Here is a 46,882-nt window from a genome sequence, read left to right on the forward strand (position 1 = left end):
GAAAACAGCTGGCGAAAAAGAAAGTGAATCCTTGTCGATGCTGTTGCTGACAAGGTCCGTAATGAGCGTATTGACAATCTCCTTATTTGTACCGCCAAGAACTTCCGTAATTTCCTTAGGGAGGTCATCGCGCTTCACCAGTTTCAATATAATGGCATCCTCGATGTCGCGGCCAACGTAGGCGATTACGTCCGAAATCCTCATGACGCAACCTTCTAACGTCATCGGGACCATGTCCTTTGATTTAAAGGTTCCGCCTAGGCTTTCGCGGTATTCCGTCAGCAATTTTTCGGGAGTCTTGTTCCGATCGCAGCCATATTCATTTTTCAGAATTTCGCCGTTGTGACAGATGATTCCGTCGAGCACCTGTGCGGTAAGGTTCAGCCCCTTGCCGTACGCTTCGAGGTCGTGGAACAGCCTAAAGCTTTGAACGTTGTGTTCAAAAACGCCTTCGCCCTGCTCCTGCAAAAATCCCGAAATAATCCGTTCACCGTCATGTCCAAAAGGAGTGTGGCCAACATCGTGCCCCAACGAAATCGCCTCGATCAAGTCCTCGTTCAAGTTCAAGAAACGCCCGATGGTTCGCGCAATTTTGGAAACCAGCTGCACATGCAACACGCGGTGCGTGATGTGGTCATTTTCGACAAGGTAAAACACCTGCGTCTTGTCGATGTAACGGCTGTAGCAATAGGAATGGATAATCCTATCCGAATCATGAAAAAAGCTCGGGCGGATATCGTCTTCTGCATTTCGAAGCCAAATCGCATCCGAAGACTTGCAGGCATAAGGGGCAAGCATCCGCTCCCTATCCTTCTGGCGAGATTCAATCTGATTCTTGACGGCAGCATTCCATTCCATAAGGCGACTCCACTAAACAACTTTATATTGGCAAAATATAATTTAACTTACGAATAAAGACCGCAGCGGCTAGGCTACGGTCTTTAGATGTTTATGGATCCCCTCCCGCGCTTCGCTTGGTCGAGGATGACTCGTAATGTAAAGGCCCTTCGCTTCAACTTCGCCCTGCACAGGCCCTTCGGCAGGCTCAGGGACCTACAAGGTTAGCGAGCTTGCGAAGCGTGAGCTTGTCGAACCACAGTGCAGGCAGGGACCTTACCAGATTTTCACGCGGTCTTCCGGCTTCACGTAAAGTTCGTCTCCCGGTTCTACACCGAATAGCGTGTACCAGTCATCTATAAGGCGCGAAATACCATTCACGCGGACATGGTCGGCTGCATGTTCATCTATTTTATGATATTCTAAAAGAGTCTCTTCGTCGGCATCGGATTGCCAAAGGTTGGCGAGCCCCAAGAAAAACTCACGCTGCCGATGACGTAGTTCCTCGTCCGTAAGGCCATCGGCTTCCAACTTATCGTTCCACACCTGCCAGGCGAGATTGAATCCTCCCAAATCGGCAATATTTTCATCCAATGTTTTCTCTCCGTCCGTTTTTACACCGGGCAAAACTTCCAGGTCACTATAGAGATCAACCATCTGTTTCTTGCGTTCTTCAAATTTTTTTTCGTCTTCAGCAGTCCACCAATTTGATTTTGTTCCGGTTTTATCATAAGTTGCCCCAAATCCATCAAAGCCATGCGTCATTTCATGACCGAACACGCAAAGCGTTACATAGCGCATCACATCGTCATTATCTTTAGGGAAGAGCTCGCTACGAATAAAGGCGGGGAAAATGAAAATTTGATTGAGTTCAGCTAGATACATGGCATTTACATTATCAATGCCTATCCCTGCAAAACTATTCATCACAGACTCCCAGCCATAGTCTTTTGTTTTTTTACCCGCCAGGACCGTTCGCACATATTCATCAACCTGTCGACTATACTGTACAAAATCTTCAACAGGTGTTTTTCCGGTCAACTTAAAGTTGGCATTAAACATCTTTTCAGGAGCACAGACATTGAACTTCATGGCCTGTAATTTTTCTATTGCCTTCTGTTTCGTTGCCGTGCCGAGCCAATCAAGATTATTGATGCGATCCGTCATTTTTTCCCGCAACAGTTCTAGCATCTGATATGCACCATCAATATCGGCATCCTTGCAAAGAGCCGATGCTTGATAATCAAGGAATGTCGAAGGTAGGAGTTCATTCATATTCTCATAAATTTCTTCTGCAATTTTTTCCGTTTTAAACACAACCTGTCCAAGTCGATAAAGGGTATAGAACACCATGTAGTTATGCCAAGTCATAGCATCATACTTACCCAACATATCAAATACCTTTTCCACTTCAGGTAGGTAATAGGTCTGATTGTCAACATGGAAAGCCTTTTTAAATGCAGTTTCTAGATTTTTGCCACCAGCCGTCAATCCGCTACGAATGGTTAAGTTAGATGCAAGAAGAAGGGATGAATTTTTGACAATACGACTTTTACCTTTAAAAGATGGAACGGGATCCGACCAATCTTTCTGAAGCTCATGCAACTCAGTTTCAATATTCGCTATCGCCTTGATGGAAGACTTCATCTCCGAAGACGACACGTCATAGCCCCATTGCAAGAATGTCTCCATCACTTCCATCTTTATTCCTTCCATCGTCATAATTTCGAACGCATCTGAAGAAACAGCACTAACGCCAGGAATAAGCACATACTTCAGCGTTCCATTGATGTTGGTGATTTCATGACCGAAAATCGAGTTGAATTTCAAATCGGCGAGTTTTCCCGCATCATAAATCACATCTTCCATAGTGATGTCAGGATCATCATTTAGTAAAGACAACACATCGTTCACTGCGGCAGTTTCATCATCTGGAGACGGAGTCGGCCCTGCAATCAACTTCAAAATGTGTCCTGTTCCAGAAGATTTAGCACTGGACATGCCGTCATGCAAATCTTCTTTGATACTCATTTGGACATAGTCCATAAGTCCATCATCACTTTGAGAATGCTTTTTCAGCCACCTGCCGAGGGCGTATTTCCAAAAGGAATCGCCGGGCTTGACAGAACGGTCCATCCATTCGTCATGTAGAAATTTTTCGCCACTTAATTCTTCAGCGGCATCAAAAGATTCAGCCGAGGAACCATCAACATTGCTACAAGAAGTGAATACCGCTGTTCCCCAAACAAGAGAAACGGTCAACAGCCATCGGGTTATTTTTTTCATGATTGATTTTCCTTCTTAGATCTTAAACGTGACAAATATAAAAAAGACCGCAGCGGTTAGGCTACGGTCTTTAGATGTTTATGGATCCCCTCCCGCGCTTCGCTTGGTCGAGGATGACGTATCGATGCAAAGGCCCTTCGGCAGGCTCAGGGACCTTTATTTGACAACGATGTTCACGAGCTTGCCGGGCACGACAATGGACTTCACGACGGTCTTGCCTGCCATAAACTCCTTCATGCGGTCATTTTCCATGGCGAGCTTTTCGAGGGCGGCCTTGTCCATGTCCTTCGCGACAGATGCCTTCGCGCGGACCTTGCCGTTCACCTGGAACACGACTTCCACGGTGTTTTCCACGGCCTTGGAGTGGTCGGCTTCGGGCCAGGCGACGTTCGTGAGCGATTCGTTGTGACCGAGGATGCTCCACATTTCTTCGGCGATGTGCGGGGCAAACGGGTGCAGCAACTTCACGAAGGTTTCGCACGGTTCGCGGTAGCGCTTGTCCATCTTCATCATTTCGTTGTTGAAAATCATCAACTGGCTGATGGCGGTGTTGAAGCTCATGTTTTCGATGTCGCTTGTGACCTTGATGACGGTCTGGTGCATCACCTTCTCGATAGCTTCCGGAGCGGTTTCGTCAACGAACACCGGGGCTTCGTCAGAATCGCCCACCACGGAGCGCCAGGCGCGGCCGAGGAAGCGGTTCATACCTTCAATGCCCTTGGTCTGCCACGGCTTCACGGCATCCAGCGGACCCATGAACATTTCATACAAACGAAGACTGTCGGCACCGTAATCGCGCACCACATCATCCGGGTTCACGACGTTCTTCAGGGATTTACTCATCTTCGCCACAATCTGCTTGAGCTCGATGTCGGTTCCCTTCTTGAAGAACTTTCCGTTCTTTTCTTCGACTTCGTCGGTCGGGACCTTGGAGCCAGCGGCATCTTCGTAAGCGAAGGCGAGAATCATGCCCTGGTTGAAGAGCTTCTGGAACGGTTCGTCGGTAGAGACGAGGCCGAGATCGAACAGGACCTTATGCCAGAAACGGCTGTAGAGCAAGTGGAGCACGGCGTGTTCGGCACCGCCCACGTAGAGGTCCACGGGCATCCAGTACTTTTCAAGTTCCTTTGCGACAAATGCGTCGCCGTTGCAGGCATCGATGTAGCGGAGGTAATACCAGCAGGAGCCAGCCCACTGCGGCATGGTGTTCGTTTCGCGGATACCCTTGCGGCCGTTCTTGTCCGTGACCTGGAGCCATTCGGTGGCGTTTGCGAGCGGGGACTGTCCGCCGTCACCCGGCTTGTAGTCCTTGAGTTCCGGCAACAGCACCGGCAGTTCGGAATCATCGACGGTAGAGATTTCGCCATCTTCCCAGTGGATAATCGGGAACGGTTCGCCCCAGTAGCGCTGACGGCTGAAGAGCCAGTCGCGGAGCTTGTAGTTCACGGTGGCCTTGCCGATCTTGTTGGCTTCGAGCCATTCGATGACCTTCGCGATGCCCTGCTTCTTGTTGAGGCCGTTCAGGCAAAGCGTGTCGTTCTGGCTGTTGATGTAGGTGCCGTCAGCAGCCCAGCAAGCTTCACCGGCGAGGACCTTCGGGCGAACGTCTTCGGGGCAGCTTGCATCGGGTTCCATGATGCAAATGACAGGCAAATTAAAATTCTTTGCAAAGTCGAAGTCACGAGTATCGTGAGCAGGCACGGCCATGATAGCGCCGGTGCCATAGCCCGTCAAAACATAGTCGGCAACCCACACCGGAATCTTCGTGCCGGTAAGCGGGTTCACGGCATAAGAACCAGTGAACACACCGGTCTTTTCCTTGGCGAGTTCCGTACGGTCGAGGTCGCTCTTCAAGGCGGCGGCGTGCACGTATTCTTCCACGGCGGCCTTCTGTTCGGCAGTCGTGAGTTCCGGGACCATCGCGTGTTCCGGAGCGACGACCATGTAGGTTGCACCGAACAGCGTATCGCAACGGGTCGTGTAAACGCGGAGCTTCTTTTCGGTCGGCTTGCCTTCAGCGTCGGCAATCGGGAAATCCACTTCGGCACCGTAGCTCTTGCCGATCCAGTTCTTCTGCATGTCCTTCACGCCCTGCGGCCAGTCGAGCTTGTCGAGGCCCTTCAGCAGGCGGTCGCCATACAGCGGGATGCGCATGAGCCACTGCTTGAGGTTACGGCGTTCGACTTCCTTGGTGCCGCACTTTTCGTGAGAGCCGTCGTTCAAGACTTCTTCGTTGGCGCACACAATCTTGCAGTGTTTGCACCACCACACCTGAGCATCGGCGTAATAAGCGAGGCGCTTGCCGTCCTTGTACTTGCGGACTTCGGCAGCACCCTTAGCTTCAACATCAGCTGGGATCGGGAGTTCTTCAATCGGGCGGCCCTTCTGCTGGTCTTCATCGAACCAGGTGCCGTAAAGGCGCTTGAAAATCCACTGCGTCCACTTGTAATACTTCGGATCGGTGGTGTTGACTTCCTTGTTCCAGTCGTAAGAGAGACCAAGGCGCTTGATCTGGCGGCGGAAATTGTCGCAGTTTTTCTTAGTGGTAATGGCCGGATGCGTACCGGTCTGAATGGCGTACTGTTCCGCAGGGAGGCCGAATGCGTCCCAACCCATGGGGTGGAGCACATTGAAGCCACGGCTGCGCTTGTAGCGGCAAATGATATCGGTGGCAGTGTAACCTTCGGGGTGACCCACATGGAGTCCAGCGCCACTCGGGTACGGGAACATGTCCAGGCAGTAATACTTGGGCTTGGACTTATCGGTGCCCGTCTTGAAAGTTTCGTGAGCATCCCAGTAGGCTTGCCACTTGGTTTCGATTTCTTGCGGATTGTACTTAGCCATTATTTCCTCAGCAGTGAGCGGTGAGCAATGAGCGCGGAAACCTGCGGTTTCCTTTGAGCAATTTCTCATACCTCAAAGCACACGAAGTGTGCGACCTCATGGCTCATAGCTCTTTGTTTTTCGGGCTAAAATTTAGAAAAAAGAAAAAAGCCCCGGCAGGCCCAAGCCAAACCGAGGCTGATTATACAAGTCAATAAAGTCAGTTTTCGCCGTTATGCATCTCCGTCTGCTCGCGATCCATGGTGTACGTCAGGTACTCCCTGAAATCGCGGTCAATCGTCACGCCATCGAAATCAGCCGCGTCATCTTCGAGAACGAAAATACCGGTAGGATTGTCGATCCAGGCCTGCACATTGAATTCCGACATATTATAAACCTTGTCGCCAGGACCCGCAGCCACATATTCGACCTTGGACTTGGCAACCCATCCCTGCCCACAGCGCCCCTTGACAAGCACCTCGGTTCCGGAATCCCTGACAATGGTCAGCTCGTCATTAAAGCTAGCCGTGCAAACCACCTTGCCGCCCCCCTTTTCAGAGGTGACATCGATGTCGCCCAGCTTCGACTTGACAAGCCTCGCGCCAAAGGATTCTGTAACCAAAAAAGCGAGGGCTATAAACATGATCAACTTTGCGCACTTCATGATGGACCTCCTTGAATAAGGGACGAACATCCGTCCACCCCGCAAAATACAAACTAGACTTTACAAAAACCAACATTTGATTATTCCAAGTTGGAATAGGGGGGATGAGCTCTATTCTATCATAGTAGTTGTCCAATACATTTGAACGCGGCAGAAATTAACGCTCCTAACAGCATTTTTCCGCGCGGTCTCGATGATTTGTCTGGCATCTTGAACCAACTTCGCCGAGATAACTTCTTTAGACTTCATCATAGCCTCCATATAGCCGCAATTTGCGACCAGTCGATGTTAGAGGAGTCCTTTTTTCTTAATTCAACGGCCATATAAGCGATAAAAAATGTATTGAACTGTTTGGTCGTATAAAAAAAAGGACCGCGGCTATTGCCACAGTCCCCTTTTCGAGCATCATGAGAGGCTATTAGAAGCTGAACACCGTTTCAAGGCCGAAACGCAGAGCGTCATCGTCTTCGTTATCCTGCACGGCGACATCCACCATGCCGAAAGCCGTGAGTTCCAGGTTTTCGATCGGAATGATGTAGATGCGGCCACCGACATCGAATGTTGCAGCGGCCTTGTTGTCGTCATCCAAGGTGTGCGTGTGATATTCTACAGGGATACCAAGCTTGATGAATTCAGCAATCTTGAAAGCCGGTTCGGCATACACGAAGAAGTATTCCGGAATTTCGCCGTTGTCAAGGTCGCTTGCTTCTTCGGCGGCATCACCCCTGTCGATGAGGGCGTAGAAGGCCGTCGTCTTGATATCGAACATACCCACTTCGAAAGTCGGTTCAGCCAAGAACGTGTGAGCGATAGAAGTCCAATCCTGGCCTTCCACGACATCGCCGTCGTCACCCAGGTAGTCGGCATGGAAACCATACACAGCCCTAAAGCCAAAGCCACCGAGAGAGAGGCCCGCTTCGACACCGGCATGGAGTTCGTTATGCTGAACGCTCTGATAGCTCTTGTAGTCCACATACGGACGCAAGTGCTGACCGGCGTAGTCGAATTCGTAGGCGGCATGGACATCGTAAACCTTGGCACCTTCATCATCGGCCCAGTCGTTATCGCCGCTGCCAAAGCCGAAGCCAAGGATAAAGCCAGCGAGGTCGATTTCAAGACCGCGGATGTCGTGTTCCTTCATACCGGCAGCGTTATCGGCAGGATCATCGTAGTCATAGTAGGCGACGAATGCACCTTCCGAGAAGGTCAGGTCACCCAGCTTGACCGCGAAGAAATCAGCCGGCTGATACTGAATGTAGGCGCCATTGTAAATGGATGCCGGGTCAGTCGTTTCGCCATCGGCTTCGAGGCCCACGAATGCAGACCACTTTTCGTTGAACTTGACTTCAAAATTCAGGTCGAAGGTAGAAGCGTAGGAATGGTTCAGATCATCGTCTTTCCAGACATTGCCCGTGTAGGCGTCAAATTCAACTTCACCATTATACTTGACTTCCATCTGTGCTTCAGATGTACCTTCGTTCATGCTGGCCTTGAGCATGTCAAGTGCGTTTCCAGCGGCATCAGCGACTTCGCCCGGATTGGTATTTTCGGCAGGAGCAGATTCAGTCACTTCGGCAGGCTCAGCGACCTTGTCGGTTGGTGAGCTTGTCGAACCATCGGCAGGAGCGGCAGCGGTCTGAGCAGGAGTTTCCTGCACCGGAGCGGCCTGTTCAACGGGGGATGCAGCAGGGGCTTCCTGGGCAGGAGCCGGAGCGGCCTGAGTTTCAGCAGGGGCGGCGGCAGGAGCTGCAGCAGCGGGTGCTTCGGCGGCAGGGGCAGCTTCCTGCGCAAATGCAGACACGGCAAAGAAGGAAGCGGCTGCAAGGCCGAACAAAAGATTAGACGTCAAACGGTTTTTCATTTTTCTCTCCCTTGACGGATTTATTTTCTGTTTTTGTAACACTCCGTCAGGTTTTTTACAAATAGTGCTACAAAAACGCTTGGCTATCGCCTTCTGTGTGCTATTGTTGCAAAATGCGTGCCAAGATGTTTCAGTTTAGTTCCAGAAATTAGACTAATCTAATTCAAGACTTTTAATGAAGGGCCGGCAGGTTTTGGGCCTACCAGCCCTTAATAGTTCTTGATTCTAAAAGATTAGTCTTCGAATCTCTTTTCCTTATTGGCCTTCATGCCGAAGAGCTTGAGGAAGATTCCCGTACCCACAAGAGCCACGATAGCAGCGACGATCCACTTGGTATCGCCTCCAACGGGCACCTGGTAGAGGAGAACTGCCACAGCCCAGGCAAGAATCGTCTGAACCGTTGCCATCAGGATGGCAAGACCGAGGCCGATTTCGCGGGCAACCACACCCATAGCGGCAAGGCACGGCACGTAAAGCAAAATAAAGATGAGGAATGCAAACACCTGCCAGTTAAAGCCATCCACCGGGTTACCGTTCTTGTCCGGATTGTGGAAGTAGGAGCGGAGGTTGGCGTAGATGTCGGCGGTTTCAGAAAGGTCGCCTTCTTCGAGAGCGCCCATTTCGTCTTCGGAGAGTTCGAGACCTGCGGCAGCGAGCTTTGCGAACACGGCCTCGCGGGTCTTTTCGTCCTCTTCTTCTTCGCCGAAGGTTTCGATGGCTGCATATTCTTCGCAGGTCAGCACCTTGGCGTCGGTAATCTTGTCCAGAGTTTCCTTCTTGAGTTCGGCGGCTTCCTGGCCTTCCAATTCGCCGGTGGTTCCGAGCGGGTCGGTGAGCGAACCGATAACTTCGGCGAGGTTAGCAGGAATCGAGCCGAGAGCTTCGAGCACAGCGCCCTTGATATCGGGAGCGCCGCCCTCTTCCTCTTCTTCGGCGGGGCATTCATCGATGCCTACGATAAGCGGTTTTTCTTCTGCAGCAGGTTCCGCGACGGGTTCTGCGGAGGCGGCAATGGAGGAATCAGCAGCGGCAACAGCAGAATCTGTGGTAGCGGCAACTTCACTGGATCCTTCGCTAGCTTCGGGGCGTTGCGGGGTGTCCCCGCTAGAAGGGGTAGCGGATGCCGCGTCAGTGGCAGGAGCGAGGGGAAGGCCTTCCCCTTCCGGTTTCGCAACATCTCTCTCGTCTCTCGTCTGTAGCGAGCTTGCGAGCGTTCTCTCGTCTTCATCCCCCGCCATCGAATACAGCGAGTTCATGGTACCGATAACGGCTTCCTTGGCCAACAGGCCCGTGAACAGCGACACAGATGCGGGCCAGTTTTCCTTTTCGACGCCAAAGGGTTCGAACACCGGCGTAATCGCCTTGCCGATGGTAGAAAGCAGGCTGTTTTCGGAGTCACCGTTACCGGCTGTAAATTCAAAACCTGCCGGTTCATCGGCCGGAGCATTTTCGTCCGCAGCCTTCTCCACAATGCCGAAGCTGTTGAGGAAGCCAAGTATTGCAACGGCAAGCGTAATCACCTTACCGGCGCGCCAGATGTAGTCACGCAGGCGCTGCCAGCAGTGAATCATCAAGGACTTGAACTTGGGCAAGTGATACGGCGGAAGTTCCATCACAAAGTTGCTGGCCTGGCCCTGGAAAAGCGATTTTTTCAGGAACAAACCGTAAACGATAGCGAACAGCACACCGGCGAGGTAAAGCAGGAACACCACCGTGCCCGCCATCTTGCCGAAGAATGCAGCAGCAAACAGCGCATACACCGGGAGACGTGCGCCGCAGCTCATGAACGGCACCAGGAAAATGGTGAGGAAACGTTCACGCTTGGATTCCAGCACGCGGGAGCCCATAATGCCCGGCACGCCGCAACCGAAGCCCACCATCATCGGCACGAAGGCACGACCCGGGAGCCCGAGGAAACGCATGAAGCGGTCAGCAACGAAAGCCGCGCGGGCCATGTAACCCGAGTCTTCGAGGAACGAAAGGCACAGGAACATGAAGAAGATGACCGGGATGAAGGTCGAAACCGTCTGGATACCGGCACCGATACCGTCGGCGAGAATTGCCGCCACAAAGCCCGGCGCATGGAGGACATCCGTAAGCACGTAGCCCAGGCCATCCACGAAAATCGCACCGAACAGCACATCAAAGAAATCAATAAACGCAGAACCGATGGTAACCGCAATCCAGAACACCAGATACATCACCACAAGGAAGATCGGGAGAGTGGCCCAACGGTTCAAAAGCACAGCATCAAGCTTATCCGAGAAAGTCTTCTTGGCACGTGCCGCGACAATCGCCTTGCCCGCCACACTATGCGAAATGGAATAGCGATTTTCGGCCATTGCAAATTCCGGCTCTTCGCCCAGAATCTTTACGACTTCGGCCTTGTCGAGCTTTACGCCCGCTTCGGCGAATTTGTCTGCATAGCTCTTCTGGTTGCCCAAGTACATGAGCGAAACCCAACGGGAGTCCGCATCCAAAAGCTTTGCGACCGGTGCGACCTTCGGTTCCAAAACCTTCACGGCCTCTTCAACCTTGTCGCCGTAAACCATCTGCTTCGGGAGCGGCATCGGGCTCGCAAGCACGTGGCCCATCTGGCTAATAAAGTTAGTGACGCTCTTTTCGCTCACGGCAGAAAGCGGAATGCACGGCACGCCGTAGAAATCAGAAAGTTCGTCGAGATCCAGCTGGATTCCGCGATTTTCGGCAATGTCCATCATGTTGACGGCAATCACCATCGGAATCTTCATGTCGGCAAGCTGGCTCGTAAGGAACAGGTTGCGTTCCAGGTTCGTCGCATCGACAATGTTGATAATCAGGCTCGCTTCGCGGCTGAGCAAGTAATCGACAGCAGCGCGTTCGTCCTCGGCATTTGCGAACAAAGCGTAAGTACCCGGAAGGTCCACCAGGCGAATCTGGCGGTCGCCCAGTTCAAAGTAACCTTCCTTCTTTTCGACCGTCACGCCGGGCCAGTTACCCACACGCTGGCGTGCACCCGTAAGGGCGTTAAAGAGAGCCGTCTTACCGCAGTTCGGGTTACCGGCAATTGCAATCGTCAAAAGTTTTCTGGCAGCCATTATACCCTCCTCAACTTGAGAACGTTGGCTTCTTCTTTGCGGAGCGAGAGTCTATAAGAAAGCACCGCCACCTCGATCGGATCGCCGAGGGGGGCCACCTGCAAGACTTCCATTTGAACGCCACGCACAAGGCCCATCGAAAGCAACTTGGACTTATAAGCAGAATCGCCCTCGTTATAACCGACGATTTCTACCTTGTCGCCCTTCTTGAGTTCCGAGAACTTGGGCTCGGTACTCCACTTTTTCGTTTGCGACTTTCCGCCGCAACCACAATTACAGCTCATATCATCCTCATATAAAAACGGGAAAACTCTTGAGCGGAGCCTTCCTGTTTACTTTGTGTTTTTGACAACCCTTAGTTTTTTCACCGAAGAAACTTTTGCCGAGGCAATCGCATTCGACGGTTTCACAAAATCTTCAATCTTACCGAGCGTTTCTGCCGAAAGAATATGTTCCATACTGCAAGCATCCTTGTCGGCAATCGCCTCGGACACGCCCAGCTTAATCAGGAAACCCTTCAGAAGAATATGACGGTTCAAAATCATGGCGGCAACGCGTTCGCCCTCTTCGGTGAGTTCCACGCCGCTGTAAGGTTCCTGCCTTACAAGGCCCATCTTCTTGAGTTCAACCATGGCCTTTGCGACCGACGGCATTTTCACGGCAAGAGCCGCCGCAATATCCTTGACGCGGGCAAGCCCGTTCGCCAGGCGCAACATATGCACCATTTCCAGGTAATCTTCTAAGCTTTGAGTCAGTTTTGTATGGTCCATTTCAACCAGCCTTATTTAGACGCGGCTAATATAGTTTAATAAATCTAATTAGGCAAGGCTAAAAATATTACCGATTTCGTATTTATTTAGATTAGACTAATTTTATAAGAAAAAATTTACATTATTTTTTGCCATTTTACCCTTGTTTTTACAGTTAGTTTTATCTAACTTTTGATTAGACAAGTCTAACTCTGGTTGTTGCCATAGCATTCAGACTCAAGCTTGTTTGGTTGAATCAAAAAAATCAATTCCCTCTTTTGTGTCTCTTTGGGAATAAAGGTGCCCCCGCTCAAGTAGCTCTGAGCAGGGGCATTTTTACAATAATTTAAGCGATTTCAGGCAATTTTAGCCGTTTTTTTACGACGCGGGCCTACACCCGCTTCAGCGGCGTCATGCTCTTGGCGCAAATCGCCATGGTCGAGAGGTTGTGCAGCAGGGCCGAAGTCGAGGGGGCTAGTATTCCGAAGAAACCTGCGGCCAGGAGCGACGTGTTGAAGGCGACGATAAAACGGTAATTTGCCTGGATGCGCTCCATGAGCTGAGTACTCAGCGTACGGAGTTCGGCGAGGTCGCGCAGGTCTTCGCTGCGGAGGGTCACGTCGGCGGTTTCGCGGGCAATGTCGCTGGCATCGCTCATGGCAACCGACACGTTCGCGGCGGCCAATGCAGGCGCATCGTTGATTCCATCGCCCACCATAATCACGCGGCGGCCTTCGGCCTTCATCTTTTCCACATAGCGGTGCTTGTCTTCGGGCAGCACCTGCGCAAAGAAGGTGTCGATGCCCAAAAGTTGCGCCGTGCGTTCAGCGGCCTTTTGGCTGTCGCCGGTAATCATCGCCACATGCTTGATTCCGCGTTCGCGCAGCATGCGAATGGCTTCGGCAGCTTCGTCACGCGGAGGATCGCTAATGCAAAGCACGCCCGCAAGGTTCCCGCCAATGGCAAGGTAAATCACGGATGCGGCTCCGGCGAGTTCGTCGATCTTTTTCTGTTCCGCCTCGCCCACTGCAATTTTTTCGTCTTCAACGACGAAATGCTTGCTGCCGATAACGGCGCGTTCACCGTCGAGAGTCGTCGCGATTCCATGCGCCACAATGTACTTGACATCGGCGTGTTCTTCTTCGTGGTCGATTCCCCGTTCGGCGGCCCCGCGCACAATGGCGCGCGCCATGCTATGCGGGAAATGTTCCTCGATGCAGGCGGCAGTGCGAAGCACCTCTTCTTCGCTGCGGCCACCGAACGGAATAACGCGTTCAAGTTTCGGTTCCGCCTTGGTGAGCGTCCCCGTCTTATCGAAAACAATAGTATCTGCGAGAGCAAATTCTTCGAGATACTTGCCGCCCTTTACGGTCATGTTGCGGTCAGCCGCTTCGCGCAGCGCCGAAATCACCGAGATCGGAGTGGAAAGCTTGATGGCGCAAGAATAGTCCACCATCAGAATCGAAACCGCCTTGGTAATATTGCGCGTAAACAAGAGTGTAAGACCGAAACCGAGGAAACTGAACGGCACAATACCATCAGCCAAGCGCTCGGCACGACTCTGGATAGAAGCCTTTAGATCTTCGGAGCGGTCAATGAGTTCAATGATTTTCTGAATCTTGGTGTTACCGCTCACGGCCCGCACCGACACGACAATCGAGCCTTCGTCCACGATGGTGCCTGCAAAAACGGACTTTCCGACCGTCTTATGAACCGCCTGCGATTCGCCCGTCATGGTCGCTTCGTTCACAAAGGCATCGCCTTCGGCAACGGTTCCATCCACCGGAATCATGCTACCAGAACGTACACGCACGAGGTCGCCCACCTGAACATCCTGCATACGCACCTGGACATCGACACCGTCCTTGACAACCCACACGCGGTCTACCTTCACGGCTAGGCTTGCCGTAAGGGCCGTGCGGGTACGCGCCTTGGTGTAATCTTCCAAGAGGCTACTCACGTTCAGCAGGAACATGATGGTTCCCGCAGATTCGTAATTGCGCTGCAAGATGCTAGCCCCGATGGCAGCACCGTCCAACACCTCGACAGAAAGCTTTCCTTCGCCAAGGCAGTTCAAGCCTTTCGCCACGAACTTGAGGCCCCTGTAAATCAGGTGCACCGTGCGGATAGGAGCTGGAATAAACAACTTGGCAAGGTAACGCCGCGCAATCATAAACGCGAGCTTATTCTTGAAATCAGAATCAAGAGCCTGTAGCTGGTACTCGGTATCGGGTTCGCTTTCAGGGAGACTCGCGACGTTTAGATTTCGAACGAAATCAATCACCTGTTCACGACAGCCGTTTTCGTATTCCAGCAGAATGCCGCCGTTTTCCGAATGGACTACCGCTTTCTGGACATAAGGTTCACTCACGCATGCCTTGTGGATGCGCGGTTCATGCACTTTCTCAAATGCGTAGGCCCCCGCCCGAAAGCGGATACGCCCCGGCTGATCGTAAACGATTCTAGACTTCATAACTCAAGTGGTTGGTGGTTGGTGATTAGTGGTTAGGATTACTATTAGAATGTTCTTTCTTCATTCCTGTTTACTAACCACTAGCCACTATTTACTTACCTGCTTCTTTCTTCGCGTCGTTGCAGATGTCGGCAGCTTCGTCCTTCATATCCTGGAAGGCAGCCTTGGCGTCGGCAGTGAACTTCATGCCCTGAGCGAGTCCCTTGACGGCACATTCGCGAGTCTTCGGAGCCTTGAGGATCTTCTTTGCAATAGCGGAGCCAACAGCACCCGCCACGACCAACCAGAACTTTTCATTTTTCCATACGGACATAGTTTACTCCTTTTGTTTCGCCCTAATGTCATCCACACTACAATCGGCCCTTCGGCAAGTTCAGGGACCTTAGTAAAGAATCCATTAGAACATTGTTGTTATTTGCTTAAATAATCTACCTAAAAATACATCAAAAAGCAACTTACAAACAAATTAACAAACAGACTTCAAGCCTAGGTCCCATAAGCTTTCCGAGCGACTAACATTGTTGCAAAAAATCAATTTAGTTCAGGCTATGCAACTTAGTTTCCGGTCAGACAACTTAGTTAGCGTAAACTATCCAAAGTTAGATTCTATCTAAAACTGTACCTAATCTTTGTCGCGAAAGTGCGTCCCGGTTTAGATTCACCATATTTATCGTAAACGGTTTCGTCCATAAAGTTATCGACTTCAAAGTTCCAGGCGAGTTTATTATCCCACACGGAATATTCGACGCCTAAATCCTGCGTGAACGAAGCTTCAATTTTTCTGCTCTGGCGGGAGCTGACTTTCCAACCGTAATAGTATTCATCCGTGTAATTTGCGGCCCACCAGAACTTGACAAAATCGTTCTTGTTGAGTATATCGCCCATGTGGAATTCCGCCATATAATTCATAAAGAATCGGGGAATATTCGGGATAATCGCATCTTCGGAAATTCCCTGCTTGGCATTATAATCTATATTGCGCAAATCCTGGAAAGTCCAGTTCGTTCCGAGCAACACCCATTCATTCACATCAAGTTTCACGTCACCTTCGTAGCCCCAGCCGCGAATCGGATCCATATTAAAGTACGGCACCGACATCTGCGAAGTACCCATATAATGAATGCGATTCTTGTAATAGGAATAAAAAACGTCTCCGTCAAATCGGAATCTTGCCACCAGCGGAATTTCTTGCAAATCAAGAGACAGGCCCACGTTAAAATTGTCCGCTTCTTCGGGCTTGAGGCTTGTCGCGGCACTCACGCGCACGCCATCGCCAAAAAGTTCATCCGGGGTGGGCAAGCGCACCGCATGCTGGTAGGAACCCTTGATCGCAAGCGGCTTTACAATCCTAAACATCAAGCTTTCATCGTAGCTGAAATCCTTATAATCATTCGATTCTACAGAGGCCTGTTGTAACAGACTCGTGGACGTATTAGAAATTTCAGCATTCAAATAGTGGAACTTGACGCCTATCAAGTTCTGCAGCCTAGAATCAAAGAAATTATCTTCAAGCGAAAGGCCTGTCGTCACAGAAGCCGTCTTTCCCGGGAAACCCGCTGTATTGAAGCCCACCATTTCGGAACCCACATCATCTTCGGGATCTTCCTTATGGTACCGGAAAAGCGTATTCCAGTAAATAAACTGATTCTTGAAGAACTGATAATCCAGATTCAGCAAATTGTTAAAGTCATACGCCAGCACCGTCCTCAGTTTCGGAAGTCCCATCGAAGATAGCTCCCCCACGTTCTTCTTGGCAGTATCGCAGCTAAACCAGTTGCGGCAATGGACGCGGCTAGTATCAATCACCTTATTTTCGCTATACCCAAACGAAAAATGGTTCCCAAAATTCAGATCCTTCACAAAAATATTTTTCTTGTCTAATCCAAATGTCGCACCGATATTGTGTCCCTCGGATTTCGCATCGGCAATGCGGCTTGCGTCGCCCTGTATTTCCTTGTCAAATGCACCATAACTTGCGCCCAGTGAAACCTGATCAAACCATACATTCATCAAGTTCGCAAAAGCCTGCACATTGTAAGAGGTGTAATGGTCATGATCGCGAACGACGCTCGTGTCCTTACCCGAAGCCCCCTTCATGTAAGGCGAAGTAAATTTATAATCGTTGTCGGAATGGTTAAAATACCCCGATACGCCCACCTCGAGATCTGCACCGCCAACAATGCTATCAATCAAGTGACTTGCAGAAACAGAAGCCTTGTGCGTATTGAAACTCGAAAGGCTGTAGGACGCATCTACCGAATTGACCGAACGTTTCTTGGTAATGATATTGATGGCACCACCCGCACCATCCGTCGCGAAACGCGCCGGAACATAGCCCTTGTAGACTTCGATATCGGCAATCTGGTCGATGGGAATGTCGTCTAGACCCAAGTTACCCTGAGTCTCGACAGGAACACCGTTCACCAGCACCTTGATATTCTTGCCTTCCATGCCGCGAATATTGATTTTGCCTTCGCTGCCCATACCGCCCGACTTACGCACTTTCACGCCCGAGGCCGAATTTATTGCCTTCGAAACAGTCTTGCTGGTATTCTGCATTTCAGCGGCATCAATCGTCGCAACCGATTCCGCCTTTTTGGCCTGTTTCGCCTGTTCCGCCTCTATTTCAGATTCCACCGAGAGTTCATCCAACTGCGTAACCCCCGACGCACTTGGAGCAGAAGCATCCGATTGAACGGCCATACCATTCGCGTCATCATTTGTCGCAGTATTTTCTGGAGACGTTTCTTCCAGAAAATCATCTATCGAGGTAATTTCATCTTCTTGGGCGTGGGCAGAAACAGCACCAACCGTAGCAAAAATAAAGGCAAGAGTCGCTGCCTTGTAAAAAAGCATCTTTTTCATCGCAGCGCAATTGAGCAAATTTTAGCACAAAATTCTACTCCAAATAGTCTACTAAAAACCCAAATAGTTAAAAATCCGCTCCCGCATTGAGCAGGAACGGAGATTGTGTTTATGAGGATAATGAGGTTTTATGGAGAAATGTTTGCTTACTTGAGCGGAACAATCCACATCGGGATCTGCTTGACATCGGCAATCTTTTCAGCCTTTTCAGACTTTGGATCATAGCGGAAGTAAGCGTTACCGTCTTCTTCGGTAGAGACTGCGAAAATCACGGTGCCATCTTCATCGAGGTACTTGCCGTAGCTAGCCCAGCTGGAAGAATAATTGATGGGAAGAGCCTTCATTTTCTTCTTGGCGAGGTCGATTTCCACCGGCTTGCAGGTGTTGTTGTGGTAGCTGTCCATATCGGTCCAAACCTGCTGCAGGTCCACCATCACGTTCAAGAACGCGTACACCTTGGTGCCGTTTGCGTAGGTGGCAGGGCTCAGATACTTGAAGTTACCCTTCTTGGTGACACCTTCGATAGCGACTTGCTTGGTCACGAGCCATGCATAGTCCTTATCGAACTTGGTTTCGCCCACCTTGATGCGGAGGAAACCGTCAACCTGGCCGGGAGCGTAGCCCCAAGAGGCGTTACTATAGCAGTAAATGTAACCGTCAGCAACGATGAACGCCTGGTTCTGCGAGTCGTCAAGCGAGCCCACGGCGGCAACGCGGTCATCTTCGGCGACGGCAATCACCTTATCCTTCTTGATATCGATAATAGCGACCTGAGCGGTGTTGCCGGTAGCGTAATCGCTTATGTTCTGCAACAGGCCCACATAGAGGCGACCATTTTCAATCACGCCCGTGCCAGGGCTTACAGCAAGAGCATCCTTATTCTTATACTTGGAAAGGTCGATTGCACCTGTACGCTTCATGGTTTTCGGGTTGATAATGAGGAGCGAATCAAGCATGCCGCCCAAGTAGGCCTTTTCTTCGTTCACAAAGTAAATGTGGTTCACCCAGACACCCGGAATCGAGAGTTCCGCAGTTTTCTTGCCAATTTTATTGTTTGCATCGAGGCTATAGCGCGTAATGGAGCCAGCGTCAAGGTCGGCGATAAACAGGGAACCGTCGTAATAGACGACGCCCGCACGGGTGCCGACTTCGATAAAATCCGTACCGATTTCATCCGTATGGTCCAGCGACATCGTGCCGATGAACATCGTTTCGCCGGTAGAGATGGATGTCGCAAAGTCGCGCTTGTATTCGCCATCGTCTCCGCTAGCCGAAGAGGAAGAATCGTTACCGCAAGCAGCGAGCATGCCAAGCGAAACAGCAAGAGCCGCCAAGAATCTTTTTTTCATAAATACTCCTTGAAAAAGTCGCGGAAAAACCGCAGTTGTTAATTTTGCGGTGCATTTTAGAAATGTCTTCGCGGGAATTCTACTCCAAATGGTATCGGAAAAATCCGATTAGATTTCCTTATATAATCCCATTCAGTCATTTTCAAGCCCATTTAGACAGAATTGTATCCAAAAAAAGAGAGTATCGAAACAAAATTAGCCTTGACGAAGTTTTGTTTACTAATTAGATTTGGCTTACTTTTTAAGACTAGACTAACAAAGCCGGTTTAAAGAGATTTATGAGGAAAACATGCTGAACATTAACGGAATTGAATGGCTGCACAAAATCGGGTGCTACCATACAACGCTCGAAAGGGAACCCATCTTGGTTCTTGAATTTTGCCGAAAGGGGCAAATCAGCTGGGCAGGCGGGGCACTCCCTTGCAACCAGTTGAAGACAGGAGAAATGCTGGTTTACGACGCATGGACATCGGGGGCACTAACGCGCTCCGCCGATTACTGCGGCGACCGAATCCTCTTCTACGAAGAATCGACAAGGTATATCCGCGAACATTTTGCAGGGTTCCTGATAGACATCAATATGCTTGCCCAGAAAATGTGCCGCCCGGGGCGTCCGTTTATCGTCCATACCAAAGAAGAGGTGGCAAACGCCTTCGAAAAGATCGACAACAAGTCAAAAAACACGCAGGCGGAATACGGCAGGCTTGCCATTTTGGAGCTTCTGCTCACCCTGAAAAATCTCGACACCCAACGCGAATTCGCCTGTCGCGAATGCAATTTATCTTCGCTCCAGATAGAAAAAATTTACGGCATCCGTTCGTTTATCTGCGAAAACATGGATAGCCATTACACCATCGAAGAACTCGCCGATAAATTCGACATGCCGCCTACTGCAATGAAGCTTTGCTTCAAGAACGTGTTCGGATTGCCCGTATTCACCTATGCACGCCGCGAGCGCATGAAGGTCGCCGCCAAGGAACTGCGAGACAGCAACCATGGGATTCTGGAAATCGCAGGCTCCGTGGGTTACAATAACGGGAGCAAGTTCGCGCACGCCTTCCAGGATGTGATGGGCATGACCCCGAAGGAATACAGGAAAAAGTACAGACTCACGAATGTAGCATAATAGGTATGAGCAATGAGGTCGTGCTTCGCACTCTGAGGTTGCCTTGCAAAGCAAGGCTTTGAGTAAAGTAAAACACCTTCGGTGCATTTATAAAACCTCATACCTCAAAGGGAGCATTAGCGACCGAGCTCACACCTCACAACCTCTAGAACAATTATGAAAAAAACATTCTCTAAACTCTACGCATACATGGGATCGCGAAAACCGCTGTTCCCGCTAGCTTTAATTCTTTCGGCATTGAGCGCCATCGCGGGGCTCGTGCCTTTTTTACTGATGTGGCTAATTGTCCGCGAGATCCTTATGGGTGGCGACATGACGAACATCAAGATTTTCGACTACTCCATCGGAGCGGTTTTGGCATCCGTCGCAAGCGTTCTGCTCTACTTCGCGGCACTCGCCTGTTCGCATCTGGTGGCCTTCAGGCTCGAAGGCGACTTACGACGATTCGCCATGAAAAAATTGATGAGCGCTCCGCTTGGATTCTTCGATAAGAACCCGACCGGCAAGCTCCGCAAGATTATCGACGACAACGCAGCCATCACCCACACCTTTATCGCGCACCAGATGCCCGATATTTCAAGCACCATCTTGATTCCGATCGTGGCGCTCGTGATGATGTTCGTTTTTGATTGGCGTCTCGGCCTTGCCTCACTCATTCCGATTGTCTATGCCATGTTCATTCTCGGAACATTGGGCCGCAAGGGGACCAAGTTCATGGAACGCTACATGCAGTCGCTCGAAGAAATGAACTCCGAAGCGGTTGAATACGTGCGCGGCATCCCCGTGGTCAAGGTTTTCCAGCAGACCATTTATTCGTTCAAGAATTTCTACAAGACCATCGAAACTTATCACCAAATGGTGACCGCCTATTCCAACAACTGGAAAGTTCCCTACTGCATCTACACCACGCTCGTAAACGGCTTCGTCCTGTTCCTTGTCCCGACGGCAATTCTAATTATCGGACGTGGCGACGACGTGAAACTCACCATCGTGAACATGATGATTTACGTGTTGGTGACTCCGCTCTTTTCGCAGTGCGTGATGCGCAGTATGTACTTGAGCAACGCCACGAACCAGGCCGGAATCGCGGTGGACCGCATCAACGACATTGCCCGCACCAAGGATCTGGAAGTCTGCGAAAATCCCGTCCCTATGGAGCATTTCAATGTTGAATTCTGGAATGTAAACTTCACCTACCCCGATACCGACAAACAGGTATTGAGCGACATTTCGCTCTCGGTGCCGGCGGGCCACACGGTAGCACTTGTCGGGCCTTCGGGCGGCGGCAAGAGTACGATTGCAAAGCTTTTGCCGAGATTCTTCGATGTCGACAGCGGCGAAATCACGATCGGCGGAGTTTCTGTAAAGAAGATCGATCCGAAGGAACTGATGAAGAATGTTTCTTTCGTATTCCAGAACACGCGACTTTTCAAGATGAGCATTTTGGACAACGTTCGCTACGGCACCCCCGACGCCACCCTGGAACAAGTAAATAAGGCTCTCGATCTTGCCCAGTGCCGCGAAATCATCAACAAGCTGCCGGACGGAATCAATACCGTTATCGGAAGCAAGGGCACCTACCTTTCGGGCGGCGAACAGCAGCGCGTCGTGCTTGCACGCGCCATCTTGAAGAACGCACCGATTGTAGTTCTCGACGAAGCGACCGCCTTTGCCGACCCTGAAAACGAACGTTTGATTCAGGAAGCATTGCACAAACTGGCCGAAGGCAAGACCGTGCTCATGATTGCCCACAGGCTTACGAGCGTCGTAGACGCCGACCAAATCATTGTCGTCGAAGAAGGCGAAATCGCCGAACGAGGTACACACGCGGAATTGCTTGAAAAGAACGGTATTTACGCCAAGATGTGGGCAGAATACCAGCAGTCCGTCACATGGACCCTTGACAACGCCAAAAATGAAGGAGTCGAAAATGTATAAATGGGTTCAGAAACAATTCGCACTCACCGAAGAAGGTTCGCGAACGTTTGTTCGCGGCGTCGTGTGGACTTTTTTGCACTTTGTATCGCTTATGTTCCCGATGATGCTGATGTTCTATTTCTTGATGGAACACCTGGGCATCGGCGAATTCGCTGGCAAGACTCCGCACGGAATCTTGTTCTACGCCGGATTTTCGCTGTTGATTCTTGTGGTGATGCTCGTGATTTACGGTTTCTCGTACAGCGCCACCTACGATAGTGTGTACGACGAAAGTATGCGCCGCCGCGTTTCGATTGCAGAAAGACTCCGTAAGTTGCCGCTCTCTTTCTTTGGCAAGAAGAACCTTTCAGACTTGACGTCGACCATCATGGACGACTGTAACGCGCTCGAAATGATTTTCTCGCACGCCGTACCGGAACTTTTCGCCGCTATCGGAAGCGTCACCGTTATCGGAATTATGCTGTTCTGCTACAACTGGAAAATGTCTATCGCACTTTTCTGGGTGGTGCCTGCAGCCGCACTTTTGATTGCTCTTTCCAAGAAAATTCAGGATCACTGGTTCGAGGGATCTTACAATGCGCGCCGAATCATTATGGAAGATATCCAGGAAGGGCTCGAAAACGTGCAGGAAATCCGTTCCTACTCGGGCGAAGCCGCCTACCTCGACCATTTTGACAAGGACTGCATCATGTACGAAAAAACGCAGATAGATTCCGATGTCAAGGTCGGCATGTTCCTAAATTCGGCGCAGGGCATTCTCAAGATGGGACTTGCCACGGTGCTGATTACGGGCGCAAGGCTCTGGACCAAGGGTGAAATCGACGTGTTCACCTATCTGGTGTTCATCGTGTGCGCGGCGACCATCTATAATCCGGTTTTCCTCGTATTCAACAACCTCGCCGAACTGATCTTCGTGAACGTACGTCTGCGCCGTTTCCGCGAAATGGATCAGATGCCCATACAGCACGGCAACACGGAATTCACGCCAGCCAATTATGACATCGAATTCAAGGATGTTGACTTTAATTACAACGAAAACAAGCAAGTCCTGAAAAAGGTTTCATTTACGGCAAAACAGGGCGAAATCACCGCACTTGTGGGCCCAAGCGGCAGCGGAAAGACGACTGCAGCAAAGCTCGCCGCACGCTTCTGGGACATTCAAGGCGGTACGGTAAAGCTCGGTGGCCAGGATATCAGCAAGATTGACCCCGAAACGCTCCTCAAGAACTTCTCTATCGTCTTCCAGGACGTGGTACTGTTCAATACAAGCATCAAGGACAACATTCGTATCGGCAAGCGCGGGGCAACCGACGAAGAAATTCTGAAAGTCGCAAAACTCGCCGGCTGCGACGATTTTGTGCAGAAAATGCCGCAGGGATACGATACCGTTATCGGCGAAAATGGCGACACGCTCTCGGGTGGTGAACGCCAGCGCATCTCCATTGCACGCGCCCTGTTGAAAGACGCACCGATTATCCTGCTTGACGAAGCAACCGCAAGCCTCGACGTGGAAAACGAATCTAAGATCCAGCGCGGCATTTCGCAGCTGGTGAAGGGCAAGACTGTCATCATCATCGCACACCGCATGCGAACCATCGCCAACGCTGACAAGGTCGTGGTGCTGCAGGATGGCCACATTGCAGAAACAGGCTCACCCGCCGAGCTCAAGGCGAAAGGCGGCTTGTTCTGCAAAATGCTTGAATTACAAATGAAGAAAAATTAATACAAAATTAGCCTTGACAAACTTCAAGGCTTTTTTGTATATTTGTTAGAGAAATCTAACTTTACAATTTCTTTGTAATTCGCAAGAAAAATGAACCGTCTTTTAGATCACCGTCTCGTTCGCCAATGCGCACCAACACTCGCCGGGCTTAAGGTTGGAAGCTTGTTCTGCCTAGAATTTTCAGCCAGCGAAATGCTCTGCAAACAGCTCGCCTACTGGAACAAGGAACTCAACCCTCGCGGCGTGTGTGTGCGCGTTATTGCAGAACGCTGCGGACGCAGTTTTATCTACGTCTATCGCGAAGAAGCCTTGCAAAAGCTCATTGCCAAGCCGGAGATTCGTCACTTTCTGGCAGCCTACGGTTACGCAGATTTTAGCACAGATAGCGCACTCGCCTATATGACCGGACGAATCCGTAAATGTCACTGCTTTCCGCACGAAGTCGGTCTTTTCTTGGGTTACCCCCTTGAAGACGTGAAAGGGTTCATTATCAACAGCGGCAGAAACAGCAAATATACGGGCTACTGGAAGGTTTACGGCGATGTCAGCGAATGCGAAAAACGATTCGCCTGCTTTCGCAAATGCTTCAACGTGTTCAACAAACTATTTGAAAAAGGCTACTCGCTGCCGATGCTCGCCGTAGCAAGCGCAAAGGACCGCGGCATCTGTCATCCTGAGCGAAGCGCAGCGTAGTCGAAGGATCTCAACATTTTATTTCACCTAGGAGAAACACAATGGAAAAAGTTGCAGTAATCTACTGGAGCGGAACAGGTAACACCGAAATGATGGCGAAGTATGTCGCCGAAGGTGCAAAGGCCGCCGGTGCAGAAGCCGACGTGTTCAGCGTTTCGGATTTTTCGCAGAGCCAATTGGCCGAATACGGCCGCTACGCTTTGGGTTGTCCCGCAATGGGCGCCGAGGAACTCGAAGATTCTGAATTCCAGCCCTTCTACGAAGCCGTCAAGCCCGCACTCAACGGCAAGAAAGTCGCCCTGTTCGGCTCTTACGGCTGGGGTGGCGGCGAATGGATGAACCCGTGGAAGGACGACGCCGAAGCCGCCGGGCTCGTACTTGTGGCAGACCCGCTCGCCATCGAGAACGCCCCCGATGACGCAGGCAAGACCGCTTGTCAGGAACTCGGCAAGACTCTCGCCACCGCCTAAAAAGACCTTTTCTTTCTTATAGTGTTTTGGATTGAAGCTGCCCTGACGGAATCACACTCCGTTGGGGCTTTTAAATCAAGACTGACAGTTAATCGTTAAGCAATCTGTCTAAATCATCGAAAGCATTCTGCAATGCTTCCGTATGGTAGCGCTCATACATACTATAAACAAAATCTGTCAGGTTCTTTTCTTCAAGACGCGCAAGAATCTTGTTAGCAGTAGTCCCCTTGTAGGCGGCATACTGTTCCATCAGAAAACTGAAAAATTCCATTTCTTTTGCCATCAGCACCTCTGGATATAAATGGAATTGCGAGGATCACCCGTTCTTTGTTCAGCTTCCCACATGTCGAAAATACCGAAGCAGCTAAAGTCCCACATCTGAAGTTCAGGATTACTCAACATCTCGTACGTCTTCGAGAACATGAATTTTTTGTATGCGTCCATGGCAGAATAGCCATACTTCTGGCTAATCATCTGCGAGACTTCGCGATCGTAGTAATCGAGAATGAATGGTAGGACTTTGTTCATTTAGTTACCGCCTTAACAAATATAAGTTTTTGCAAAGCGAGTTCCGAGCGAAAAACATACTGGTCGCGAAGCTTCTGCGGCAAAAGTCTCTTGATTGTCTCCTCTTCATCATAAATTCCCGCAAAATAGAGCGAGATTACAGGCATCGTCTTGTCATTTGCCACAGGTCCAATAATGAGATCATAATCGTTTGGAACATTCTCGTTCTTTCTATTTGCCGAAACAAAACGGAGCCAATCCACATCAGCCTGTTGGAACCGCAAGCATTTCAGGCCTGACAAATCTTGATTGTCGAATTCAAAAATAGATACGGTCGGCCTACCCGAGCCTTTCCGTTTAACGGTCAATTCAGACCAGTTTTGAGCCTGCTCGCTACTAGAGGTCAGATAGAAACCCGTTCCAAAATCCAGCTTTCTGTCCGAAACAAGAATTTCGGGCTTGGATACCGCAATGTTGCTACCGTGATAAAGTTTCATATTAGACCTCTAAGATAAAAAAGATACAATTATTCTTCCATATTCGCAATATAGTTCGCAAGAAACGGCTCGCTCATCATCAGTTTATCCCTTTTCTATAAATTCTTTCGCAATTACGTCAAGGGGCTTACGGAGATCTTCAAAGGAAACATTAAGATCTAGATTTTTCACACTTATCTGATTTCCGCTCATACTATAATTTTTATCAAGGGTAATTGCAGCATCAGTTTTTGCATACAGTAGCATACCAGAAACAACTATGCCTGTTTCTCGCATTTCCCAAGCCTTATTTTTCACATAGGCAAAAATCTGATAGAGATGACCGGAACGAATGGTTTCCACATCTCGATTAGATTGCATTTCTTGCCCGTAATACTTAGCATCAATAATTAAAATTTTCGAATTTCGCCGTAGTGTTATATCCGTTTTCATTGTAGGCAAAAGATCTATTTCCGAGCCATAATCTAATTGCCACTCGATATGGGACGCATTGACCAAAAAAGAAGAAGAATACTCTTGCCTAAAAAATTCAAACACAAACTTTTCGTATAAATCACTTAATTTCCGTTCTTCGTAGAAACTTTTTCCTAAATTCGTTCCCCCTCCCTCTGTTTGTATTTTTCTCAAATAAAGCCAATGACAGACGTATACAAGCATCTTATAAGTCTGATTGTTACGATTAAATCTTTTATTCCAATCAACCAAATGCAAATCTATCGGTTGAACCTTCATAAAATTTCCCATCAATTTACGAAGATTCGTCTTCCTTTCCAAATCAACATCACGCAGGGAGTTAAGATAAACGCAAGTTGTTTTGACAATGCGGTTAAACTCTATGTTTTCCGTAAATTCATCAAACGTGCATACAATTTTTCGCTTTAGCAAAGTTCCACTTTTGAGCGTTTCAGACACATTCAGACGCCCATGAGGAGAAGAAAGTCCATCTGAAGTTTCTTCGTATCCGCGAAGCAGTCCTTGCTTGACTAAAGAGCGCAATCCAAGAATCAGTATTTCAGCAAATAAATTTTCAATATTGTCAAACGATTCGCTTGACAATTTTTTGAATACGCCCGTCCTAAGGCACTTAAACGCATAGGCAAGCATATAGTAAATATTCTTTATCGGGATTTTACTTGATTGCATTTCGAAGGGTTTCGCTCCATCGATCTACTTCCGGTTTATTGTCAAACCAATATTCCTTCAGGAGAGGAACAAGATCAAATTCCACAACGGCATCAAGCCACTTGGGATTTGTTTCAAATTCCGCACTTGTAAAATAACTATGCCCGATTGCAAACCCTTCACCGAGAGTTTCATCATCCGATATAGCATTATTCAAATCAACAATGACCTGAATCAGCTTATTTAAACGTTCATCTTGAACATTCTGTAAGATTTTTTTGAAACCTTCAGATTCAAACGCCGGTTTGACATCATAAAAAGAAAACCTCCTCCGCAAAGCATAATCAATCATCGCAATGCTTCGGTCAGCTGTATTCATCATACCGATAATGTAAATATTTGGCGGAACCGAAAATTCTTCATCTTTATACGGAAGCAAAACTTTTTCACCACGATAATCTTTTTCAATCATCATGAATAGTTCGCCAAAAATTTTGCTAACATTACCTCTATTTATTTCGTCAATGATGAAGAAATATTGTTTATCCGGTTCCTTTCTTGCTTCTTCACAGAAATTATAGAAAGAACCATAGCGAGGTTCAAAACCAAGACTATCTTCGCTAGGCCTATAGCCCACTATAAAATCTTCGTAGCTATAGCTCTGGTGAAATTGAATCAACTTGACGCGATCTTCATCTTTTTCACCCATAACTGAATACGCAAGCCGCTTTGCCATATACGTTTTTCCAACGCCAGGAGCTCCTTGCAGAATAATGTTCTTTTTTCTAAGCAACAGCTCTTTCAATGCATCATACTGTTCTTCATTCAAGAAGACATCTTTCAAGAAAGCCTCCCGAGAATAAAAATCATTCGACTCAGAAACAGTATCCACAACCGGCGGCATGTCTATATCATATTGTTCCATCAAATCCTTAACTGTATCCTTGAAGCGGGTTATGTTCGTAAGTGTTTTCATTGCAAACTTACCTTGTGTTTCGTAATCATGAACATCAACCCAATTAACTTTACAGCAATGGATATAGGAGTCTTTTCCTTTTTCGGCAAGGGACTCGTTATATTCATAACTTTCTTGAACAACGCCGCATGCAATTATCTTTTTCGTACCTCTTTTCGCAAAAACGATATCCCCAGGCATAATTTCTTTAGAAAGTTGCCAAAGACACAGAGTATCGTTCTTGCGCGAACTTTCTTGATCACCCCAGAAATCCCTAACTTTTGAACGAAGCACTTCGTAGTCATTGATGTTTTTCAAATCACCAATAGACCCCCATCCAACAGACATTACCCCATTGTTTTTATCATTTTCCCAATTCGAAGCATTCCTGCCAGGAGAATAAACCCAATATTGACGTTCACGTTTGTTTGAACTACCTAGACCTTTTTCTTCCGATTCATGAACATTTTCACCAAAAGTTTTATAAGCTTCGAAAGACAATTCCTGCAAACTACGCAATGTACTACGGTCACTATGAAGGAATTCTTTGATTTTCTGCATAACTTTTAAATAATCTTCCGCACCAAAACCACATTTGGGAGACGGCAAACTGACCACTATATCATCTGGTATTTTTTTTGATTTATAAATGTATGGTTCATTAAGGCTGTCAAGATTCAAATAGAAATTAGGGGCAATCCAATACAGACCCATTGTAATTTTGCCATAAGCATTGTACTTTAGCTTTAACGCAAGATTATAATATTCCGCAAAAGATTCTTCATTCTCTTGCGACTGATTGTCTTTGAAATTCATGGCATGATCAAACAAGCCCCACAGGACATCAAAATCCGTCTCATTTCTTTCATCTTTCGAACAATAAAAACGAGCATTAAATGGCATTACGGTGGGAATGCTGTCAAATGTGGACGGAAGATTCGACTGAACTCCAAAAATCTCTTTTATCCGCCCCATGATTTTCAATCGATTTGTTTCAAGCATTCTGTGCTTATTAAACAAGCCAAACACCGTGAAGGGATCCATGTCTTCTAAGGCCACACCATCCTGTTCAAATTCGGGCTTCTTAACATCTATCCCTTCAAAAATGGACTCAACCAATGCAGCCAATTCTTTACGTTTATCCTTGTAACCTAGAAGAATTTGAGCCAATTCTTCGTAAAACGGAACCCAATCAAATTGATTATCTGCCATAATTCAATCCTTTTTTCTTTAAATATACTTCAAATTTTCTCTATCAATTTTACATCAGGAAAGTAATTTCCTAGTAATGTTGCCACTTTTTCATACAATTCCTTGATAAGTGAACCATATTTTTCAACATCAAACATATCTAAACCGGAAAATTGCTTTGACGGAAATTTCAGAGAGCATGAATAGCGAACACGTTCCACTTTTCCATAATTGCTAATTATCGTAGGCCATGTTTTATACTCGCTACAACACCCAACAAGGAAAGACTTTATATTCTTAGCGCATTCTTCCGAGGTCCCGACAAGTTCATACAAAACCGGCATTTGCTTTCCATTAACTATAGATTCTTTTGAACTTGTATATATTGCCTTATACAATCGTCCATCGGTATATAGGATGTATTTTGCATAAACATCATCAACACTAGAATCTATCACAGGATGAATGCAACACTCAAATACAGATTTACCTTTAGGACGTTCCACCGGTTGCTTTGGATAATTTTCTGAACGTAGTTTTGATGATGGATTATCTTCGTCAAACAAGTTCCTTTTTACCCTTTTGATAAAATTTCTACATACGGTTAATGGATGCTCGGGAAAGAGTTCATCAAATCTTTTTTCCTCAGAAAGATTCATCAGATACTTTCTATTAAAATTCTTATCATAAGGATCTCTAGCCCAACCATTCAATTCAGTATCCGTTTCTTTATTACGAATCATTAATTCAAAAACTATTGAATCTCGAACACCCGTTACGCCAAATTCATCAAAGAATCCCTGCACGGCAAAAGCCTTTCCTTCTACAAGAATATGCATCAACATAAAATACTGCACCCCTGTACCGGAATTCTCGTGCAAATTCTTTATAATACTGTAAATAAAAGAAGCCTTATCAGATGATTTTCCTTCAACCTCAATAAGAGCCTGATTTTCATTGAGAGTTCGATGAATACCATCTATAACAGACTGCGGATTTTGGAAGGGCATCGTTTTATCAATATCAATTGGATAAATCTGTAACAGAACCAGAGCATTACTATTCTGCATCATAAATGATTCGCAATTTGCCGGATCTGTAGGACGGTTTCTTACGGGCTGAAAATCTTTGGGCAAATCAAGATATTTAAGAATATCTACACTTCCCATTGCTTCACCAAGAGAATCAAGCATCTTCTTTATTTCTGGAGCAGGAACCATAGAATAAGCGATTTCAAGAAAATACTTCGCATAGTCAGACAGCTTTTCGTCAAATAAAGACTTTCCGTATCGACATGCTATCGCAGCAATATCAGTATTCGGTCCAAATGGAATATCGTACTTCTGACAGATTTCCTTGATTTCTTCAACTTTAGGCCATTCAATCTTCTTTCCAGCCTTTTCCTCTATGTAAGCCATTTCTCCAGCAGCAGCTGTCGATTCCGTATCAAAATTCAAACTTAAGATAAAAGCCCCCATGGCCTCTACCCAAAGTGTTTTCTCGATGAAATAGTAGCCAATGTTCCTATAAAAACGAGCAAGGTCAGTTTTCTTGTATATAATCTCATATATTTTTTTTGTTGACTGCAAGAATCTATCCATATTTTTTTGCAGCTTATATGTTTCCGCATATTCAAACGCCAATGAAACATTCATCGGCTCCCATTGTTTCGCTTTGCCCAAAACAAGCCTAGCACTTTCTGCTCTATTCAAATCAATAAGAACGCTTCCGCAAATAGAAAATGCCGTGCCAATAGGGAGAAATACACCACGAATCGTTCGAGTGGGATGATATAATTCTTTATATAAAATTTCTTCAAACAAACTACTAAAATGTCTATATTCACTTACCGAATCATCTTGACATAGTCCTAAACTTATCATTTTTTCTAAGTCTTTAGTAATCGGCTCAATAATTGAAAGCGCCGTTTCATATTCTCCTTTCCGAACTTTCTCTTTAACCTCATCAAATTTTGAGTAGAAAGACTTGTTTATGTCTTGCTGTAATAACTTTGACCACTCCTCCTGCTCTCTTTCCGGCAACCTTTCAAAAATCATTCGACGAATTTCCTGAATAATTTCTGTTCCCAGTTGATGATTTCGATATTTTTCAACAGTCTGGAAAAGATAGGCGATATCAGCTTTATTATCACCAGTTAATCCAGCGGTTATTTCCGACATAATTGTTTCTAGTTTCATAATTGATACTCCTATCTTTAGGTTTCTTGCGTTATCGTCTATTTTTTTCCTTTCGGTAAGAATCGTAAAGCAAAAGGGAGCAAATGAATATTACGACACAAATGCTAACAACGAGAAACGTGTCAAGTCCAATGTACAAAATGAAGAAAATCCCCATGAAAACCATCAGAATTCGCACAATCCACTTCACGTATGTAAAATCGAGCATATCAAATCTCCTTAAGCATAAAAATATACTCTTTCCAAGAAAATAAGCAGATTCATTTTTTTTCGCATAAACACATATTCAATTTAATGTCAACGGAGCCTAATATTTTTTCTCAATTATAACATTCCAAAATGTTATAGTCGCTGAGAAATGTTATAAATAGTGAATTTAGCACGGAATTATGAGGAAAAACATCGATATTTCCCATATCCACGATGCAAACGATTTTGTGTTTTGGTTTACAAAGGCCCCCAATTAGTTGATCTCTCCTATAATATACATTCAATTAAATGTCAAAAATTGTCTTTTCTGAATAGAGTTGAAAAAAAATTGGATTTTTAAACTCTAGAAGGGGCGGGAATAAGCTAGGACGTTGCGGAGCGGCGCATGAGCCCCGCAGAAGGGGTAGCGAAAGACCCGGTCGGGCGGGTTCGACAGGAGATGCCCGCCTACGCGGGCATGACAATAAGGGTGGGACTGGGGCTGGAGCGAGGGGAAGGCATTCCCCTCCCCCATTTTTTTTTCGTCCGTTTGGAGTAGAAAAAACGGCGCTATGGCTCTATTTTTCCCTCAAAATTTGAGGGTTTTATGCAAGTTTCTCGTGTCAACAAGGTTTTTGCCCGGTTAGGGCGTTTTCAGATCAAATTTCGCTGGCTGATATTGCTGGCGACGGTTATTGTGACGGTTTTAGCGTGTCTCGGCTTGCCCCGGCTGCAAATGACGAGCAGCGAAGAGGAATGGTTTGATGACTGGGACAAGGTGAAGATTGACCAGGCGCACTTCAACGAAAAATTCGGTAGCGACGATGGCTACATGGTGATGGTCCGCGCAGACGACGTATTCGCGCCGGAGGTGTTGCAGGCAATCGACAGGCTTTCGCGCAGGCTCGAAAACGAGGTTCCGTACGCCGACCGCGTGGTTTCGCTGACGCACAATTTGTCAATTCCGGTTGCAAATGACGAAGGTTTCGAAGTCATCGATCCGTTCGAGGGCGGCATTCCCGACAACCCACAGGAACTAGAAGCGAAAAAGCGACTAATCCTTTCCCGCGAATCGCTCGTGAACAACATCGTTTCTGATGACGCAAAAGAAACATGGATTATTCTTGCGCTGAAATCATACGAGGGCGGCGTCAACTTCGGCAAAGACAGCATTGCGCCTTTTGCCCGCAACGTCATCTATTCCGACGAATTCAAGAGCGACAAGTTCGAGATGCTTCCGACGGGCATGAGCTACACAGAGATGGAAGAAAACGAAGTTATCTCGCGGGAATGTGCGATGCGTATCGGTTTCGGATTCCTAGTGATGCTCGTATGCCTTATCTTGTTTGTAAGGTCGCTGCGCGGCGTGGTGGTGCCCGCGATTGCAACGGTCGGCGGCATCGCCTCGGTGCTCGGCATCAACGCGTGGCTCGGTGTTGTCGGCGATGAAAGCATGGTCGCTCTCCCGGTGCTTTTGGGCATGGCGCTTTCGGTGGGTTATTCCATCCACTACATCAATTCATTCCGCATGCACTTTAGGCGCACGGGCAACCGCCGCGAATCCGTGATTTGTGCCGTCGAGGAGACGGGCTGGCCCATCCTCTTTACCGTCATTACCACGGTCGCATCGCTGATTTCGTTCCTGTTCGCAGGCATCCGCCCCATCCGTTGGATTGGCGGGATTTCGGCGGGCATCGTCACGATGGTTTACTTGTACGTCATCATCCTGATTCCGATTCTCATGAGCTTCGGCAAGAATGCTAAACCAGACCCGACGCAGGTAAAGTCGGCAGGGGCCACCAAGGCGGACATTCTCTTTGAATTTTTCGGACGCAAGGTTTGCAGACATAGCGGGATTGTCGCAGCGATTTCGGCAGCGGTGATGTTGCTGCAGATTCCGGGAATGATGCGTATCGACGTGAACATGGACTACACCGAGACCATGGGCGAAAAGATTCCCTTCGTGATGCGGCTCAAGGACATGCTCAGCGGAAAACTCGGAAGCCTTTACGACTTCAACGTGATGGTGGAATTCGAGGATGACGACGCACTTAAGGATCCCGCCAATATGAAACGCATCGAGCAACTCGAGCAGAAACTCGGCACGCTCCAGCTCACGAAAATTTCGGGCGACAAGCCGCGCGTGCAATCGGTAACGCGCCTCGTGAAAGAGATGAACCGCACGCTGAACGCCGACAGCATCGAATATTACAAGATTCCCGATGCGCAGGACATGCTCACGCAATTACTGTTCCTGTACGAAATATCGGACCCCGACGCACTCTTTGAACGCATGGATGAAAATTACAAGATGACTTACATCCACATAGAGCTTGCAGGCTATGACGCGAACAAAATCGTTGAGGATTTAGATTCAGCGAAAAGCTACGGCGCACAGATTTTCCCCGACGCAAAAGTCTCTGTCGTGGGAGAAGTCGTGAACTACGCCGAGATGAACGGCAAACTCGTTGGCGGTTTGTTGCGTTCGTTCGGAGGTTCGTTCGTGATTATCGCCATCATGATGATTCTTGCATTCGGGAGCATCAAGGCGGGCCTTATCGGGATGATTCCAAACGTCGCGCCCGTCCTCCTGATAGGCGGCGTCATGGGCTATTCGGGCATGCCACTCGACATGATAACGATGCTTGTAATGCCGATGATCTTGGGCATCGCCGTCGACGACACCATCCACATGAACAACCACATCAAATACGGCTTTGAACGCACGGGCAGCTACAGGCACGCGCTACTGCTCTCTTACCGCGAAATCGGAAAGACCATGGGCATGACCACGTTCATCCTTTGCGCGATGTTCTTCGTGTTCATCTTCAGTCCCATGGGCGCGCTCCACAACGTGGGTCTGCTCTCCATCGTGGGCCTAGGCGCCGCACTCCTTGCAGACTACACGCTCACCACCGCCCTCGTGTACCTGGCAAAACCATATGGGAAATAATATTACTATTTTGTTACACGGTAAGCTAAAAATTTTATGCAAGTTTCTCGTGTCAACAAGTTTTTTGCCCGATTAGGGTATTTTCAAATCAGATTTCGCTGGCTGGTATTGTCGGCAACGATCATCGTGACGGTTTTGGCATGCCTCGGACTACCCCGGCTAAAAATGACGAGCAGTGAAGAGGAATGGTTCGACGACTGGGACAAGGTGAAAATAGACCAGGCCCACTTCAACGAAAAATTTGGGAGCGACGATGTCTACATGGTAATGGTGCGCGCCAATGACGTGTTCGCGCCAGAGGTATTGCAAGCGATTGACCGACTTTCGAACAGACTTGAAAATGAAATGCCTTACGCCGACCGAGTGGTTTCACTAACGCACAACCTGTCTATCCCGGTTGCAAATGAAGAAGGTTTCGAGGTTATCGATCCGTTCAAAGACGGCATTCCCGATGATCCGCAGGAACTGGAAGCGAAAAAGCGGCTCATTCTTTCGCGCGAATCACTCGTGAACAACATCGTCTCGGACGATACAAAAGAAACCTGGATTATTCTCTCGCTAAAATCTTACAAGGATGGAAACGATTTCGGCAAAGACAGTATCGCACCTTTCGCCCGCGAAATCATCTATTCCGACGAATTCAAGAGCGACAAATTCGAGATGCTCCCGACTGGCATGAGCTACATCGGAATGGAACAACATGAAGTCATCTCGCGGGAATGCGTTGTCCGCATCGGCATCGGATTCCTGGTAATGCTTACAACTCTTATTTTATTCGTGAGATCATTCCAGGGAGTGGTAGTACCCGCGATCGCGACAGTTGGTGGAATCGCCTCGGTACTCGGTATCAATGCATGGCTCGGCTTTATCGGCGATACAAGCACGGTCACGCTTCCAGTGCTGTTGGGCATGGCACTTTCGGTAGGCTACTCTATTCACTACATCAACTCGTTCCGAAAGCATTTCAGGAGCAAAGGAAACCGCCGTAGATCCGTCATTCGCGCCATCGAAGAAACTGGTTGGCCCATTTTCTTTTCGGTCATTACCACAGTTGCATCACTGATTTCGTTCCTGTTCGCAGGCATCCGTTCTATCCGGTGGATTGGCGGAATTTCAGCGGGCATTGTCATGATGGTCTTTTTATATGTAATCATCTTGATACCGATTTTTTCAAGTTTCGGGAAAAATGCCAAACCAGATCCGACGCTGGTGAAATCGGCTGGTGCCACCAAGGCCGACCTTCTCTTCGAATTCTTCGGGAAAAAAGTTTGTAGTTACAGCAGAATTGTCGCAGCCATTTCGGCCGCAATAATCTTGTTGCAAATTCCAGGCGCAATGAGCATGGACGTGAATTTGGATTACACCAAGACGATGGGGTTAAAAATTCCCTACGTGAAAAGGCTTACGGATATGCTCAGCGGCAAAATCGGGAGCCTCTACGACTTCAACGTGATGGTAGAATTTGAAAACGACGATGCGCTCAAGGATCCCGCCAATATGAAACGCATCGAACAACTCGAACAGAAACTCGGCACACTCCAGCTTACCAAAATTTCTGGCGACAAGCCACGCGTACAATCGGTGACGCGACTCATAAAAGAGATGAACCGCACGCTGAACGCCGATAGCATCGAATACTATAAAATCCCTGATGCAAAGGACATGCTCACGCAGCAACTATTTTTGTACGAGATTTCTGATCCGGCCACACTTTTCGAGCGTATGGACGAATATTACAAGACAACCTACATACATATAGAACTAGCAGGCTACGATGCAAATAAAATCATAGAGGATCTGGATTCGACTAAAAGCTACGGTGCACAGATTTTCCCTGACGCAAAGGTTTCTGTCGTAGGCGAAGTTGTGAACTACGCAGAAATGAACAACAAACTCGTCGGCGGATTATTGCGCTCGCTCGGAGGTTCGTTCGTGATTATCGCCATCATGATGATTCTTGCGTTCGGGAGCATCAAGGCGGGCCTTATCGGAATGATTCCAAACATTGCACCCGTGTTTCTGATTGGCGGCGTTATGGGCTATTCGGGCATACCGCTCGACATGGTGACGATGATTGTGATGCCAATGGTCCTAGGCATTGCCGTCGACGACACCATCCACATGAACAACCACATCAAATACGGCTTTGAACGCACGGGCAGCTACAGGCTCTCTATTTTGCTTTCTTACCGAGAAATCGGAAAGACCATGGGCACGACCACCTTCATCCTTTGCGCGATGTTCTTCGTATTCATCTTCAGTCCCATGGGAGCGTTCCACAATGTGGGCCGACTCTCCATCGTAGGCCTAAGTGCCGCACTCATTGCAGACTACACGCTCACCACCGCCCTCGTGTACCTCACAAAACCGTACGGGAAAGGTTAATACTATCTTTATGGCATGAACGAGTCAGTTATACAAATTGTCCAAGGTCTTGCCATTCCATTTTTAGGAACGGTTCTCGGAGCCGCCTGCGTCTTCTTTATGAAGAAGCAGATGGGACAAAACCTCAAGCGCGGACTCTTGTCATTTGCAGCGGGTGTCATGGTGGCGGCCTCCGTCTGGAGCCTGCTTCTGCCCGCCATCAGCGCCAGCGAATCCATGGGCAAACTCGCTTTCATCCCAGCGACGGTCGGATTCTGGGCAGGAATCCTTTTCCTGTTTATCTTGGATAAGATTACGCCGCACTTGCATCTGGGCAGCACGACCCCCGAAGGCCCCAAGGCAAAGCTCAAGCGCACGACCATGCTCACGCTTGCAGTGACCTTGCACAACCTGCCCGAGGGTATGGCCGTCGGCATCGTTTTCGCAGGCTGGCTTTCAGGGAATGTCGCCATCACGCTTTCGGGCGCATTTGCACTCGCAATAGGCATTGCCATCCAGAACTTTCCCGAAGGGGCCGTAGTTTCACTCCCGCTCCGTGCCGAAGGGGCATCTCGCAAGAAGGCTTTTGCTCTCGGTGCGCTTTCCGGAGCCGTAGAACCCATAGGTGCGTTAATTACGCTGCTTGCCGCCGAAGCTCTTTCGCCATTCATGCCCTACTTGCTTTCGCTTGCAGCAGGTGCCATGATTTATGTCGTAATCGAAGAAATGCTCCCCGAAGTCAGCGAAGGAGAGCATTTTGATGCAGGCACCATCCTTTTTGCCGTGGGTTTCACGCTCATGATGGTGCTCGACAGCGCTCTATAAAAAGAACAGCCACCCCGCTTTCGCAGGGTGGCCGAGCTGTTTTAGGATAAAAAGAGTTTAAACTAGTCTGCGATCGGTACGATGTAGTAAGCCGTTCCGGTGGTCACGTCCATTTCCTTGGAGACCTTGCCGCTAGCGATGTCGTAGCGGTAGATAGCGCCGCCCTTCTTGTCGGCATGGCCCAGGAGCACGCTCTTGCCGTCGGCATCCAGGTGAATAGACGGGGCAAACCACGGGATGGTCGGAGAAAGGTCCACTTTTTCGACAGTCTTCTTGTAAACATCGACAACCACAAACTGCCATTCGTAATTGTTGTAGTTGCTCGGGTCGGCAAAGCTGCCGAAGAATCCCATAAACTTGCCGTTACCCATGTAGGTGCCGCCCACCATCAGGTTGTTTTCGTTCGTTTTCTTGCCATCGTATTTGGCATCGTGCATGCGGAAAACCCAGTCCTTGTCAAAGTCGGTTTTACCCTTCTTGATGCGGATCCAGCCTTCCTTGTAACCTTCAACGTAGCAGTAAGAGGCATTGGAATAGAAGTAGATATCGCCCTTTTCATCGACAAAGGACATGGTGTTGTTCATGTCGTCCATGCCACCAACGGCTGCGACCTTGTCACTAAAAATGGCCTTTTCGACTTTGTCTGTCTTCACGTCGATAATCACCACGGAGGCGCGCGGGCCCGCGATGAATTTGTTGAAGTCAACGAACTGGCTCAAGGTTAGGAACATCTTGCCGTCGCGAATTACGGCGGAGCCCGGAACCGATGTCAAGGCACCGCTTTCTTCATCAATGTACTCGGAAAGATCGATGGTTGCCGTGGTCTTGAGCGTCGTGGGGTCAAGGGCGGTAATGGCGTCGCCCATGGACTGTTCCACGTACATCTTGTTTTCGTCAACGAACTTCATCATGATGGCGCGGGTGCCCTGGAACTTGGCCGTAGCAGAGGCCTTGGCTGGCATATTGCCGTCCTTGTCCAATTCGTAGCGCGAAAGGGTGCTGTTCATGGCATCATCAGTGGCGAGCACGTAAACGGAGCCGTTGAAGTACGCGACGCCACCTGCGTTCGGGGCTTCGATAAAGTCTTCGACAACCTTGGCCTGATCATCGGAAAGAGAGGCTGTTCCGACAAATTGAGAGGCGTCCATCATAAAGGAGAGCAGGTACTTGTCCCCCGAAGAAGAGCCGTTGTCATTAGCGGAACTGGAGCTGGAGTCGTCACCGCAGGCCGCGAGCATCAATGCGGAAGACATTGTCGCAGCAACGAGGCCCTTCGACAGGCTCAGGGACCTTGTATTATTTTTTTTGAAGAGGTTCATTTGGTTTCCTTTTTTGTTATAGTGTAAACTTGACTTTGGTTGCAAAGGCGCGGCCGGGCTTGGATTCACCATACTTGTCATACACCCGGACATCCATGAAGTTGCGAACTTCGAAATTCCAGGAGAGCGTGTTGGCGAGAATGGAGTATTCCACGCCTAAATCTTGGGTGAACGAGCTGGGAATGGTGCGGTCTTGCCTTTTGGAGACCTTCCAGGAGTAGTAATATTCATCGGTGTAGTTGGCAAGCCAGTAGAGCTTGAAAAAGTCATCTCGGTAAATCAGGTCGCCCACATGGAATTCTGCGCCGAAGTTCATGTAGAGCGTAGGAATATTCGGAACGGTCAGCCCCTTGGCGATTCCGTAGGCCAAATCCGCTTCGCGGCTTTCGGCTTCTTGCCTGGTGAGGTTGTAAGAAAGTGAAATGTATTCGTTCACATCGACTGCGGCGTCGATTTCAAAGCCAGTCGTCTTGGTGCCGACGCTGTTGTAATACGGGCGCGAAACCGATGCGTAGTTGTTCCAATAAATGCGGTCTTCCATGAGCATGTAGAACCAGTTGAATTCCAAATGCAATTTCAAGAGCAGCGGAATCTGCCGCATATCCAGTTCAGCACCTGCGGTAAAGTTGTCGGACTTTTCGGGCTTAATGTTCGGAGAACACTGCACATACATTCCGTCGCCAAAGATTTCTTCGCGGGTCGGAAAACGCAGGCTATGCTGGTAGCCTCCCTTGACGGCAAACTGTTCGATTACAGACAAATCGTCAATCACTTTGATGCGTAGATTTTCGCTGTAGCCGAAATCCTTATTTTCGGCATAGTCGTCTGTCAACTGCTGTATACGCTTTTCGCCGTCGTTGTCAGCCTTGATGGAGTAGTAATATCCCTTGACGCCCGCCACATTCTGGATTCGTTCGTTCCAGAAGTTATTTTCGAGAGAAAGCCCCGTTACAACGGAATGGCTGTGCCCGGGGAATCCGGCACTGTTAAGCGTCTGGCCTTTAGCGGCGCGCTTGTCTTCCGGATCTTGCGATTCATAACGGTACAAGCCACTCCACGTGAGAATGTGATTTTGCGTGAACGCGTAGTCAAAATTCCAGGGAGCTACAATCGTCTGGTTTTCGCGTTCGATATGCGACGCCCCACCCATAGAAATTTCGCCAAAGGCGGTATTCGCTTCGCGAACATTCTCTTTGTCCCAGCCGTAGTAATAAGTATGGCTAGTATCGATGACAGCCTCTTTACCGAAGGCGTAGCTGAACGAAAGCGCGGCCGAAAGCCCCTTGACAAACAAATTCGCCTTTTCGAGAGAAAGGTTCACGCCGTACGATTGCGCGTTGGAGTTCGCCTCTTCGATGCGGTGGGAATTCGACTGGATTTCTTTATCCATCGCGTTGTAAATCACGCCCAAAGTCGCCTTGTCAAAGAAATATTTTTCAAAAGAGACATACGGCAACACGTTGTAACTGTAATAACGGTCGTGATCTCGCGCTACAACCGTGTCCATGTAGGGCGTGGTGAATTCGTAATCGTTGTCGGAGTAGTTGTAATAGGCCGAAATTCCGGTGGCGATAGCGCGGCTCTTGGCAGAATCTGTCACCCACACGTACTTTGCGTCGAGCGAGGCCTTATGCGTGTTGAAACTCCCGAAGCTGTAAGAGCCCGTAATGGAACTCTTGGGCAAGTCATGCGTCACGATGTTGATGACACCGCCCATGCCGTCGGTCGCGAAGCGTTCGGGAACATAGCTCTTGTAAATTTCGATGCGGTCAATCTTGTCGATGGGAATATCGTTGACGGAGAAATTTCCGTTACCGTTATCGACAGGCACTCCATCGACAAGCACTTTCACATTTTTGCCTTCCATGCCGCGAATATTGATTTTACTTTCGCTACCCATGCCGCCCGATTGGCGGATTTTCACGCCCGAAGAGCGGTTCGTGGCATCTGCGATGGTGGCGCTGGAGCCCTGAAGTTCCGTGGCATCCATGACCTTGACCGATTCGGCCTTGGTTTTCTTGTCGACCGGAGCGGCTTCGTTGATTCCTTCGCCCTCGATTCCCATTTCGTCAAGTAGGGTCACGTCAGACTTCTTTTCCGGCGCACTTGCTGGGGTGCTTTCGCTTGTTGCTGATTCCTCGGCAAAAATATCGTCAAAATTCGTGATGTCGTCTTCGGCGTAGATGGAGGTTGCCAAAGTGAGTAAAATAATTGAAATAAATGCCCCAAATTTCATAGCCGCCCAAATTGAGAAAATGCAACAAAAAACATCTACTCCAAAAGGTTTAGCGAAAATCCGTTTGGAGTAGAAAAGAAGGTTTATTTTTCCAAAATTTGGTTCAGCCCATTTTGGGAGGAAAAACAATGAAAAAGAAATCTCTGCTCTCTTGGATTTTCCTGTTTGCCAAAAACAAGAAAAAATACTACATCGCAAGCATTTTCTTTGCGCTACTGCGCGTCGCTTGCGGAATCGCTCCTTACATCATTATCGCAAACATCGTACGCGAGCTGCTTTCGGGCGTGCGCGACTGGGATGTTTATCTAAAGGAATGCTTGGTTATTGCGGCATTCTGGTTCGGGAATGTCCTGTTCCACAGCATTTCGACGACGCTTTCGCATGTGGCAACTTTCAACGTGCTTGGCAATATCCGCAAGGACCTTTGCAACAAGCTATCGCGTGTGCCGCTGGGTTCTGTTCTCGACATGCCCTCGGGCGCTCTCAAGAACATCCTGGTAGAACGCATCGACAGCATGGAAACGACGCTTGCACACGTAGTCCCGGAATTTACCTCGAACCTGATTCTCCCAGTGCTCATGTTTGTCTACCTTTTCCATATCGATTGGCGCATGGGACTAGCCTCGCTTGGAACGCTCCCGATCGGTATGGTCGCCATGGCAGTCATGTTTGCCGGAGCGCAAAAATGGTTCGACAATTCTATCCAGAAAACAAAGGCATTGAACGACACCGCGGTTGAATACATTAACGGCATCGAAGTCATCAAGGCTTTCGGCAAGTCAAAATCGTCTTACGACAAGTTTGTTGTAGCAGCAAAAGAAGGGAGCGACTGTTTTGTCGAATGGATGCGCCGCTGCATTTGGCCGCACGCCCTTGCCATCACGGTCGCTCCTGCCACGCTATTGACGGTTCTGCCGTTCGGTGGTTACTTCTATTATAACGGTTCCATTACGGCCGTCGATTTTATCACCGTCATCATCGTTTCGGTGAGTATCATGATGCCGCTCCTCACCATCATGAGTTACAGCGACGACATCAGCAAGGCGGGCGTCATTTTCGGCGAAGTCGGTTCGGTGCTCGAAATGAAGGAACTAGATCGCCCCATAGTTGACTTGCACAAGCCGGCCGACAATTCCATTACGTTGAAAGACGTGCGCTTTAGCTATCATAAGGGAATCGAAGGCGAAGAAAAGAAGGAAATTCTCCACGGCATCAACATGGTTCTCCCCGAAGGGAGCTTTACCGCATTCGTGGGCCCGAGCGGTTCCGGCAAATCGACGATTGCACGCCTTATCGCCTCGCTGTGGGATGTTGACAGCGGCGACATCGAAATCGGTGGCGTGAACATCAGGGATCTTTCGCTCGAAGAATACAACCGCCGCGTCGCCTACGTTTCGCAGGATAACTTCCTGTTCGACATGTCTGTCCGCGAAAACATTCGGCTCGGGCGGCCTTCGGCATCCGATGCCGAAGTCGAAGAGGTGGCGCGCCAAAGCGGCTGCTACGAATTTATCATGAGTCTCGAAAACGGCTTCGACACGATTGTCGGCGGCTCGGGCGCCCACCTCTCCGGTGGCGAGCGCCAGCGCATCGCCATCGCCCGCGCGATGATGAAAAACGCCCCCATCGTCATTTTGGACGAAGCGACCGCCTACACCGACCCCGAAAACGAAGCCATCATCCAGAAATCCGTGGCAAAACTCGTGCAAGGCAAAACACTCATCGTCATAGCACACCGCCTTTCGACCGTCAAGGACGCCGACAAGCTCTACGTCATCAAGGACGGCAACATCGACAGCTGCGGCACGCACCAGGAACTGCTCGAAAAGGGCGGTCTGTACAAGTCCATGTGGCAGGCCCACATCAGTGCCAAGGATTCCGAGGAGGATGCATAAATGTTCGATACTCTCATCAAGTTCTTCAATTTCTGCAATGCAGAAAACCGCCACAAATTCTACGGCTCTATCATCGTGGGAATCTTCAATTCCTTCTTCATGGCACTCCGCATCGGTGCCATGGCCGTCATGTTGCAAGGCGTCATTCGCCATGTACAAGGCGAAGCGCCGTTTACCATGGATACTGTCAGGCTCGCGCTTGGAATCATGGTAGCAAGCCTTATCGGAGCAACCGTTACCAAGCGCATCATGAGCATGTGGCAAACCGAGGGCGGTTACCGCACTTGCGCCTCCAAGCGCATCGAAATCGCCGAACACCTGCGTTACCTGCCCATGGGCTACTTCAACAAGAACAGCCTCGGCTACATCACCTCCGTCACCACCAACACCATGGAACAGCTTGGCGATGTGGCAACACGCGTTGTCATGATGGTCACGCAGGGCATTCTCGACACCATTCTCATCATCGTGATGATTGCCTTTTTCGATTGGCGAATTGCGATTGTCGCAACCATCGGCTTTGCGATTTTCCAATTCATCAACACGCTCATGCGCATGAACGTCCGCGCCGTTTCTCACGAAAAAGTGGAATCCGACAGTAAGGTGGTCGAAAAGGTTCTCGAATACATCCAGGGAATCGCCGAAGTCAAGGCCTACAACATGACCGGCAAGCGTTCCAAGGAACTGAACGAGATTATTGACAGGAACACCAGCGCCAATATCGGCATGGAACTCAAATGCGTTCCGCTTTCAAACTTGCAGACTTTTGTCGCCAAGCTCACGGGCGTTGCCATCATGATGTTCTCGATACATTTCTACCTGAACGGCTCCATGGAACTTGCCAACTGCGCCGTCATGCTGGTGTGCTCCTTCATGCTCTTTGCGGCTCTGGAACTGGGCGGCAGTTACGCAGCGCTCCTCCGTGCAGTCGACATCTCGGTCAACCGCGCAAACGATATCTTGAACAAGCCCACCATGGACATCGATGGCGAAGACATTGCCCCCGCCAATCACGACATCAAGGCCGAAAGCATCGATTTCGCCTACGACAAGCGCAAGATTATCGACAACGTGACGCTTTCCATTCCCGAAAAGACGACCACGGCTATCGTGGGCCCGAGCGGTTCAGGCAAGACGACGCTTTGCCACTTGCTCTCTCGCTTCTGGGATGTAAACGCAGGTTCGGTGACATTGGGCGACCGCCGCGTGCAAGATTACAGCATGGATAGCCTCATGAAGAATTTCAGTTTCGTGTTCCAGAACGTGTATCTGTTCCGCGATACGATTGAAAACAACATCAAGTTCGGGAATCCGAGCGCCACGCACGAGCAAGTCGTAGAAGCCGCCAAGAAAGCCTGTTGCCACGACTTTATTGAAAAGCTCCCCGACAGTTACAATACGGTCATCGGCGAAGGCGGCGCAAGCCTCAGCGGCGGTGAACGCCAGCGCATCTCGATTGCACGCGCCATCATGAAGGATTCTCCGGTCATCATTCTGGACGAAGCGACCGCGAACGTGGACCCGGAAAACGAACGCGACTTGATGCTTGCCATTCAGGAGCTGACCCGCGAAAAGACCGTCATCATGATCGCGCATCGCTTAAAAACCGTGCGCCACGCTGACCAGATTATCGTCTTAGACAAGGGCCGCATCGTGGAACAGGGCAAGCACGAAGAACTCGTGAAGAACGGCGGAATCTACGCCCGATTCATTGATTCTCGCCGCGAAGCCGTCAGCTGGAAACTGTAATGCAGATTCAGCTTTCGGACCACTTCACCTACGGGAGGCTGCTTCGCTTCGTCTTTCCGTCTATCTTGACAATGTTTTTTACCACCATCTACAGCATTGTCGATGCCGCATTTGTCTCGAACTTTGTCGGAAAGACTTCTTTTGCCGCCGTAAACCTCGTCATGCCTGTCCTTATGCTTATTGTCGCTCCCGGCGTGATGATGGGGGCCGGCGGCAGCGCGCTCGTCGCAAAATTCCTCGGCGAAGGCGATAAAGAAAAAGCGAACAAGGCGTTTTCAACAATCGTGTATGCGACAATCGCTTACGGAATTACCGCAAGTATCACGGCATCCTATTTTATGGAAGGATTAACCGCATTTCTGGGTGCCGACAGCGAGTTCCTTTCACAGGCGACCCGTTACGGGCGCATTGCTGCCCTTGGCGGGATTGCCTTCGTGTTGCAGCATCTCTTTTACTGTTTCATGGTTGTAGCAGAAAAGCCTAAGCTGGGTTTTGCGCTTACAGTTTTAGCGGGCATCACAAACATTGTACTGGACTTGTTGTTCATTGTCGTTTTGGAATGGGGCATTTCCGGAGCGGCCTTGGCGACCGTTATCGGACAGTCCGTCGGAGGATTCTCCCCGTTCGTATTTTTCCTATTACGAAACAAGACTCCCCTCCGAATCGTGAAACCCGTTTTCGATGGCCACGCGTTGTCAAAAGCCATGTCGAACGGAGTTTCCGAGCTGGTTACAAATATCGCCATGTCCATCGTAAGCATGCTCTACAATTTTCAGCTCATCAGAATTGCCGGAGATACGGGCGTTGCCGCCTATGGGGCAATCATGTATGTAAGCTACATTTTTTCGACATTCTTTACGGGCTATTCGTTTGGACGTGCTCCCATCATAAGCTACCATTACGGAGCCCGCAACACAAGCGAACTCAAAAATCTATTCCGTATGGATTGCGTGATTGTCGCGGTTGCGGGTGTCGTGCTCACCGCCTCGTCAGAAGCGTTGGCGTTACCTTTGGCAAAAATTTTCGGCGGCTACGATCCAAATTTGTTCGAAATGATTCGACACGGCATCGTCATCTATTCATTCGCTTACTTGCTGATGGGCGCGAACTATGCAGGTTCCTCGTTCTTTACGGCCCTGAACAACGGCCTAGTTTCGGCTCTCATTTCGTTCTTGCGGACATTCGTGTTCGAAATCATCGCCGTGCTTGCGCTCCCCATTTTCTTCGGGCTTGACGGCATCTGGAGTTCGTGCGCTGTCGCTGAAATCGCCTCGTTTGCGGTTACTGCAATCTGCGTCGTGGCCTTCCGTAAAAAATATGGCTACTGTTGATTTAATATTCATGCAAAATTCTGCATTTAAATCATGGACAAGAATGTCATTGCGATTGGTTATGCGATAGCGGCGGCCGCATTTTATGCACTGAATGTTCCCTGCTCCAAAATGCTGCTGGCCCACATTTCGCCTGTGTTCATGGCGGGGCTGCTCTATATTGGCGCGGGGCTCGGCATCGGCATCCTCTACCTGTTCCATGTCAGGCGCGAGCCTCAATCGGAACGGCTCTGCAAAAAAGATTTCCCCTACACGCTAGGCATGGTCCTGCTCGACATCGCAGCGCCCATATTGCTCATGTTCGGCGTCAAGTACGGAACATCCAGCAACGCATCGCTGCTCGGGAACTTCGAAATCGTCGCGACAACGCTGATTGCGCTGTTCATCTTTAGAGAAAAGGTGTCTACGCGTTTGTGGATTGCGATTTTATTTATAACGATATCCAGTTTCATTCTCTCGTTCGAAAATGCCGATGGATTCAATTTCTCGATCGGTTCCATTTTCGTTCTCGGAGCGACCATCTGCTGGGGGCTAGAAAACAACTGCACCCGCAAAATTTCGGACGGTAGTGTCAAGGGTTTTTCGCAAAAATAGTTTGTTCCAACATCAGATCTAGG

General features: G+C 48.9%; 31 protein-coding genes and 1 pseudogene (1 of these 32 cut by a window edge). 12 read left to right on the forward strand and 20 right to left on the reverse strand.

The features are described 5' to 3' along the window. The 12 genes from Q0W37_RS02205 to Q0W37_RS02260 form a co-directional block, all read right to left on the reverse strand. On the reverse strand, positions 1-858 hold the 5' portion of the coding sequence (locus Q0W37_RS02205; protein ID WP_297698346.1) for an HD domain-containing protein. The gene continues 309 nt to the left of window position 1, outside the view; 858 of the gene's 1,167 nt are visible here — the first part of the coding sequence; its start codon is at positions 856-858; its stop codon lies off the left edge, out of view. 255 nt (positions 859-1,113) lie between these two features. Continuing rightward, positions 1,114-3,123, reverse strand: a complete 2,010-nt coding sequence (locus Q0W37_RS02210) for a M13 family metallopeptidase (protein WP_297698348.1) — start codon at positions 3,121-3,123, stop codon at positions 1,114-1,116. Between the two features lie 156 nt (positions 3,124-3,279). Then, the gene (leuS, locus tag Q0W37_RS02215) at positions 3,280-5,967 is read right to left on the reverse strand and encodes a leucine--tRNA ligase (protein ID WP_297698402.1); all 2,688 of its coding nucleotides are present in this window, start codon (positions 5,965-5,967) and stop codon (positions 3,280-3,282) included. Between the two features lie 199 nt (positions 5,968-6,166). Then, positions 6,167-6,610 (reverse strand): hypothetical protein, encoded by a 444-nt coding sequence (locus tag Q0W37_RS02220; protein ID WP_297698350.1) that lies wholly within the window; start codon positions 6,608-6,610, stop codon positions 6,167-6,169. Positions 6,611-7,028: 418 nt separating this feature from the next. Beyond that, positions 7,029-8,471 carry a hypothetical protein gene (locus Q0W37_RS02225; RefSeq protein ID WP_297698352.1) on the reverse strand — a complete coding sequence of 481 codons (1,443 nt, stop codon included), beginning with the start codon at positions 8,469-8,471 and terminating at the stop codon, positions 7,029-7,031. A gap of 233 nt (positions 8,472-8,704) precedes the next feature. Next, positions 8,705-11,548: a ferrous iron transport protein B gene (feoB, locus tag Q0W37_RS02230; RefSeq protein WP_297698353.1), complete on the reverse strand. Its 2,844-nt coding sequence runs from the start codon at positions 11,546-11,548 to the stop codon at positions 8,705-8,707. Continuing rightward, complete coding sequence (locus Q0W37_RS02235; protein WP_295040251.1) at positions 11,548-11,832, reverse strand: FeoA family protein; 285 nt, start codon at positions 11,830-11,832, stop codon at positions 11,548-11,550. The genes feoB and Q0W37_RS02235 overlap by 1 nt, the downstream gene beginning before the upstream one ends. A 48-nt stretch (positions 11,833-11,880) precedes the next feature. Then, positions 11,881-12,318 (reverse strand): metal-dependent transcriptional regulator, encoded by a 438-nt coding sequence (locus tag Q0W37_RS02240; RefSeq protein WP_088628100.1) that lies wholly within the window; start codon positions 12,316-12,318, stop codon positions 11,881-11,883. Positions 12,319-12,688: 370 nt separating this feature from the next. Next, entirely contained in the window at positions 12,689-14,770 is a 2,082-nt protein-coding gene (locus tag Q0W37_RS02245) for a heavy metal translocating P-type ATPase (RefSeq protein ID WP_297698355.1), read from the reverse strand. 91 nt (positions 14,771-14,861) lie between these two features. Then, positions 14,862-15,083 (reverse strand): DUF1490 domain-containing protein, encoded by a 222-nt coding sequence (locus Q0W37_RS02250; RefSeq protein ID WP_297698357.1) that lies wholly within the window; start codon positions 15,081-15,083, stop codon positions 14,862-14,864. A gap of 293 nt (positions 15,084-15,376) precedes the next feature. Then, a complete protein-coding gene (locus tag Q0W37_RS02255; protein WP_297698358.1) occupies positions 15,377-17,635 on the reverse strand; it encodes a TonB-dependent receptor in 2,259 nt (752 codons plus the stop codon). 146 nt (positions 17,636-17,781) lie between these two features. After that, positions 17,782-18,984 carry a hypothetical protein gene (locus Q0W37_RS02260; RefSeq protein ID WP_297698360.1) on the reverse strand — a complete coding sequence of 401 codons (1,203 nt, stop codon included), beginning with the start codon at positions 18,982-18,984 and terminating at the stop codon, positions 17,782-17,784. 289 nt (positions 18,985-19,273) lie between these two features. On the opposite strand from Q0W37_RS02260, the gene Q0W37_RS02265 reads away from it, so the two are divergent. The 5 genes from Q0W37_RS02265 (at position 19,274) to Q0W37_RS02285 (ending at position 24,934) form a co-directional block, all read left to right on the forward strand. Further along, a complete protein-coding gene (locus Q0W37_RS02265) occupies positions 19,274-20,110 on the forward strand; it encodes an AraC family transcriptional regulator (RefSeq protein ID WP_297698362.1) in 837 nt (278 codons plus the stop codon). A 156-nt stretch (positions 20,111-20,266) separates the two neighbouring features. After that, positions 20,267-22,048 carry an ABC transporter ATP-binding protein gene (locus tag Q0W37_RS02270; protein ID WP_297698363.1) on the forward strand — a complete coding sequence of 594 codons (1,782 nt, stop codon included), beginning with the start codon at positions 20,267-20,269 and terminating at the stop codon, positions 22,046-22,048. Further along, entirely contained in the window at positions 22,041-23,771 is a 1,731-nt protein-coding gene (locus Q0W37_RS02275; protein WP_297698365.1) for an ABC transporter ATP-binding protein, read from the forward strand. The genes Q0W37_RS02270 and Q0W37_RS02275 overlap by 8 nt, the downstream gene beginning before the upstream one ends. Before the next feature lie 90 nt (positions 23,772-23,861). After that, positions 23,862-24,464 carry a DUF3793 family protein gene (locus Q0W37_RS02280; protein WP_297698367.1) on the forward strand — a complete coding sequence of 201 codons (603 nt, stop codon included), beginning with the start codon at positions 23,862-23,864 and terminating at the stop codon, positions 24,462-24,464. Positions 24,465-24,505: 41 nt separating this feature from the next. After that, on the forward strand, positions 24,506-24,934 hold the full coding sequence (locus Q0W37_RS02285; RefSeq protein ID WP_297698369.1) for a flavodoxin: 429 nt from the start codon (positions 24,506-24,508) through the stop codon (positions 24,932-24,934). A gap of 88 nt (positions 24,935-25,022) precedes the next feature. On the opposite strand, the gene Q0W37_RS02290 is transcribed toward Q0W37_RS02285, so the two are convergent. The 6 genes from Q0W37_RS02290 to Q0W37_RS02315 form a co-directional block, all read right to left on the reverse strand. After that, complete coding sequence (locus Q0W37_RS02290) at positions 25,023-25,205, reverse strand: DUF3791 domain-containing protein (protein WP_297698371.1); 183 nt, start codon at positions 25,203-25,205, stop codon at positions 25,023-25,025. 11 nt (positions 25,206-25,216) lie between these two features. Continuing rightward, a complete protein-coding gene (locus Q0W37_RS02295) occupies positions 25,217-25,462 on the reverse strand; it encodes a hypothetical protein (RefSeq protein WP_297698373.1) in 246 nt (81 codons plus the stop codon). After that, complete coding sequence (locus Q0W37_RS02300) at positions 25,459-25,938, reverse strand: DUF3990 domain-containing protein (protein ID WP_297698375.1); 480 nt, start codon at positions 25,936-25,938, stop codon at positions 25,459-25,461. Before Q0W37_RS02300 ends, Q0W37_RS02295 begins: the two co-directional genes overlap by 4 nt. An 84-nt stretch (positions 25,939-26,022) precedes the next feature. Further along, complete coding sequence (gene mcrC / locus Q0W37_RS02305) at positions 26,023-27,081, reverse strand: 5-methylcytosine-specific restriction endonuclease system specificity protein McrC (RefSeq protein ID WP_297698377.1); 1,059 nt, start codon at positions 27,079-27,081, stop codon at positions 26,023-26,025. Beyond that, entirely contained in the window at positions 27,068-29,227 is a 2,160-nt protein-coding gene (locus Q0W37_RS02310) for an AAA family ATPase (RefSeq protein WP_297698379.1), read from the reverse strand. Before Q0W37_RS02310 ends, mcrC begins: the two co-directional genes overlap by 14 nt. A 29-nt stretch (positions 29,228-29,256) precedes the next feature. Continuing rightward, the gene (locus tag Q0W37_RS02315; RefSeq protein WP_297698381.1) at positions 29,257-31,404 is read right to left on the reverse strand and encodes a hypothetical protein; all 2,148 of its coding nucleotides are present in this window, start codon (positions 31,402-31,404) and stop codon (positions 29,257-29,259) included. A gap of 796 nt (positions 31,405-32,200) precedes the next feature. On the opposite strand from Q0W37_RS02315, the gene Q0W37_RS02320 reads away from it, so the two are divergent. From Q0W37_RS02320 to Q0W37_RS02330, 3 genes are all read left to right on the forward strand, one after another. After that, positions 32,201-34,546 carry an MMPL family transporter gene (locus Q0W37_RS02320; protein ID WP_297698383.1) on the forward strand — a complete coding sequence of 782 codons (2,346 nt, stop codon included), beginning with the start codon at positions 32,201-32,203 and terminating at the stop codon, positions 34,544-34,546. Positions 34,547-34,711: 165 nt separating this feature from the next. Next, positions 34,712-36,931 carry an MMPL family transporter gene (locus Q0W37_RS02325; protein ID WP_297698385.1) on the forward strand — a complete coding sequence of 740 codons (2,220 nt, stop codon included), beginning with the start codon at positions 34,712-34,714 and terminating at the stop codon, positions 36,929-36,931. A 15-nt stretch (positions 36,932-36,946) separates the two neighbouring features. Continuing rightward, complete coding sequence (locus Q0W37_RS02330; protein WP_297698386.1) at positions 36,947-37,735, forward strand: ZIP family metal transporter; 789 nt, start codon at positions 36,947-36,949, stop codon at positions 37,733-37,735. A 62-nt stretch (positions 37,736-37,797) separates the two neighbouring features. Here Q0W37_RS02330 and Q0W37_RS02335 read toward each other — a convergent pair whose 3' ends face one another. Then, complete coding sequence (locus tag Q0W37_RS02335; RefSeq protein WP_297698388.1) at positions 37,798-39,054, reverse strand: hypothetical protein; 1,257 nt, start codon at positions 39,052-39,054, stop codon at positions 37,798-37,800. A 16-nt stretch (positions 39,055-39,070) separates the two neighbouring features. After that, entirely contained in the window at positions 39,071-41,251 is a 2,181-nt protein-coding gene (locus Q0W37_RS02340) for a TonB-dependent siderophore receptor (RefSeq protein ID WP_297698390.1), read from the reverse strand. Positions 41,252-41,418: 167 nt separating this feature from the next. On the opposite strand from Q0W37_RS02340, the gene Q0W37_RS02345 reads away from it, so the two are divergent. The 4 genes and pseudogenes from Q0W37_RS02345 to Q0W37_RS02360 all read left to right on the forward strand — a co-directional run. Next, entirely contained in the window at positions 41,419-43,185 is a 1,767-nt protein-coding gene (locus tag Q0W37_RS02345) for an ABC transporter ATP-binding protein (protein ID WP_297698392.1), read from the forward strand. Further along, positions 43,186-44,934, forward strand: coding sequence for an ABC transporter ATP-binding protein (locus Q0W37_RS02350; protein ID WP_297698394.1), 1,749 nt, complete (start codon positions 43,186-43,188; stop codon positions 44,932-44,934). Further along, positions 44,934-46,265, forward strand: coding sequence for an MATE family efflux transporter (locus Q0W37_RS02355; protein WP_297698396.1), 1,332 nt, complete (start codon positions 44,934-44,936; stop codon positions 46,263-46,265). Before Q0W37_RS02350 ends, Q0W37_RS02355 begins: the two co-directional genes overlap by 1 nt. 33 nt (positions 46,266-46,298) lie before the next feature. Next, positions 46,299-46,829: pseudogene (locus tag Q0W37_RS02360) on the forward strand (DMT family transporter); the annotation flags it as partial. Between the last annotated feature and the right edge of the window lie 53 nt (positions 46,830-46,882).

This window comes from uncultured Fibrobacter sp. (assembly GCF_947166265.1).
Taxonomy (GTDB): domain Bacteria; phylum Fibrobacterota; class Fibrobacteria; order Fibrobacterales; family Fibrobacteraceae; genus Fibrobacter.

Bases quoted from the DNA above. Each gene is read 5' to 3' on its own strand.
- Q0W37_RS02210 (WP_297698348.1), bottom strand. From the start codon at position 3,123: ATGAAAAAAATAACCCGATGGCTGTTGACCGTTTCTCTTGTTTGGGGA.
- leuS (WP_297698402.1), bottom strand. From the start codon at position 5,967: ATGGCTAAGTACAATCCGCAAGAAATCGAAACCAAGTGGCAAGCCTAC.
- Q0W37_RS02220 (WP_297698350.1), bottom strand. From the start codon at position 6,610: ATGAAGTGCGCAAAGTTGATCATGTTTATAGCCCTCGCTTTTTTGGTT.
- Q0W37_RS02225 (WP_297698352.1), bottom strand. From the start codon at position 8,471: ATGAAAAACCGTTTGACGTCTAATCTTTTGTTCGGCCTTGCAGCCGCT.
- feoB (WP_297698353.1), bottom strand. From the start codon at position 11,548: ATGGCTGCCAGAAAACTTTTGACGATTGCAATTGCCGGTAACCCGAAC.
- Q0W37_RS02235 (WP_295040251.1), bottom strand. From the start codon at position 11,832: ATGAGCTGTAATTGTGGTTGCGGCGGAAAGTCGCAAACGAAAAAGTGG.
- Q0W37_RS02240 (WP_088628100.1), bottom strand. From the start codon at position 12,318: ATGGACCATACAAAACTGACTCAAAGCTTAGAAGATTACCTGGAAATG.
- Q0W37_RS02245 (WP_297698355.1), bottom strand. From the start codon at position 14,770: ATGAAGTCTAGAATCGTTTACGATCAGCCGGGGCGTATCCGCTTTCGG.
- Q0W37_RS02250 (WP_297698357.1), bottom strand. From the start codon at position 15,083: ATGTCCGTATGGAAAAATGAAAAGTTCTGGTTGGTCGTGGCGGGTGCT.
- Q0W37_RS02255 (WP_297698358.1), bottom strand. From the start codon at position 17,635: ATGAAAAAGATGCTTTTTTACAAGGCAGCGACTCTTGCCTTTATTTTT.
- Q0W37_RS02260 (WP_297698360.1), bottom strand. From the start codon at position 18,984: ATGAAAAAAAGATTCTTGGCGGCTCTTGCTGTTTCGCTTGGCATGCTC.
- Q0W37_RS02265 (WP_297698362.1), top strand. From the start codon at position 19,274: ATGCTGAACATTAACGGAATTGAATGGCTGCACAAAATCGGGTGCTAC.
- Q0W37_RS02270 (WP_297698363.1), top strand. From the start codon at position 20,267: ATGAAAAAAACATTCTCTAAACTCTACGCATACATGGGATCGCGAAAA.
- Q0W37_RS02275 (WP_297698365.1), top strand. From the start codon at position 22,041: ATGTATAAATGGGTTCAGAAACAATTCGCACTCACCGAAGAAGGTTCG.
- Q0W37_RS02280 (WP_297698367.1), top strand. From the start codon at position 23,862: ATGAACCGTCTTTTAGATCACCGTCTCGTTCGCCAATGCGCACCAACA.
- Q0W37_RS02285 (WP_297698369.1), top strand. From the start codon at position 24,506: ATGGAAAAAGTTGCAGTAATCTACTGGAGCGGAACAGGTAACACCGAA.
- Q0W37_RS02290 (WP_297698371.1), bottom strand. From the start codon at position 25,205: ATGGAATTTTTCAGTTTTCTGATGGAACAGTATGCCGCCTACAAGGGG.
- Q0W37_RS02295 (WP_297698373.1), bottom strand. From the start codon at position 25,462: ATGAACAAAGTCCTACCATTCATTCTCGATTACTACGATCGCGAAGTC.
- Q0W37_RS02300 (WP_297698375.1), bottom strand. From the start codon at position 25,938: ATGAAACTTTATCACGGTAGCAACATTGCGGTATCCAAGCCCGAAATT.
- mcrC (WP_297698377.1), bottom strand. From the start codon at position 27,081: ATGCAATCAAGTAAAATCCCGATAAAGAATATTTACTATATGCTTGCC.
- Q0W37_RS02310 (WP_297698379.1), bottom strand. From the start codon at position 29,227: ATGGCAGATAATCAATTTGATTGGGTTCCGTTTTACGAAGAATTGGCT.
- Q0W37_RS02315 (WP_297698381.1), bottom strand. From the start codon at position 31,404: ATGAAACTAGAAACAATTATGTCGGAAATAACCGCTGGATTAACTGGT.
- Q0W37_RS02320 (WP_297698383.1), top strand. From the start codon at position 32,201: ATGCAAGTTTCTCGTGTCAACAAGGTTTTTGCCCGGTTAGGGCGTTTT.
- Q0W37_RS02325 (WP_297698385.1), top strand. From the start codon at position 34,712: ATGACGAGCAGTGAAGAGGAATGGTTCGACGACTGGGACAAGGTGAAA.
- Q0W37_RS02330 (WP_297698386.1), top strand. From the start codon at position 36,947: ATGAACGAGTCAGTTATACAAATTGTCCAAGGTCTTGCCATTCCATTT.
- Q0W37_RS02335 (WP_297698388.1), bottom strand. From the start codon at position 39,054: ATGAACCTCTTCAAAAAAAATAATACAAGGTCCCTGAGCCTGTCGAAG.
- Q0W37_RS02345 (WP_297698392.1), top strand. From the start codon at position 41,419: ATGAAAAAGAAATCTCTGCTCTCTTGGATTTTCCTGTTTGCCAAAAAC.
- Q0W37_RS02350 (WP_297698394.1), top strand. From the start codon at position 43,186: ATGTTCGATACTCTCATCAAGTTCTTCAATTTCTGCAATGCAGAAAAC.
- Q0W37_RS02355 (WP_297698396.1), top strand. From the start codon at position 44,934: ATGCAGATTCAGCTTTCGGACCACTTCACCTACGGGAGGCTGCTTCGC.